Source organism: Methylorubrum sp. POS3 (genome assembly GCF_043352485.1).
Taxonomy (GTDB): domain Bacteria; phylum Pseudomonadota; class Alphaproteobacteria; order Rhizobiales; family Beijerinckiaceae; genus Methylobacterium; species Methylobacterium suomiense.
Genome location: NZ_JAPRBT010000001.1, coordinates 4,895,435 through 4,951,784, shown reverse-complemented (window position 1 = coordinate 4,951,784; position 56,350 = coordinate 4,895,435). Strand labels below are relative to the sequence as shown.

The window sequence follows — 56,350 nt, the reverse complement described above, 5'->3', positions numbered from 1 at the left end:
TCGAAGCCGAGGCGGCGGAACACTCGCGCCCGGCTGAAGAAATCCCGATGGAAGGGGTGGACGAAGATCGTGGCGAAGCCGGCGGCGCGGGCGATCCGGGCCAGGCTCGTCGGCTCGTCGCCGCCGCGGGCGAGGTAGGGATCGTAGCGGCCGAAGCCGAGACTGTCCGGGTCGCGCCCCGTGAGTACCGCGTGCTCGGTCCGCATGGTGTAGGCGCCGTGGGCCGGCACCGCGAGCTGTCCGTACTGCGCCGCCTCCGTGCGAATGCGGTTCATGAGGGGAAGGGCCGCACCGCCGAGACGCACGGGGTCGAGGAAGGATTCGAGCTGGACGACCACCAGAAGCTCGGTCTCCGTGTCGCCGGGGGCGAGGACGGGAACGGCCGGAGGCGGTTCGGTGGCCTCGTCGGCCCGGCGCAGGGCGTAGCCCATCATCGTGGCGACGACACCGTAGCGTGCCACGTCCGCCATCAGGTCGGGGCGCGGAAACAGGGGGCGCAGGAGAGCGCGCCCGAGCGGCGTCCGGAACGCCGCCACCACGGCCAGGAGCCCCATGGGCAGGGCCGCCACCGCCGCGAGGGCGAGAGCCCCATCCGGCAGGATGGTCGGTTCGAGGGCATACCACGCCGCGATGACACCGAGCCCCAGGAGCAGGGGCACGGCCATGCGGGGATCGGTGGGGGAGCGCGTATAGTAAAGCTCGGGATGACGCGGCACCTGCGCCAACAGGGCGAGATCGCTGAAAACCGGCGGCTCACCGATCACCCGCCGCTTGAGCCGGTCCACGCCCGCCAGAATCGCGACGGTCAGAAGGCAGGAGGCGGCAGCGAGCCAGGGCCGCCACGAGAACTGGAACCAGAACACCGTCAGAAGGGCGTAGCCGAGACCGCGCAGGATGAGATCGCCGGGCCGTAGGCTCGGGCGACGCGCGCCGAACACGGCCTCCACGGTGAAGGAGGTGGCGATCGCGATGGCAAGCGGCACCAGCAGGGAGGCGAGACCCATCGCGTCAGCGCCCCGGCCCGACGCCGCGGCGGGCTCGCAGGCGGCGCAGGATCGGGTTGAGCAGGGCGTAGCGGGCCCGCATCACGGCATGGGGCAGGGCCTTGAGCGCGAGCGCCGTCGCGGGAGCCTGGGCACGAGCCTCGCTCAGACGGTCGAGCAGCTGCTCCGGCGTGCACGGCTTCATCGCCACCGGATCGAGGTAGAGAGGATAGAGGATGAGCGCCCCGGCCACCAATTCATCGAGGTCGAGTGTTCGGCCGCGATCCGCCCCCGGTGCGAGGTCTGCGGTCAGACCCCAGCCGGCATAGAACGGACGTCCATGCGTCGCCACGGTGAGGCCCCGGATCAGTGCCTCGAAGCCGGCCAGCGACGTCATGGTCTCGACATGGTGGACCCGGTCGAGGAGGTCGACGATCGACAGGCCGGTGACGACACGGTCGGCCAGCGTGCGCGTCTCGATTTCGGGGATCGCGCCCGGCCGGAAGCCCGCCTCGACATCGGGATGCGGCTTGTAGACCAGGAAGGCATCCGGGTTGCGGGCGCGGGCGACCTTGAGGAGCGCGAGGTTGCCACGCACCTCCGGCGAGCCGGTCAGCACCGAGGCATCGTCCTCGACCTGACCCGGCACCAGAACGATGCGCCGCCCCTCGGGAAAGCCGTCAGGGGCGGCAAGCCCGACATTGTACTTGCTCAAGCGCCGCGCCACGATCGCCGCGCGAAGCCTCGCCGCCCGTTCGACGAGGTCCGGCGCGAACACCGTCTGCTTGAGAAGATGCGCCAACCGGCTCTCGACCCGCGGATCGTAATAGATGCCGCGATCATCCACGACGATGGATGCGCCGGGTTTGAGGCTCGCCCCGAGGCCGACGGAGCGGAGGAAGCCGTCCTCGACGCGGGCAAAGGGCAGCCCGGCCTCGGCGCAGAGCTGCGGCAGGGTCTCCGGACAGCGCGTCGCCCAGGCCCAGACCGCGCCATCGTGGCGGCGGGCGAGGGCCACGGCCTCCTCCGCCCGCATGCTGTGCAGGGGCGGCCCGCCAGGGCCTGCCGCGAAGCAGTCGAGGGCCTCCCGCTTCCAGCCCGAGACGCCGACGAGAACGACTCGGCGACCGTTTCCGCGAAAGCGCTCGCGCAGCCACGCAACGCGCTCGACCGCTTCGAGGAGGGGGATCGGCCGACGGGTCCACGGATCGAAGGCATGCACGCCGGGGCCGAAGCGAAGGGCGAGCGATCCGGCGGTATCCGCCGGGACCGGACCCGAAGCGGGATCGGTGCACAGGGTCGGGTAACCGCACAGATGCGCTTCGCAGGCGGCGGCCGTCGACGCGACGTGGATCCGTGCGGCGAGCGGAAACAGCGTGAATGGATCGACGGGGTCGGCGAGCACCGTGAGGCGCGGATCCTCGGGCAGACCGGCGGGGGCACACCCCTCAGGACCGGCGGCGAGGAAGCGCTCGTCGGGGAACGCCTTCAGCAACCGCCCGACGAAGGTCGCCGCGCGGCGGGACGCGGCAAGATCGGGGTCGATCAACGCGAGGGATCGCGGAACGCCGTCTCCAAACAATCCGGCCGCCGCACCGGGCGGAAAGCGATTGAAGCCGCTCAGGCCCGCGCCACGAAGGGCATTCGCGAGATCCGGCGAGGGTGGACTCCCCCCGAGCGGGCGGCCCCCAAAGCTCAGGCGCAGGCTCGCGAAGCCGGCGGCGGGGGAATCGTAGGGGCTGAGCAAGGGGCCCGGTGCAACGCGCAGAAGAGCGGTCCGGCGCGCGGAGGGGAAGGCTGTGCCAGGCGTCCAGAAAGCCGGGGCGCCGAGCCGGTCGAGGCGCAGCGCTAGACCCGTGCAGGCTTCGATCTCGGCGCCGAGGCGACGCAGCGGCCGGCCGAACGGCAGGAAGGAGCGGGGCAGGGCGGAAGCCCCGCGCGGCTCAGGATGGAGCGCATCGGCCATGGCGGGCTCGCCATAGCCCATGGGGTGCTCCGGCGCGAGGACCGATCGGAATTACGGGGATTGCGGGGATGCTCCTCGAATCGGACATAAGCGAGCCGCATTCGGGCGGGAGAGAGAAATGGTTCCGGCCGCGGATGTGGCGGGCCGGCAACGGAGACCGTGAATTGTGTCTGGGTCCCGGCGCCGCGGTTGCGGGCAGCCGAGACGACATGCGACGCGTCTGGTTTCAGACGCCGTCACCCCGCTGCCCCCCGCGATCAGGGACCCCGCGCCTCGGAATGACGCAGCCTCGCGCAGACGCTTCGGGCAGCCATGCTGCCACGTTCCTGTTCCTGCAGGGAATTGCGTCTCCGTTCTTCTCCGAGCTCGGTCGGGCCCTGCGCCAGCGCGGATACAATGTCCGCCGGATCAACTTCTCCGCCGGCGACTGGCTGTTCTGGCGTTTGCCGGCCGACCATTACCGCGGCAGTCGCGACGGCTGGGACGCTCACATCGAGACCTATATTCGCGAGCACGGCGTCACCGACATCGTGCTGTTCGGCGATTGCCGGCCCTATCATCAGGCGGCCATCCTCGTGGCCAAACCGATGGGCGTGCGCATCCATGTGTTCGAGGAGGGCTATATCCGTCCCTACTGGATCACCTGTGAGCAGGGTGGGGTGAACGGCAATTCCCCGATGCCCAAGACGGCCGAGGAGATCCGGGCCATCGCGCGCCGGCTGCCGCAGGCCGGGCGCGCGATGCCCCTGACCGGCGACATGGCCCGCCGCAGCCTCTGGGATATCGGCTTCAACATCGCCAATATCGGCTTTCCGTATCTCTATCCGGGCTTCCGCAGCCACCGGCCGAACCATATCGCCGCGGAATATGGCGGCTGGATCAAGAAGTTCGTCCGCCGCCAGCGCACCCGCCGCGAGGCGGCGCGCATCGGCGAGTCCTACGAGGCCATCAACGCCGACTATTTCCTCCTGCCGCTGCAACTCGACAGCGACTACCAGATCCGGGTCCATTCGCCGTTTCTCGGCGTCGAGGGCTTCATGGACCGGGTGATCGCTTCCTTCGCCCGACATTCGAGCGCGCCGACGCGCCTGCTGGTGAAGCTGCATCCGCTCGACAGCGGAATCATGAATTGGCGCAAGCGGGCCCGCCAATCCGCCAAGCGTCACGGCTGCAACGACCGCCTGGACTTCATCGACGGCGGCGACCTGCCCAAGCTCATCGACGGCAGCCGCGGCGTCGTGCTGGTGAATTCGACGGTCGGCATGCTGGCGCTGGAGCGTGGCCGCCCGACCCTGGCTTTCGGGCAGGCGGTCTACAACATGCCGGGCCTGACGCACCAAGGCGACATCGACACCTTCTGGGGAGACCCGAAGGCGCCCGACCGGGAGCTGATGGAGGATTTCCGTCGGGTCGTCATGCATCGAACCCAGATCAATGGCGGCTACTTCTCGCCCTCCGCCATTGAACGGGCCGTCGCCGGAGCGGTGCCGCGGCTCGAAGCGACCTTGCCGTCCGCATCGCTCGCCTACGCCCGCGACCGACGGGAGGGTTCCGACGAGGCAGGGCGGTTGTCGCCGGCCTACTGATCGCGAGCCCGGCGGGGTTTACAAGCGGGAACCGCCGCCTCATCCCCTCCCCATGCCCGTCATCCTCATCACCGGAGCCTCCAGCGGCATCGGCGCCGCCCTGGCGCGCTGTTACGCGCAGCGCCCCGAAACTCGCTTGATCCTGACCGGTCGCGATGGCGCACGCCTCGACGCGGTAGCCGCTGCGTGTCGGGGCTTTGGCGCGGACGTGCGCACCGGCCTTTTCGATGTGCGGGAGCGGGAGACGGTCGGCGCATGGCTGCGGGCGCTCGATGCCGAGAGCCCGCTCGACCTCGTGATCGTCAATGCGGCGGTCAATGGCGGCCATCCCTCCGGCGATCTCGAATCCGAGGAAACGGCGTTCGAGACCGCCGACATCAACTATGCCGGTGCCCTCAACATCATGCTCCCGAGCGTCACGGCGATGGCGCGTCGCGGACGCGGGCAGATCGCTCTGGTCTCCTCGCTCGCGGCCTACGCGCCGCTGCCGGACGCGCCGGCCTATAGTGGGGCGAAGGCCGCGCTCCTCGCGCATGGTCTGGCGCTGCGAGCCAAGCTCAGGCCGCTCGGCGTCTCGGTCAGCGTCGTGACGCCGGGCTATGTGAAGACGCCGATGGGCGGCGTGATCAAGGGGTGGCGCCCCCTGGAAATGAGCGCCGACGAGGCCGCCCGGCGCATCCTGCGGGGGCTGGAGCGCGACCGCGACGTGATCGCCTTTCCCTGGCCGCTGGCGGCGCTCGCCCGCGGGGCGCTGCTGGTGCCCGAACGCGTGCGCAGCCTCGGCCTGCACGGCCTGCGCTTCCGCAACCGGCCGCGACGCTGATGGGGCTGCCGCGGCTCGCCGTCTTCGCGCTGGAAGCGCTGCCGAACGCGCAGGCGCTCCGCCGCTTCGTGGCCGACTACGCCAACCACATTGCCTTCGTCGGTCTTTCACACGCCGAGCGGCCTTCGGCCGGCGGCCTCGTCGCGCAGGTGCGGCGTCATCTGGCCCGCTCGGGGCCGCGCGTCCTGCCCTATCTCGCGGTCAATTTCGGCCTACCGGACCTCGTCAACGGCGCGGCGAGCAGGCTGGCGCGTCACGGTCCCCCGGAAGCGACGCCGCTCGCGCCGCTCTGTCGGCGGCTCGGCATCCCGGTGATGCGGGTCGATGACGTGAACGGACCGGAGATCGCCGCCGCCTTCGCGACGCATGCGCCCGATCTGATCGTCTCGTTCCACTTCGATCAGATCTTCTCACCGGTGACCCTCGGCCGGGCTCCCCTCGGCGGGGTCAACGTTCATCCGAGCCTGCTGCCGCTCCATCGCGGCCCGACCCCGACGCTGCACGCGCTCGCCGACGGGGAGGGGGCTTTCGGCGTCACCGTCCACCGGCTCGCCGCGGAGATCGACGCTGGGACGATCCTGGCGCAGGAGGCGGTGACCCTGCCGCCCGGAACCAGTGCCACCCGTGCCGCGCGATGGCTGCACGAGCGCGGGCGCCCTTTGCTCGAAGGCGTCCTCGCCGACATTGCCGTGCGGGGCGCCGTACCGGAGGGCCGGCGCGTGCCGGTCCTGCCCTATCGCGGCTTTCCCGACCGGCAGCAGCTCGCCCGGATGCATCGGGCGGGCCTTCGCCTCGTCGATGGCGGCGACTGGCGGGATGCGTTCCGCCTCGCCAGCCCCTCAGGCGCGTAGGGCGCCGTCGAGATCGTCGATCAGGTCCTGCGGGTCCTCGATGCCGACCGACAGGCGCACCACCTCGGGGCCGGCACCGGCGGCGGTCTTCTGCGCGTCGGTCAGCTGGCGGTGGGTGGTCGAAGCCGGGTGGATCACCAATGAGCGCGTGTCGCCGATATTGGCCAGATGGCTGAAGAGCTGCAAATTCGAGACGAGCTTCACCCCCGCCTCGTAGCCGCCCTTCAGGCCGAAGGTGAACACCGCACCCGCGCCCTTCGGCGTGTAGCGCTGGGCCAGCGCATGATACTTGTCGGTCGGCAGGCCCGGATAGCTCACCCACTCGACCTGATCGTGGCCAGCGAGGAAGGTCGCGACCTTGAGCGCGTTGTCCGAGTGGCGCTGCATGCGCAGCGGCAGCGTCTCGATGCCGTTGAGGATCAGGAAGGCATTGAAGGGCGACAGCGCCGGCCCGAGGTCGCGCAGCGAGAGCACCCGCACCGCGATGGCGAAGCCGAAATTGCCGAAGGTCTCGGCGAGGACCATGCCGGCATATTCGGGACGGGGCTGCGAGAGCATCGGGTAGCGCTCGTCACCCTGCCACTGGAACGTGCCGCCGTCGACGATGAGGCCACCGATGGAATTGCCGTGGCCGCCGAGGAACTTGGTGGCCGAGTGGACCACGATGTCGGCGCCGTGCTCGAACGGCCTGATCAGGTACGGGCTCGCCATCGTGTTGTCGACGATGAGCGGGATGTTGTGGCGCTTGGCGATGACGCTCAGCGCCGCGATGTCGGTGATGACGCCGCCCGGATTGGCGATGCTCTCACAGAAGATCGCCTTGGTGCGCGGCGTGATGGCCCGCTCGAACGAGTCCGGATCGTCGGTGTCGGCCCAGACGACCTGCCAGCCGAAGTTCTTGTAGGAATGATTGAATTGGTTGATCGAGCCGCCATAGAGCTTGTTGGCCGCCACGAACTCGTCACCGGGCTGCATGAGGGCGTGCAGCGTCAGGAACTCCGCCGCATGGCCTGACGCGACGGCGACGGCCGCCGTGCCGCCTTCGAGCGCCGCGATGCGCTCCTCCAGCACCGCGTTGGTCGGGTTGGTGATGCGTGTATAGATGTTGCCGAAGGCTTGCAGCCCGAACAGCGAGGCGGCGTGATCGACGTCGTCGAACACGAAGCTCGTGGTCTGGTAGATCGGCGTCGCCCGCGCGCCCGTTGCCGGGTCGGGGGTCGCGCCCGCGTGGATCGCGAGGGTGTTGAACCCGGGCTGGCGGTCGGTCATCGCGGAAACTCCTCTGCGAGGCGTCGTTTACGCCCCCGGTCTCCGGCGGTGCAAGAGGTGGTCAGGGCGCACCCGAGCGGGGGTGAGGCGAGTGACGATCATGGGGGATCGTTGCCGCACCGCACCGCACGATAAGCTCTGCAGTCTGGACACGTTCGCATCTGACGTGTCAGAGAGCCCAACGAAACAAAGACGGCAATCCGGTGACGGCGGGTCGCATTGATTGCCGCCCTGCGATGGTGTCTGCCATTGCATCAGGTTCAAATTTGAAAGCCTCCAGGATCGTGCGCGGGGACCTGCCCCGCAGCCCGGCATGAGAGGCTTCGGCGCGGCGACTGACGGGAGAGTTGCACCTTGGCGGACACGACAGCCACGCTCGCAACCGCGGGGACCGAGGGCACCAAGCGCGATTTCCTGTTTCTCGCGACCGGAGCAGGATTGGCCGTCGGAGCCGGCGCCGTGGCATGGCCCTTCGTCGCTTCCATGGCCCCCGACGCCGCGACCGTCGCGGCCGGCGCCCCGCTCGAAGTCGATCTCAGCCCGATCCAAGATGGGCAGATCGTCAACGTCTTCTGGCGCGGAAAGCTGATCTTCGTGCGCAAGCTCACGGAGAAGGAGATCACGGACATGAAGGCCGTGCCGCTCTCCCAGATGATCGACCCGGCGCCCTTTGCCGATCGGGTCAAGACCGGCCACGACCAATGGCTCGTCACCTACGGCAATTGCACCCATCTCGGCTGCGTGCCGATCGGCCATTCAGGCAATTTCGAGGGCTGGGCCTGCCCTTGCCACGGTTCGCAGTTCGACGCTGTCGGACGTGTTCGCCGCGGGCCCGCACCGACCAACCTGCCGCTGCCTCCTTACACCTTTGCGAGCGACACCAAGCTCACGATCGGTGAAGAGGGCGGCAAGGCGGCCGCGTGAGAAACAGGACACGAGAAGCCGGAGCGGGCACCCGATGAGCAGCGCACACGCGACTTCGACCTACGTCCCGAAGAGCCACATCGCGAAGTGGTTCGAGTCTCGCCTGCCGCTCGTCGGCCTGGTGCACTCGTCCTTCGTGGCCTTTCCGGTTCCGCGGAACCTCAACTACTTCTACACCTTCGGCGCGATCCTGATCGCGTTCCTCGGCATTCAGATCATCACCGGCGTCTGGCTGGCGATGCATTACGATCCGAGCGCCGCCAACGCGTTCGAGAGCGTCGAGCATATCATGCGCGACGTGAATTACGGCTGGTTGCTGCGCTACGCGCACGCCAACGGCGCGTCGATGTTCTTCGTGGCGGTCTACGTCCACATCTTCCGCAACCTCTATTACGGGTCGTACAAGGCTCCGCGTGAGGTGCTCTACCTGCTCGGCGTCATCATCTACCTGCTGATGATGGCCACCGCGTTCCTCGGCTACACCCTGCCGTGGGGCCAGATGAGCTTCTGGGGCGCCACCGTCATCACCAACATCCTGGCGGCGATCCCGGTCGTCGGCGACACCATCCAGAGCCTGCTCTGGGGCGGCTATTCGGTCGGCAATCCGACGGTCAACCGCTTCTTCTCGCTGCACTTCCTGCTGCCGTGGATGATCGCCGGCGTCGTGGTGCTCCACGTTTGGGCGCTGCACGTCACAGGTCAGAACAACCCGGCTGGCATCCCAATCAAGTCGAGCAAGGACGCGGTGCCTTTCACCCCCTACGCGACCATCAAGGACGTGTTCGCCGTGGTGGTGTTCATGATCCTGTTCGCGTGGTTCATCTTCTATCAGCCAAACTATCTCGGTCACGCCGACAACTACGTCCCGGCCAACCCGTCGGTGACGCCCGCGCACATCGTGCCGGAATGGTACTTCCTGCCGTTCTACGCGATCCTGCGTGCCGTGCCCGATAAGCTCGGCGGCGTGGTGCTGATGTTCGGCGCGGTGCTGATCCTGGCCTTCGCGCCCTGGCTCGACACCTCGCGGGTCCGTTCCTGCAACTACCGGCCGGTCTACCGGATCTTCTTCTGGGTGTTCACCGCCAACGCCATCATCCTCGGCTGGCTCGGCGCCAAGCCTCCAGAAGGTGGCTACGTGATCGCCTCGCAGATCTGCACCGCCTACTACTTCGCCCACTTCCTGATCGTGATGCCGCTGGTCGGCCTGTTCGAGACGCCGGACCGCCTTCCGGGTTCGATCCTCGAGACCGTGACCGGTCCGGGCAAGCAGCTGAGCGGATCGGGCATGCCCGCGGGCGCGGCGGCCGAACCGGCCAAGCGCGCTTAAGCGGATCGAGGAGACACGGTATGCGCATCGCCCTCCTCGCCGCCGCGGGCCTTCTCGCGGCGGCCCTCGGCTCCACCTCTCTTCGGGCCGAGGACGGCCACGCCCCGAACCCGCCCCGCGAGAAGTGGAGCTTCGCCGGCATGTTCGGCCGGTTCGATCAGGCGCAGCTCCAGCGCGGCTTCCAGGTCTACAAGGAAGTCTGCGCGAATTGCCACTCGATGCGCCTCGTCGCCTTCCGCAATCTCGCGGAAGCGGGTGGCCCCGGATTCTCCGCGGCTCAGGTCAAGGCGTTGGCCGAAACCTACAGCGTCAAGGAACTGGACGATTCGGGCAGCGAGAAGGAGCGTCCGGCCCGCCCGGCCGATCGCTTCCCGCCGCCCTTCCCGAACGACAAGGCCGCCGCCGCGGCCAATGGCGGCAAGGCGCCGCCGGACTTCTCGGTGCTCGCCAAGGCGCGCACCTATGAGCGCGGCTTCCCGTGGTTCGTCTTCGACGCGCTGCCCTTCACCGGCTACTCGGAACAGGGCGTGGACTACATCCACGCGCTGCTGACCGGCTACGAGGACGCGCCGAAGGGCTTCGAGATGCCCGGCAGCGGCTACTACAACAAGTATTATCCCGGCCACGTCATCGCGATGCCGAACCCCCTGAGCGAGGGGCAGATCACCTATCCGAAGAACGACAAGGGCGAGCCCGTCGTGCCGGAGACGGTGGAGCAGTACTCGCACGATGTGGCGGCATTCATGGCCTGGGCGGCGGAGCCGCACATGATGGCCCGCAAGGCCCTCGGATTGCGGGTCATCCTGTTCCTGATCGTGTTGGCCGGTCTGCTCTACTATGTGAAGAAGCAGATCTGGAAGAAGGTCGGCGGCGAGGTCCACGGACTGCAGCCGGAACTGCACAAGACCTACTGACGGGCTTCGGCCCCGTCTTCCGGAACCTCTCGAACGGGCCCCTCGCGGGCCCGTTTGCTTGAGGGGAATGGGGTGGCTATGAAAGCCACGTGAGAGATCAGCCCCGCGCCGATGCGTTCGTCGCCGACCCGACGTTTCTCAAGGTGCCGGCCGATCGATAGACCCGTCAATGACGGCAAGGGGCCTCATGGCCCTGCCATGGGTAACGAGGCGGTCTTCTCGGCGCCGAACAGGCGTCACGAGGCGACGATCTCCCGGGCGGACCGTGCGCAGAACGCGGGCGCCCGATGGCGCGGAGACCGCGCAAAGACCATCACAGCACAAGGGATAAGAACCGCATGACGGCAGCGATACTCGGCGTAATCGGCGGCTCGGGCGTCTACGATCTCCCCGGTCTGGAGGACGTCCGCGAGGAGACCATCACCTCGCCCTGGGGCGAACCGTCCGACGCGCTGCGCATCGGCCGCATTGGCGAGACCACGGTGGTGTTTCTGCCCCGGCACGGCCGTGGGCACCGCCTCTCGCCCTCCGGGATCAACTATCGGGCCAATATCGACGTCCTGAAACGCGCGGGCGTGACCGATATCATCTCGCTCTCTGCCTGTGGCTCGTTCCGCAACGAGTTGCATCCCGGCCTGTTCGTGTTGGTCGATCAGTTCGTGGATCGGACGGTGGCGCGCGAGACGTCCTTCTTCGGCAACGGATGCGTCGCGCACGTGCCGTTCGCCCATCCGGTCGGTCCGCTGCTCCAGAAGCGCATCGCCGCAGCCGCCGAGGCCGAAGGCATCACCGTCCACAAGGGCGGCACCTATGTCTGCATGGAGGGACCGCAATTCTCGAGTCTCGCCGAATCGAAGTCGTACAAGGCTGCCAATTACGACGTGATCGGCATGACCAATCTGCCCGAGGCCAAGCTCGCCCGCGAGGCGGAGATCACCTACGCGACCATCGCCATGGTGACCGATTACGATTGCTGGCATCCCAATCACGACAGCGTCGATGTGGCCTCGGTGGTCGCGGTGGCCCGTGCCAATGCGGCCCGCGCTGCGCAACTTGTGGCCCGCGTCGCCCTCGACTTCCCGGCCGAGCGCGAGGAATGCCCGGCGGGCTCGCACCGGGCGCTGGACGGCGCCATCATGACGGCACCGTCCCATCGCGACCCGGCGCTCGTCGCCAAGCTCGACGCCGTGGCTGGCCGCGTACTCGGCATGTGATTTCGTGACTCATGGGGCGGGGTTGTGCTGATCCAGCGTCTTCCCCGCGCCCATGCTCGGCCCTGTGACGTGCCAGGCACGGCAAAAGGCCAAGTTTCGTGACATCGCGCGCCGTTCGATCCGACAAGCCTGTGGAGGATTTCGGGGAAATTCGACCAAATGGCTCAGCTTGCCCGCAAATCGCCCGGACTTGCCCTGGGGATGCCACAACCTCGGCCGTGTTTGTGCCACATCCCGAGGCGTAACTGTTGCTCACACGCCGCTGACGGCACCGACGACAGGATGGGTGACGATACAGATGCAGGGCCGCACGATCGGATCGCCGCGCACCACCCGTGACGCTCGCAAGCCCGGGCGCCGCACCGCTTCCTCCGACGTCATCAGCGTCGCCGCCCGCCCGGGCCGCGACCATGGCAGCCGCCCCGCGCTCCTGCGCTCCGTTCTCACCATGACGCTGGTGGCCGGCGGATTGAGCGCCATTCTGCTCAATGCCGGCACCGATCTCGGACGGGCCGAGGCCTCCACCAAGGCGGCCGAACTGACGATGCCCAAGCCGCGGGTCCACTTGGTCTCGGTCGAGGCGCCGGTTCCGTCGGTGGTGGCAGCCTCCGCCAGCTTCCGCGCGGTCGATGGCCTCGATACCGATCTGACCGCCGGCACCGTCGACCGTGTCTCCTACGACTTCCTGCTGTCGCAGACCTCCACGGGCGACCCGAACGACATCCTCGAATTCGGGCCGATGAAGATCCGCCGTCACATCGTCCAGACGATCGTCAAGGCGGCCCAGGCGGTCGAGACCGATCCGGTCCTGCTGATGGCGGTGGCCGACAAGGAATCCAGCTTCATCACCGCCGTACAGGCCAAGACCTCTTCGGCCACTGGTCTGTATCAGTTCATCGAGCGCACCTGGCTCGGCGTGATCCGCGATTTCGGCTCGAAATACGGCCACGCTCAGGACGCCGCCCTGGTGGTCTCCGATGCCAACGACCGGCCGATGATCGTCGATCCGTCCGAGCGGGCCCGTATCCTCGACATGCGCCGCGACCCCTATCTCTCCGCCCTGATGGCGGGCGAGATGCTCAAGCGCGATGCCGCCCGCATCTCGCTCAAGATCGGCCGGGAATTGTCCCTCGGCGAAGTCTACCTCGCGCACTTCCTCGGGCCGGACGATGCCGAGAACTTCCTTTCGCAGGTCGTCGACAAGCCGACCTCGGCGGCGGCGGCCCTGCTGCCCGGCCCCGCTCGGGCCAACCGCTCGATCTTCTTCGCCGGCACCACTGGACGGGGCCGCCATCGCAAGCCCGCGAGCCTCTCGGTCGCGCAGGTTCATCAGAAGTTCGAGGCGATGATGAGCGCCCGCGGCGACCGCTACCGCGACGTGCGCAGCGTGGCCGGTCTCCTTCTCACCGCCGACGCCGAGACGGTGCAGTAAGGCACCGATCCGCCCCGCGGCCGCCGGCCGCGCGGTCTCCAAATTTCATCCCTGGACGCAACTCACCGGCCCCCGCCCGCTTTGATGTGGTGTGCGGTCGATAGTGGCCGCCCCCTGGAAGAGGAGGGTTTTCGGCCTTGAAGGGTCCGTTTCGAGATCGGCCGTACGAGGGGCGGGGAGACGATCCGCTCCTGCCGGGCATGAAACTCGACCAGATCGGGCAGGCCCTGGCTTCGTGCTACGACAACCTCGTGGCGGAGGGGTTGCCCGACCATCTCGCCGCCCTGGTGCGCCGGGTGGACCGAGCCGAGCGCGCGGCCCATGCCAAGGATCGTACGCCGTCGAGCCGCGTCGCCCTCGTCGTCGAGGATGAGCAGGAAACCCGTGACCTCGCCGAGAGCGTGCTTGAGGAGACGGATCTGCGCGTCGTCGGTTGCGACAATGCCGAGAAGGCGCTGAGCTATCTACAAGACCATGGCGGCGACGTGGCCCTGGTCTTCGCCGACATTCGGCTGGCCGGTGCCATGGATGGCATGCAACTCGCTCGAGCCATAGCGACCCTCTGGCCCTGCACACGCCTCGTCGTCACCTCCGGCGTCGATCTCGATCCGGGGGACGATCTGCCGGAGGGCGCCGTCTTCATCCCCAAGCCGTGGCGCGCCTTCGACGTCCTGAAGGAAGCCGATCGGGCGACCCGCGACCCGACGCCGCCGGTCTCCTGACACCCTCGGGTCGCCCGTCGGGCGCGCCTCTTGCAAATCTCCCTTCGGTTGCAATTCCGACCCGGCCGGGTCGGTTGGCGAAAGGTGGGTCGAGCTTATGAGAATTCGGACAGGCTTCGACATTGCCTTCGAGTCGTCACAGCCGACGCCGATGATTCTGATGCTCAATCTGCACCCATCCCGGGTGGCGGATCTGATCACGCCCGAGACCGTGACCTTCGATCCGCCGGTCCCGGTAAACCGCTACAGCGACGGTTTCGGCAATCTCTGCACCCGCATCCTCGCCCCGGTCGGGCATCTCGCGATCGCCGCGGACTTCATCGTCGGCGATTCGGGTCTACCCGATCCGGTCGTCCCCTCTGCTCCCCAGGCCGCTGTGCAGGATCTGCCCGACGATGTCCTCGTCTTCCTCATGGGCAGCCGCTACTGCGACACCGACCGGCTCTCGGCCGTCGCCTGGGAGCTGTTCGGCCAGACGCCCCTGGGCTGGCCGCGCGTGCAGGCGATCGTCGACTACGTTCACCAGCGAATTCGATTCAACTACATGAGAGCCGACGCCACCCGTACGGCCCATGACGGATATACGCAGCAAGTCGGCGTCTGCCGCGACTTTGCCCATCTGGCCATCACGCTCTGCCGGTGCATGAACATTCCGGCCCGCTACTGCACCGGCTATCTCGGCGATATCGGCGTTCCGGCCGTGCCCGATCCGATGGATTTCTCCGCGTGGTTCGAGGCCTATCTCGACGGCCGCTGGTACACTTTCGACGCGCGCCACAACAAACCGCGCATCGGCCGTATCGTCATGGCGCGGGGGCGCGACGCCACCGATTGCGCGCTGACCACGAATTTCGGATTTCAGCAACTCGTGCATTTCGCCGTTCACACCGACGAAGTCACCTGAGACTGGATCCTCAGTGCCGGTCACGCTTCCTGTGCACCGGCACACGGTCAACCTGTGCAAAATCTGCGAATGACGTGGAACCAGAAAACCACAGTCACGCTTTAAATGGCAAAGGTTACTGCACAGGTAGGCCCCTCGATGAACACCTTGGCATCTGTTGTCGCCGGCGCCGTCGGCATGTGTGTTCTTGCCGTCGGCTCGGCTCACGCCGCGCCTTACGACCCCTTCAGTTCAGAGTACGCGGATTTGGATACCGAGCAGTCGTCCCAGAGCGGCTGGCCGGTCTATGATCCGTATGGCAGCCAGCGCGGCTCGTCCGCCCAGGGAAGCTACGGATACGGTTCTGCCGGCGCCCAGGCCCAGGTCGAGCGCATTCCGCGCGAGGTCGTGGGGTATAACGGCCGCTACGCTCCGGGCACCATCGTGGTCTCGACCGCCGAGCGGCGTCTCTATCTCGTCCTCGGCAATGGCCAAGCCCTGCGCTACGGCGTCGGAGTCGGCCGCCCGGGCTTCACCTGGAGCGGTGTGAACAAGATCACGGCCAAGCGCGAATGGCCGAGCTGGACCCCGCCCGCCGCGATGATCGCCCGTCGCCCCGATCTGCCGCGTTACATGGCCGGCGGTGTGGAGAACCCGCTCGGGGCCCGCGCGATGTATATCGGCAGCTCCGAGTATCGTATCCACGGTTCCAACGAACCGGACACGATCGGGCAGGCGGTTTCGTCGGGCTGCATCCGCATGACCAACGAGGATGTGACGGATCTGTATTCTCGTGTGAAGGTCGGCGCGACGGTCATCGTCAACTGATCGTCCCATCTCCTGAAACGATCTTGGTGAGCCGCGCCGGAGACAAGTTCCGGCGCGGCTTTTTCTTTCAGGGCGATACGCGGCCGACCGCGGTCTGCGGACCGTTGAGGAAGGAAATCGGCATGTCGCAGAAGCAGCGCGCGCCGAGCGGACGCGGGCCCGGGAGCGGGCAGGAATAGGGTTGCGTGCCGCTGATGCCGTTCTGCACCGCGTCGCAATTCAGGCCCATCGGCCGGGGCGGGGGGCGACCGTAATCGGGCTCCCGATAGATCCTGCGCGGCGGCGGACGGTCGTAGCCGTCATCGTAATACTGGGCATGGGCGGGGGCGAGGCTGCCGGCCGCGAAAAGGGCCAGGGCGGCGAGGCCGAGGCGACGGACGGGACGCATGGGATAGACACTCCGGATTGGGCGCTTCGCGGCTTCCAGCCGATGGCGCGTCGATGAGGTCTAGGACCCTGGCGTCCCCGGGCGGCGAAAAAGCGGCATCCTGCTCGCCCAAACGAAACGGCCCGCGCCGGGGGCGCGGGCCGTCGATGGAGTCGAGACGAGGCCCCGACGGTATCACTGATGGTTGTTGGCGGCCTTCTGAGCGTCGTTCGCGTTCTCGCGGGCGGTCTCGACGCCCTGCTCGTAGGCGGAGCGCGCCTCGTTGGCACCCTGCTGCATCGCGCTCTTGGCGTTCTCGGCGCTCTGCTGGAAGGCGCTCTGAGCGAGGCCACCGAACTCCTTGGCCTGGGCCTGGATCGCGGCGAATTGCGAGCGAACGTACTCGGCCTGATGCTGCATCGCCTCCTGCACGTCGCGCGAGCGCACGAGCTTCTGCGCCAGGTCGAAGGCGGCGTTCACGTTCTGCTCGGCGAATTCGAAGCCGCGGGTCGACAGGTTGGACGCGTTGGTCCGGGCGAGATCGGTCGAGCCCTGCACGGTGTCGGCGGTGCGGCGCGCGGCGCCAATGAACGAATCGAACGCCTTGCGAGCCTGCTCGACGCTCTTCTCGGCGAAGTCGCGCATCTCGGTCGGGACTTCGTAATTCGGGGTATTGGCCACGTTTCGTCTCCTCTATCGATTCGTTGCATTCGCGCGTTGTGCACTGCACAATAGCGCGTAGGTGGCACTTTTGCCAGCCCCGCGCTGCGCATTAGGGTTACCAGTTGATAAACGTGTGTCGGTAGGCTCCGGTGTCTATGTCCGGGACGTATTAAGTTGCAGAAGCGGCCGGGAGGACCCAGTGGGGTGCGTCTCGCGGACGGCTCTCGCTGCGCCGCCGGGCCTGAAACGCGATGTCCGAATGGTTCGGGCGTCTTGAAGTGAGGCACTCTTGACCAGGGTTCGGATGTCGGACCGCGCCGTTCAGGGACCCGTCTCGGACAGTGAAGCGACCGTCCGCCGCGCGATCGAGCGCTGGCGGAGCGATGTCATGACGGCACATCTCACGCGAGAGGGTGCCGCCTTCCTCGTGTTCGACCAGCGCGCCGAACGCCTTCTGCACGCGGCCGGGTCGGCTGCGGCCTACGGCGCGGGCATCGCGGCGATGGACGGCGTCGTGATGCCTGCCCTGCGTCTGGCCGATCAGGTTCAGCGGGCGGGTTCCCTCGGACCGCGCCCGCGCATGGTGCGCCTGCGCCTCGATCCCCGCGGCGTCGCCCCACCGGTCGTCGTCCTGCTGGCCCGCGCCATGCTCGACGAGGCGCGCGAAGCTCTCTTGCTTTCTCCCCTCGGAGCCTTGCCGGTTCTGCGGCCGGCGGAGGCGCCTTCGGATCCGCATGGGCCGATTCCGTCCGATCTCGGATCCGAGGCATCGCCCGTCGCCGACGAGGCCGTGGGACGCCATGAGGACGCGGCTCCTAAGGAGGCGGCCCATGAGGCAGCCGCAGATCCGGGTCTGACGCCGATTGGGAAGGTCGCCGAGGATGAGGCAGCGTCCCGGCCTTCTTCCTCGCCGTCGGCCATCTCCGAGCCGCCGATCCGCTTCGTCTGGCGCAGCGACGGGGATGGGGTGCTGACTCATGTATCGAGCACCCATCCTGATCTTGCCGCGGTGATCACCGGTCGTGCCTGGTCCGATCTCGCGGCGGACGGAATTGTCGAAGGCGCAGGTCTTGAGCCGCTGCTCCAACCGATTCAGCGCACGTTCCGAAGTCTGCCGCTCGTGGTGCGGGGACGCGCCTACGAACACGAGATCGAGATTTCCGGCGCCCCGATGGGTCGTCCGGGGCGCGAGGAAGCGGGTCTCGGTGGCTTCGCGTTGCTGCGTGGCCGTCATCCGCGACCCGAGGACGTGAGTGGGCCGCCGGACCTCGATCTGACCCGTGCGCCGCCGGAGGCGACCTCTCTCTCGGTCAACGAGCATGCGGCCTTCCGCGAGGTCGCTCGTCTGCTGGGCCTCCGCTTCGCCCCGGACGAAACGACCGATCTGGGCGAGGTGTCGGACACCGAGCGGGTGGACGGTGTGTCCGGCGGTTCGGTCACGCCGTTTCCGACACCGCCGGCGCGCGCTGCCGAAGCGGAGGCTCGTGCCCGCGCCGCGATGGCCGAACTCCTCGAGCAACTGCCCGCCGGGGTACTGATCTATCGTGACGATGCCGTCCTGTTCGCGAGCCGCGCCTTCCTCGCGCTGACCGGCTACGCTGACCTTGCAGCCCTGCGAGAGGCTGGCCTGCGCCACCTGTTCTGTGGACTGCCACCGGAGGAGCGGGGCGGCGCCTCGGGTTCGCCCATCCCCTTCGCGCGGGGCGATGGCGGTACTGCCGCTTTGACGGTGGATCACGCGCGGCTCGACTGGGATGGGGCGCCAGCCGCGGTTTGCCTCGCACGCGCTATCGAGACCGAGAGGGCCGCCCCTCCGATCCCGCCGAACGATGCGCGGCTGCGGGCCGAGAAGGTCTTGGACAGCCTCGAGGAGGGCGTCGTCACCCTCGACGCGGAGGGGCGCGTGGTCGGGCTCAATCCGAGCGCGGCCGAACTGATTCATGCCCATCCGAAGGAGGTCGTCGGCGGGCGCTTCTCCGATCTGTTCGCCCCGGAGAGCCTGCCGGCGCTGGAAGCCGCCGTCACCGACTCGCGCCGTTCCGGCGCCAGCGAGCTTCGCGGCGTGACCGTGCGCTCGGGCGCAGCGGCCTTGCGGCTGCGCATCGCCCGGTTGTTCGGCGAGGACGCGCCCGGCTACTGCGCTTCCCTGAGGGAGATCCGCGACGAGGAGGTCGTGACCGCAGCGCAGCCCGCCCTGCCTCCCGCCGCGGTGCTTCCGGTCGCGTCGGAGCGCGAGGGTGCGGCGGATGCCTGGAAAGCCCGGGCGCTGGCCAGGGTCGGACGCGAGATACGGCCGTCACTCACCGCGATCCTTTCCCTGACGGACATGATGCTGTCGGACCGGTTCGACCGGGCCGATGGCGAGCGTCTGGAGGCGTATCTGCGCGAGGTGCGCCAATCCGGCGGCCGCATCGCTGCCATCCTGGACGATCTGCGAGACTTGGCGGCCCTCCAGGCCGGGCTCCATTTGAGCTTCACGCGGATCGGTCTCAACGACCTCGTTTCCGGCTGCATCGGCGCCATGCAGGCTCAGGCCGCCCGCGACCGGATCGTTGTGCGCACCAGCCTTGGCCCGGACCTGCCGCCCCTCCTCGCCGACGAGCGCTCCATCCGTCAGGCCGCCCTATCCGTGATCGGCAATGCCATCCGGGTCTCGGAGGCGGGCGGCCAGGTCATCGTCTCGACGACCCTGGCAGATCCCGGCGAGATCGCCCTGCGGGTCCGCGATACCGGCCCCGGAATGTCCCCGGCGGCGCTCAACGGTGCCCTCGAACCCTTCCGCGAAGGGGGCGATCCGGTTCCGGAGGCCGAAGGCGGAGGTTTCGGCCTGACGCTCACCAAGGCGCTTGTCGAGGCCAATCGTGGCCGGTTCCGCATCGGCAGCCGCAAGGACGAAGGCACCCTCGTGGAGATGATTTTCCCGGCCGCCTGACCCTTGCCCGTCGGTACGGACTACTCCGTTGAGAGCAATCGGCATTCGCGCCGAACCTGCCCTGAGCAAGGTTCGCCCACGCTATTAAGTCGTCCATAAGAAAATTTTGGACAACTTGATTGCACAAAATCCCCGAACTCGACTTTTTGGCGCTTGCCGGCCCTCTTCACATGCGATTAAGAGTTTCTTGGAAGCCCCGGCTGCGTGCACCGGCACGATACGATCGGGCACCGTTCAGGGAAGAAACGACATGAGCGAGAAGGTCATCGACGTTCAGGATGCTTGGCGCGAGCGGGCACTGATCGACGACGCCAAGTACAAGGATATGTACACCGCGTCCGTCTCCGATCCCGATGCGTTCTGGGCCGAACACGGCAAGCGCATTGATTGGTCGACGCCCTTCACCAAGGTCAAGAATACCAGCTTCGCTCCGGGTAATATCTCGATCAAGTGGTTCGAGGACGGTAAGACCAACGTCGCCCTGAACTGTATCGATCGGCACCTCGAGACCCGCGGTGATCAGACCGCGATCATCTGGGAAGGCGACGACCCGAACGAGTCCAAGCACATCACCTATCGGCAGCTTCACGCGGAAGTGTGCCGGATGGCCAACGTCCTGCGCAATCGCGGCGTCGGCAAGGGTGACCGCGTCACGCTGTATCTTCCGATGATCCCCGAGGCCGCCTACGCGATGCTGGCCTGCGCCCGTCTCGGCGCCATCCACGCCATCGTTTTTGGCGGCTTCTCGCCGGACTCGTTGGCGAGCCGCATCAATGGCTGCGGCTCGAAGGTCGTCATCACGGCGGATGAGGGTCTGCGCGGCGGTCGCAAGGTGCCGCTCAAGGCCAATGTCGACGAGGCGATCAAGCGGGTCGAGAAGGACCTGGTCGAACACGTCATCGTCGTGCAGCGCACCGGTGGCAACGTCGCCATGGAGCCCGGCCGCGACGTCTACTACCACGAGGCGGCCGAGCAGGTGACGAACGATTGCCCGGCCGAGGCGGTCGATGCCGAGCACCCGCTCTTCATCCTCTACACGTCAGGCTCGACCGGCCAGCCGAAGGGCGTGGTGCACACCACCGGCGGCTATCTCGTCTACGCTTCGATGACCCACCAATACGTGTTCGATTATCACGATGGTGACGTCTACTGGTGCACGGCGGATGTCGGCTGGGTCACGGGCCACAGCTACATCGTCTACGGTCCCCTCGCGAACGGCGCGACCACGCTGATGTTCGAGGGCATCCCGACCTATCCGTCGAACTCCCGCTTCTGGGAGGTGGTCGACAAGCACAACGTCAATATCTTCTACACGGCGCCGACAGCGATCCGCTCGCTGATGGGTGGTGGCGAAGGCCCGGTGAAGAAGACCTCGCGCAAGTCCCTGCGCGTGCTGGGTTCGGTCGGCGAGCCGATCAATCCGGAAGCTTGGGAATGGTACTACAACGTGGTCGGCGAGCAGCGCTGCTCCATCGTCGATACCTGGTGGCAGACCGAGACCGGCGGCATCCTGATCACCCCGCTGCCCGGTGCCACCAAGCTCAAGCCCGGCTCGGCGACCCGTCCATTCTTCGGCGTGCAGCCGGTCATGGTCGACGCCGAGGGCAAGGAGCTTGAGGGCAAGTGCGAGGGCAACCTCTGCATCAAGGATTCCTGGCCCGGCCAGATGCGCACCGTTTACGGTGACCACGAGCGCTTTGAGCAGACCTACTTCTCGACCTACAAGAACCTCTACTTCACCGGCGATGGCGCGCGCCGCGACGACGACGGCTATTACTGGATCACCGGCCGTGTCGACGACGTCATCAACGTGTCCGGCCACCGCATGGGCACGGCCGAGGTCGAATCCTCGCTGGTCGCTCATCCGAAGGTGTCGGAGGCCGCCGTCGTGGGCTACCCGCACAACGTCAAGGGTCAGGGCATCTACGCCTACGTCACCCTCAACGAGGGCCTGGAGGGCGACGACACCCTTCGCAAGGAACTCGTGACCTGGGTGCGCAAGGATATCGGCCCGATCGCCTCGCCGGATCTGATCCAGTTCGCACCGGGCCTGCCCAAGACCCGCTCGGGCAAGATCATGCGCCGCATCCTGCGCAAGATCGCCGAGGACGATTTCGGCTCGCTCGGCGATACCTCGACCCTCGCCGAGCCGGCGGTTGTCGACGACCTGATCGAGAACCGTCAGAACCGCGCCAAGGCCTGAGGCGGGATCCCGGACGAGGCACCTGAGACAAACGTCCTCCTCCCCCTCTCCGGGGAGGAGTTTGAGGTGGGGAGGCAGTGCGACGCCACGCTGCCGAACCCGACCCTTCCGCCCTTCCGAGGAAGGGAACGCGGCGCCGCGCCGCCACTTTCAACCGAAACCATAAAAGCAACCAACCGCCGGCCCGCGCGACGGGGCGGAAACGGATGGGAGGAGATTCCATGAGCGTTGTTCACACGGCAGGTCCGCCCGCGACCTCCGATGCCCGCACCTTGCACGGTGCCGGCGCCCTCGACATGCCCGAGCCCGATCACCGGCTCGACCGGGTGTCGCAGCATCCGATCTTCCAGACGCTGGTCCAGGAACGCAACCGCTACGCCTGGGTGCTGACCGGCCTGATGCTGTTCGTCTATTTCGGCTTCATCGGTCTGATCGCCTTCGACAAGGCTCTGCTCGCCACCAAGGTCGGCGGCACCGCCTCGCTCGGCTTCTACATGGGCATGTTCGTGATCGTCTTCGCGTTCATCCTCACCGGCATCTACGTCGCCCGCGCCAACACCCGTTTCGACCGGCTCTCGGCCGACCTCGCCCGGAGCCTCGCGAAATGATCCGTCTTCTCTCCCTCCTCGCCGCCGGCCTCGCGCTCGGCGCGGCTCCGGCGCTCGCCGCCGGGCCGGATCTGGGCCAGGTCCAGCAATCGGCCACGAACTGGCCGGCCATCGGCATGTTCCTGTTCTTCGTGCTGTTCACGCTCGGCATCACCTATCGAGCCGCGAAGGGCTCGAAATCGGCGGCCGATTTCTATGCCGCGGGCGGCGGCATCTCGGCGGGCACGAATTCTCTGGCGATCGCCGGCGACTACATGTCCGCGGCGTCCTTCCTCGGAATTTCCGGCCTCGTCTACACCTCGGGCTTCGACGGGCTGATCTACTCGACCGGCTTCCTCGTCGGCTGGCCGATCGTGCTGTTCCTCATCGCCGAGCGCCTGCGCAATCTCGGCAAGTTCACCTTCGCGGACGTGGCGAGCTTCCGCCTCGACCAGACCTCGATCCGCATCATCTCGGCGACCGGCACGCTCGTCGTCGTGGCCTTCTACCTGATCGCTCAGATGGTCGGCGCGGGTAAGCTGATCCAGCTCCTGTTCGGTCTGCCCTACCTCTACGCGGTGGTGCTCGTCGGCGCGCTGATGATCATCTACGTTGCCTTCGGTGGCATGAAGGCGACGACCTGGGTGCAGGTCATCAAGGCCTGCCTGCTCCTCGGAGGGGCGACCTTCATGGCCGGCGCCGTGCTCTATCGGTACGGCTTCAGCCCGGAGAAGCTGTTCGCCACGGCGGTGCAGACGCATCCCAAGGGCGATTCCATCATGGCGCCCGGCGGCCTCGTGACGAATCCGATCGACTCGATCTCCCTCGGCGTCGGCCTGATGTTCGGCACCGCCGGCCTACCGCACATCCTGATGCGCTTCTTCACGGTCTCTGACGCTCAGGCCGCCCGCAAGTCGGTGTTCTATGCCACCGGCCTCATCGGCTACTTCTACATCCTCACCTTCATCATCGGCTTCGGCGGCATCGCCCTGCTGATGTCGGATCCGAGCTACTTTAAGCTCGGTGCCGACGGCACGACCTACGACAAGATCAAGGACATGATCGGCGGCACCAACATGGTCGCGGTCAATCTCGCCAATGCCATCGGCGGTCCATACTTCCTCGGCTTCATCTCGGCGGTGGCCTTCGCGACCATCCTCGCGGTGGTGGCGGGCCTGACGCTGGCCGGCGCCTCGGCGATCAGCCACGATCTCTACGCTCAGGTCTTCGCCCGTGGGCGGACGACGGAGAAGGCCGAGGTGAATCTGTCGAAGGCCTCCGCCGTCGGCATCGGTATCGTCGCGATCGTCCTCGGCTACATCTTCGAGAATCAGAACGTCGCCTTCATGGTCGGCCTCGCCTTCTCCGTGGCGGCGAGCTGCAACTTCCCGGTTCTCGCCATGTCGATCCTGTGGCGCGGCACGACGACCTGGGGGGCGCTGATCGGCGGTCTCGTCGGGCTCGTGGCGGCGGTGACCATGGTCGTGCTGTCCGACGCCGTCTGGGTGAAGACCTTCGGTCATCCGGTGGCGCTCTTCCCCTACGCCAATCCGGCCCTGTTCTCGATGCCGCTCGCCTTCGTGACGATCTGGGTGGTTTCGACGATCGACCGGACCCGCCGCGGCAACCGCGAGCGCGCCGCCTTCGACGCCCAGTACGTGCGCTCGGAGACCGGCATCGGCGCCGCGGAAGCGCACGCGCACTGATTGGCGCGCAGGGATCGAACCGAAGAAGGGCCCCGCCTAGCGGCGGGGCCCTTCTTCGTTTGACTGAGGTTCCAGGGGGCCAAGATTTCTTTTGGGCGGGTCACCTGAGGGCACACAGCACATTCGGTGAGTCGTCGTCGCGCGTTCCCAGGAAAGGATCATCTCCTCGGAAGCCCGGATACTCCCTTCGAACGGGCGCTCTCCGCATCGGACTGAAAACGGATCATGGGTCGTCAAAGAACCGGGGCACTAGTGCCGGAAGTGGCGCACCCCGGTGAACACCATCGCGAGACCCGCCTCGTCGGCGGCCCGGATGACGTCCTCGTCGCGCATCGAGCCGCCCGGCTGGATGACCGCCGTGGCACCGGCCTCCGCCGCGGCGAGCAGGCCGTCAGGGAAGGGGAAGAAGGCGTCGGAGGCGACCGCCGAGCCCTTGGCGAGGCTCTCGGCCAAGCCGAGACTTTTGGCGGCTTCGGCCGCCTTGCGGGCGGCGGTGATCGAGGAATCGACCCGGGACATCTGACCGGCGCCGATGCCGACCGTTGCACCGTTCTTCGCGTAGACGATGGCGTTCGACTTGACGTGTTTGGCCACGCGATAGGCGAAGATCATGTCGGCGCGTTCGGCCTCGCTCGGCTGGCGGCGGGTCACGACCTTCAGGGCCATGTCGTCGACGACCGACGCGTCGCGTCCCTGGACGAGGAATCCGCCCGCCACCGTGCGGACGGTCTCGCCGGCCGCACGCGGATCGGGCAGGCCGTCGGCCAGCAGCAGCCGCAGGTTCTTCTTGGCGCCGATGATGGCCTTCGCCTCGTCCGTCGCGTCGGGGGCGATGATGACCTCGGTGAAGATCTCCACGATCCTGCGCGCGGCCTCGGCATCGAGGGGGCGGTTCAGGGCGACGATGCCGCCGAAGGCTGACGTCGGATCGCAGGCCAGCGCCCGCTCGTAGGCCGTGAGGAGATCGGCACCCTCCGCCACGCCGCAGGGATTGGCGTGCTTGATGATCGCCACCGCCGCCGTACGCGCCGGGTCGAACTCGGCGACGCATTCATAGGCCGCGTCGGTATCGTTGAGGTTGTTGTAGGACAGTTCCTTGCCCTGGACTTGGCGCGCGGTGGCGATGCCGGGGCGCAGCGTGCCGGGCAGGCGGTAGAAGGCCGCCGCTTGGTGCGGATTCTCGCCGTAGCGCAGGCTCTGGCCGAGACGACCGCCCAGGGCGCGAAAGGCGGGGGCCTCCTGGGTCGGCACTTCTCCGGCGAGCCAATTGGCGATGGCGGCGTCGTAGGACGCCGTGCGGGAGAAGGCCTTCTGCGCTAAGCGGCGACGGGTTGCGGCGCTGATGCCGCCTTCGCCCGCCCGCAACTCGTCGAGCAGGGCGGAGTAATCGGCCACGTCGACCACCACCGCCACGTCGGCGTGGTTCTTGGCCGCCGCGCGGATCATCGCCGGCCCGCCGACATCGATGTTCTCGACGCAGTCGTCGTAGGCCCGCCCCGCTTTCAGGGTCTCCTCGAACGGGTAGAGATTGACCACGAGCAGGTCGATGGCGCCGATGCCGTGAGCGGCGAGCGCTGCCTGATGCTCGGGATTGTCGCGGACGGCGAGCAGACCGCCATGGACCGCCGGATGCAGGGTCTTCACCCGCCCGTCCATCATCTCGGGGAAGCGCGTCAGCTCGGCGACCTCGGTCACGGTGAGCCCGGCCTCGGACAGCGTCCGGTGGGTGCCGCCCGTCGAGACCAGCTCGACCCCGAGGCCGGCGAGGGCGGTCGCGAATTCGACGAGACCCGTCTTGTCCGAAACGGAGAGGAGGGCGCGGGTCACCCGGATGTGGTCGCGCGGCATCGTGGTCGCCTGTGTCGCAGAGGAAATTTTTCGCGCGGTAGCACGATGTGGGCGGGGCGGCCAGTTGCGCTGCGGCAAGTGCCAACGGGTCCACACCGGTTTGGCCCGAGTTGCCGAGCGTCTCAGAGACGCCCGATCCGCCAGCGCACCCGTGCCTCATCCGTCACCGTCAGGTGGAGCACGATTTGCGCCGTCCGTCGGGCGCCGACCACGCCCGCGAAGTAGACGCTCTCCTCGATCACGAGGTCCGCCCCCTCGGCCGTGAAGAGCCAGGTCTCCCCGGTCGGCAGGGTCAGCGTAATTCCACCCTCCTCTTCCGCGCGGGCATCGACGGCCGAATGCAGGTGGAACCGCACCGCCACGGCACGGGGCCGTCCGCCGTGGCGGCCTTCCCGGAGGAAGGCATCCTCCCCGTCGAGACAGTCCGGATCGGACGCGAGGCGCCAGCGCCGCTCATGGATCACGCCGAAATCGGTGAAATAGCCGTCATGGCGGGCCGCGAGCACCGAGGCCCCCGGCTCGGTCCGCCGCTCGACCGTTACGGGGCCTGGCCCGCCCAACACCACCGGTCCGCGCCGGGCGAGCAGCCAAGCGGTGGCCAAGCGTCCCCCGAAGGGGCCCGACGTCTCACCGAGGAAGCGGCAGGACGAAGCATCGGCCACCGTCGCGGTCGAATGGGCGGCGGTGCTGCGGGCCATGCGGCGCAGTTCGGCCCCGCTCGCCGGCATGCCGCAATTGACGACGATGCGCTGCGCACCGCTCGACAATTCGAAGGAAAGACATCCCGCACAGGCATTGCGTGACTGCGACAGGGGCGGCGGCGCACCGACATCGCAGACGACCACGATGCGGCCCGTCTCCAGCCGGGCGTAGCCCGAATGCGGCCCGTGCATCAGGGGCTCGGTGCCGGCCCCGTCATAGACGAGAAGCGTGGCGAGATGGTCCGCGGCGGTCACGCCCATCCCGTTGAAATGGCTCAGAGAGGCGTCGCCGTGGCGCAGCAGGCGCAGGGCGGGCAGCATCCGGTCGACGGCGCGCAGCAGCGCCTCCGGAGGATCGACGCTGCGGCTGAGGAAGCTCTGGCGCAGGGGAAGCAGGTCGAGGAGCAGCTCCATGGCGAAGCGCGGATCACGGGAGCGATGGCCGCCATCGGGCAGGATCTGCCGGTCGAGCTCGCGCACGAGGATCCGCGTGGCCCGGCGCAGGATCGCCTCGATTCCCTCGCAGCAGAGTCCCGCATAGGTCAGCGCCACCGCCGCCAGCAGCCGAGATTGCGGCGGAGCCGAGCGACGCAGCGAGATCTCCAGATCCCGCGCGCCGCGCCCGACAGTCTTGAGGAAGGCTTGGTAGAAGGCGTGATCGGCCCCCTCCAGCACGAGGGGGGATTGGCACAGGAAGGAGATCAGCCGTCGCGCGGCCACCGGCACCGGACTGGCGCGGGCGGCATCGCCCCGGCCGCTCATGAAATCCGAGACGAAGGCCCGGGCATTGGCGCGGGCGAGCGCGGTGTCGGCGGCGCGCAGGTGGCGCAGCCAGCCGAAGCCGTAGAGCGCGTCCGCCCATTCGGGGGAGGGAGGATCGTAGTCGAAGGGCGAGCGCCCGCTCACCACCAAGGATCGGCCGGCGAAGACGAACAAGCCCGCATAGATGTCGTCCGCTAGCGAGGCGTCGCTCGTGCGCAGATCGTGAGGGGCGATGACGAGACCGGTCACTCGGGCGCGCGGGAGGATCTCCGGCCGCGCGGTGAGGCGCCCGAACCGGTTTCGGGTGGCGCGCCGGATTTCCTGCCCGACCAAGCGATAGAGCTGCAAGCGATGGGGCCGTCTGGCCAAGCCGTCCCCTCCCGACCGCTGTCGCGGGCTGCCGATCCCTATGCGCGGCGCGCGGCCGAGCTTAGGGCGACCCTCTTAACCGGTCGTTAAGCCTGTGTCGCGCCGCTGTGAGGGCGCTCGCTTTTCCGCTTGTTGGTAACCACGACCGCAGCGACCGAGAGCGAGACGAGGCTCGTTTCCGTCCCGCGCGGCGCATCTTCGATGCAGCGGAGGCTCAGCGCGTCGGCCCCGTCTCGACCGGGCGCTGCTGGTCCGAGCCCCATTCCGACCACGAGCCGTCATAGAGGGCGCGGGGCGGTCGACCCAAGGTCTCGAGGGCGAGCGAGACGATCGCGGCGGTCACGCCCGAGCCGCAGGTTGTGATGACCGGCCGGTCGAGATCGACGCCCGCCTCGGCCATGGCGGCGCGCAGGGACGTCTCGTCCCGGAGCCGGCCGTTGGCCTGCAGGGCTGCGTAGTGGAGGTTCTTCGCACCCGGCATATGACCGGGGCGGACGCCGGGGCGGGGCTCGGCCTCCTCACCGCGGAAGCGGGGACCGGAGCGGGCATCGACGAGTTGCGCGCCCCCATCCGCCAGCGCCCGGGCCACGTCGTCCGCATCGGCGACGGCGCTCCCGTCCAACCGGGCGGTGAAATGGCGCCGATCGCGCGGGCGACCTTCCCCCTCTTCCGTCGGGTATCCCGCCGCCAGCCAAGCGGGCAAACCGCCTTCGAGGAGCACCACGTCGCGCATGCCGTAGGTGCGCAGCATCCATCGGACCCGCGGCGCCGAGAACAGGCCCATGCCGTCATAGACGACGACCTGGGCTCCGTCGCCGACGCCGAGCGCCCGCATTTTCGACGCGAAGACTTCGGGCCGCGCCAGCATATGGGGCAGGGGGGATTCGGTATCGCTCATCGCATCGAGATCGAAGCGGATCGCGCCGGGGATATGGGCTGCGCGGTATTCCGCCTCGGCGTCACGGCCCTGGGCCGGCAGATACCAAGAGGCGTCGAGCACCACGATATCGGGCGCGCTGAGGTGCTGGTAAAGCCAGTCCGGCGTGACGAAGGGCGATGTCGCCATGATGTCCTCGCTTGCGCACGAGCCCGCGGATATGCCTCACCCGCTCCGTCATCGCCTGGGGATGCGGCGGCGTTGCGGGCGCTTTAAGAGGCACGCGACATCACCACATCCGGCATCGGCGCGCATTCGGCAAGGCCGGCATGAGGTTTCCCGCCGCGTCACGGCGCCCGTTCGGGCGTTTCCCGCGGCCCCGTCATTCCGAGGATCGAAGTTCGCGTGCGAGAGACCTACCACATCGAGGTGCTCGGCCCCGAGGAAGACGGGGCGCCGGGCGGCGTCCAGCAGCGGATGACGGTGCGAACCGACACGCCGGACGGCGCGGCCGAGCGCGCCCGCCGCCTCTTCGCGCGGGCGCGGGTGCCGCAGCGCTCGGGCCCGGCGGCGGAGGCGGTGCGGGTCCTCGACGGCGCGGGTACGGAAGTCTTCCGCATGAGCCGTTACGACGAGGGCTAGCCTCCGCCCGCATTGACTTCGCACCCGCAGCATCGCATATCGCGTCTGCAGCGTCAGCGGCTCCGAGCCGCTTGAGGGGGCTGCGTGACGGTTCGCGCCGCTTGAAGGTGCGCCCCGGCCCCTCTCTTCAACGTGCATGCACCCCGGATCGCCCCATCACGCGGGCAATCCCTCGCACCATCGGACCCGATACCTCGTCCGCGCGCATCGCCGGGTTGCGGGTTCCGCTGCATTGAGAAGTACCGACTTGACCCAATTCACTGATTTCGGCCTCGCCCAGCCCGTTCTTCGGGCTCTCGCGGAGGCCGGCTACACGGCGCCGACGCCGATCCAGGCACAGGCCATCCCGCCGGCCATGGAAGGCCGCGACCTGTGCGGCATCGCCCAGACCGGCACCGGCAAGACCGCGGCCTTCGCGCTGCCGATCCTGCATCGCCTCTCGCTCTCGACCCGGCGGGCCCCGCGGCGCGGCTGCCGCGTGCTCGTGCTCTCGCCGACCCGTGAGCTCGCCAGCCAGATCGCCGAGTCGTTCTCGGATTACGGCCGGCATCTGCCCTACACCAACACCGTCGTGTTCGGCGGCGTGAATATCGGCCGCCAGGAGCGGGCGGTGGCGCCGGGCGTCGACATCCTCGTCGCGACGCCGGGCCGGCTGATCGACCTTGTCGACCGCCGAGCGCTGACGCTGGAGGGCGTCGAGATCCTCGTCCTCGACGAGGCGGACCAGATGCTCGATCTCGGCTTCATCCATGCGCTGAAGCGCATCGTGAAGATGCTGCCGCGGGAGCGTCAGAGCCTGTTCTTCTCGGCCACCATGCCGAAGAACATCGCCGGACTCGCCGATCAGTACCTGTCGAGCCCGGTGCAGGTCGCCGTCACGCCGGTCGCGACGACGGCCGAGCGCGTCGAGCAGCAGGTCATCTTCTGTCACACCGGCGCCAAGCAGGCGCTGCTGGGCCACATCCTGCGCGATCCCAAGATCGAGCGCGTGCTGGTCTTCACCCGTACCAAGCACGGCGCCGACCGTGTCGTGCGCGGCCTCGACAAGGTCGGGATCGCGGGCGCGGCGATCCACGGCAACAAGAGTCAGCCCCAGCGCGAGCGGGCGCTCGCCGCCTTCCGTGACGGCTCATGCCGGGTGCTGGTGGCGACCGACATCGCCGCCCGCGGCATCGACGTCGAGGGCGTGACGCATGTGGTGAACTACGATCTGCCGAACGTGCCGGAATCCTACGTCCATCGCATCGGCCGCACCGCGCGCGCCGGGGCGGAAGGTCTCGCCATCTCGTTCTGCAACGACGAGGAGCGCGCCTATCTGCGCGATATCGAGCGGATCACCCGTCAGAAGGTGCCGGTCGTCGGCTTCCCCGAGGGGTTCGTTCCGCCGTCCCGTCAGGAGGCCGCCGAGACCGCTGCGGCGGAGGAGCGGCGTCCGCCGCGTCAGCCCCAGGGCCGTCCCGGCCAGCGTCAGGGCCACGGTCGCCCCGGCGGCGGTCGCGGCCAGGAGGCCCGTGGCGGTGGCCGTCCCGGCGGTCAGCCCGGTCGCGACCAGCGGGCCGAGCCGCGCCAGGACGGACGCGGCGGCCAGCCTCACCGCGGCAACCAGCCCCGCCCCGAGCGGATCGCGGAAGGCGGCCAGCGGCGGCCCGACGGGCGTCCCGGCAACCGCCAGGGTCAGCAGCGTCCGGCCCGTCCGGGCGGCGGCGAGGGTGGACGGTCCATCGGTTGGCTCGACCGCTCGCCGCGCTCGTAACCTTCCCGTGATCTTGCCCTAGATCTCACCGGGCCGGGGCATCGCTCCGGCCCGACGTTTTTGGAGGTCTCGATGCGGTTCGAACTCTACCGGGATGCCGCCGGCGAGTGGCGCTGGCGCCTGCGGGTGCAGAATGGCAACGTCATCGCCGATTCCGGCGAAGGGTATGTGCGCCGCGAAGATTGCGAGCACGCGATCGCGCTGGTGAAACGTAGCGGTGAGGCCTCCACCGTCGATATGACGACGAAGATCGCCTGAACGAATCGGTGGAAAAGTCCCGGCGAGACGAAACCGTCCGGCTTCCTGTGACGTTCCAGCCCGCGCGGGTGACGCAGAGAGATGCGCCCACTCGCGCCTGTCGCAGAGGGAACGTCGACTTGATCAGGACATTGTTGCTCGCCGCGCTGATGGCGCTCGGCCTCGCTGTCGCCGCCCCGCAGGGCGCATCCGCCGCACCGGTCGGCCCCTCGGCCGCCCTGCTCGCCGAAACCGCGCCGGCCACGGTCGAGAAGGCGCAGTACTACTACCGCCGTCGCGGTTGGGGTCCGCGCCCCTATTACGGCCGCCGCTTCTACGGACCGCGCCCGTTCTACCGCCGTCCTTACTACGGCCGCCGCTTCTATGGCCCGCGCCGTTTCTACGGCCCGCGCCGGTTCTACTACTAAGATCTGACAGCCCCGTGCCGTCGAGAACCCGGAGCCGTGCGGCTCCGGGTTTTTTCGTGACACGTGCTCTGCATCATGATGCCGTTTCAACTGGTCTCCCTATAGTTCCGAGCCGTTTCGCGGTAGGATCCTGCCGATGTGAGACGGGCCGCGTCAGTCGGGCCGCTCCGGAGGAAGCCCGATGAACGATCTCGTGGCGCGTCTGCGGCGCGCCGAGGCGCAGCCTCGCGCGTGGTCCTGGCAAGACATTCCCCTCGAAGTGCTGATGTGCGCCGCTGCGATCTTCCTGGCGGCCGGTCTGAGGCTTGCGGGGCTCACTCCGTGACGTCCCGGCGCTGGACGACCCCTAGTGCGACCGCGAAGGGCGTGCTTGGCTTACGTTTGAGCGACGGCAGCGGTGAGCGGACTGGCGCGGGGGAGGGGAGCGATGACGCAAGCGAGCGAGGCGACCGAGGAGCAGCCCACAGGTGATCTGACGGTGCGCACCATCGCGATGCCCGCCGACACCAACGCCAACGGCGATATTTTCGGCGGATGGGTGCTGTCGCAGATGGATCAGGCGGGCGGGATCGCCGGCGTCGAGCGGGCCCAGGGTCGGGTCGTCACCGTCGCCGTCGAGGCTATGACGTTCATCCGACCGGTTCGCGTGGGCGACGTGCTCTGCGTCTACACGCGGGTCGACAAGGTCGGACGCACCTCGATGAAGATCCATCTCGAAGCCTGGGCGCGTCGGTTCCGGACGCAGCTGCGCGAGAAGGTCACCGAGGCGACCTTCACTTTCGTGGCGATCGACGATGAGGGCCGCCCGCGACCGATCCCCTTGGAGGGCTAGGCTGCGTTTGGCGCCGGGCCTTCGAGCGGGCTAGAACAGGCATCCGTTTCGAGACACATCCGAAGAGCCCGCATGTCCGCCACGCCCCGCGCCGCGATCATTCCGGTGACGCCGTTCCAGCAGAACTGCACCCTGATCTGGGACGACGCGACCAAGGTCGGCGCCGTCGTCGATCCCGGCGGCGATCTCGACCGGATCGAAGCCGCGATCCGCGGACAAGGTGTGACGGTCGAGAAGATCCTGCTGACCCACGGCCATATCGACCATGCCGGAGGCGCCGCGGAGCTGAAGGAGCGTCTTGGCGTGCCGGTCGAGGGGCCGCACGAGGCCGACCGCTTCCTGCTCGATTCATTGCCCGACACCGGGGCGAATTACGGGATCGACGGCGCCCGCGCCATCACGCCCGACCGCTGGCTGAACGAGGGCGACAGCGTGACCGTCGGCGGCCTGACCTTCGACATTCTGCATGCCCCCGGCCACTCGCCCGGCAGCGTCGTATTCGTCAGCCGCGATGCGCGCTTCGCCCTGGTGGGCGACGTTGTGTTCCAGGGTTCCGTTGGGCGCACCGATCTGCCTGGTGGTAATCACGAGCAACTGATTAAAGCGATCAAGGACAAAATCCTCCCGCTCGGCGACGACGTCGCTTTCATTCCGGGACACGGGCCGACCGGTACGCTCGGCCAGGAGCGTCTGACGAACCCGTTCCTGCAGGGTTGAGGGAGGATGTTGGCCCGCTCGCCCTTCCGGCGACGGGCCTCTGCGATCCTAACTGACGCTTAACGGAAAAGGGGCAGAAAAGTCGGGTGCAACGCCACCAATGCGGCGCAAAAAACGATGCAAAATCAGGGGGGAACGCCTATATGAATCCGGCACGGACATAGCAGGCACGCCCGGCCCGGCCGGGTTTGAAAATAGGCTCACGAGCCGCCTGCCCGAGGAATTTGATGGCTGACTCCCCGAATACCGATCACGCCGACAGCTACGGCGCGGAATCGATCCGCGTGCTCAAGGGCCTGGACGCCGTCCGCAAGCGGCCCGGCATGTATATCGGCGATACCGACGACGGCTCCGGCCTTCACCACATGATCTACGAGGTGGTGGACAACGCCATCGACGAGGCGCTCGCGGGCCACGCGGACCTCGTGACCGTCACGCTCAATGCCGACGGCTCCGTGACCGTTTCGGATAACGGGCGCGGCATCCCCACCGACATCCACAAGGAAGAGGGGGTCTCGGCGGCCGAGGTCATCATGACCCAGCTGCATGCGGGCGGTAAGTTCGACCAGAATTCCTACAAGGTCTCGGGCGGCCTGCACGGCGTCGGCGTTTCCGTCGTCAACGCGCTCTCGGTCAGCCTCAAGCTTCGGATCTGGCGATCCGGCAAGGAGCACCGCATGGAGTTCCGCCACGGCGACGCGGTGGCGCCGTTGGAGGTGGTGGGCCCGGCGGGTGATCGGCGCGGCACCGAGGTGACGTTCACGCCCTCGCCCGAAACCTTCACCATGGTCGAGTTCGACTATCCGACCCTCGAGAAGCGGCTTCGGGAACTCGCCTTTCTGAATTCCGGCGTCCGCATCGTCCTCACCGACGCGCGCCACGCCGAGCACAAGCGCGAGGAGCTCTGCTACGAGGGCGGCGTCGAGGCGTTCGTGCGCTATCTCGACCGCTCCCGCAAATCCGTCGAGGGCATGGCCAAACCCGTCACCGTGCTCGGCGAGCGCGACGGCATCCGCGTCGAGGTGGCGTTCTGGTGGAACGACTCGTTCAACGAGACGGTGCTGCCCTTCACCAACAACATCCCGCAGCGCGACGGCGGCACCCACATGGCGGGGTTCCGTGCGGCGCTCACGCGCCAGATTACCGGTTACGCCGAATCGTCGGGCATCGCCAAGAAGGAGAAGGTCTCGCTCACCGGCGACGATTGCCGCGAGGGCCTGACCGCGGTCATCTCCGTGCAAGTGCCGGATCCGAAATTCTCGTCGCAGACCAAGGACAAGCTCGTCTCCTCCGAGGTGCGTCCGGCGGTCGAGAACATCCTGAATGAGGGCCTCTCGACTTGGCTTGAGGAGAACCCGTCCCAAGCCCGCTCGGTGATGGCCAAGGTGGTGCTGGCGGCCGCGGCCCGCGAGGCTGCCCGTAAGGCGCGCGAGACCATCACCCGTAAGGGCGCGCTCGACATCGCCTCGCTGCCGGGCAAGCTGGCGGATTGTCAGGAGCGCGATCCGACCAAGTGCGAATTGCTTCTGGTGGAGGGCGATTCCGCCGGCGGCTCGGCCAAGCAGGGGCGCGATCGGACCTTCCAGGCAGTCCTCCCGCTGCGCGGCAAGATCCTGAACGTCGAGCGTGTGCGCGCCGACCGGATGCTGTCCTCGGCCGAGATCGGCACGCTGATCACTGCGCTGGGCGCCGGCATCGGCCGCTCATCGACCGACCGTGAAGGCTTCAACCCAGACAAGCTGCGCTATCATCGCATCATCATCATGACCGATGCGGACGTGGACGGTTCGCACATCCGGACGCTGCTGCTGACGTTCTTCTTCCGCCAGATGCCGGAACTGATCGAGCGCGGCCACCTCTACATCGCCCAACCGCCGCTCTACAAAGCCGAGCGCAGCCGCAAGGTTCTCTACCTCAAGGACGAGCGGGCGCTCGAAGATTACCTGATGGATCAGGGCGTCGAAGGCGCCGTGCTGCGGCTCGCCTCCGGCACCGAGTTCGGCGGGGCGCAGCTCAAGACCCTGGTCGAGGAGGCCCGCTCCTTCCGCGGAATCCTGCACGGGCTCCACACCCGCTACGATCGTGCCGTGGTGGAGCAGGCGGTCCTGGCCGGCGCCTTCGATCGTGAGGCGGCGGAGAATCCCGGCGAAGCGGAGGTCCTGGCCGACCGCACCGTGAAGCGCCTCGACGCCATCGCCGACGAGATCGAGAAGGGTTGGACCGGGGAGGCATCGGAGGGGGGCTACGTCTTCAGCCGGACTTTGCGCAGCGTCAAACAGGTCGCCGCTCTCGATGCCTCACTCATCGCGTCCCAGGAGGCGCGCCGTTTCGCCGAGCGGGCCGAGGCGCTTCGGGAGATCTACGCCGAGCCGGTGACGCTCGCCCGCAAGGGTGACGAGACGGTGCTGCACGGTCCCGTCGGCCTGTTCGAGGCCGTGATGGCCTTCGGCCGCAAGGGCCTTCAACTCCAGCGCTACAAGGGCCTCGGCGAGATGACGGCCCAGCAGCTCTGGGAAACGACGCTCGACCGCGACGTGCGCTCGCTTCTGCAGGTGAAGGTCAAGGACACGACCGACGCCGACGATCTGTTCGTGAAGCTGATGGGCGACGTGGTCGAGCCGCGGCGCGAGTTCATCCAGGAGAACGCCCTGAGCGTCGCCAATCTCGACGTCTGATCGAGGATGCGGCGGCGCGCGACAGCCGCGCCGTCATCGCGAGGCGGAGCCGACGCCATCAAGGGCTCCGCAGCTTACGGTGAAGTCAGGACCGTTCTTGGGGCGAGCCGCCCTTGTCGGCCGAGTTCCGCTCGGATTCGTTTTGGCTCTGCCTCGCTTGGACGGCCTTGGGTAGAGGCCGAGGCCGTCCGCTCCTTCAGGCTCGCGCCGATGCCAATCCGTTCGGGAGACCTTCGAAGGATTCCGTCAGGAAGGCACGAGCCCGGCTGACCCGGCTCTTGACCGTGCCGACTTGGCAGCCGAGACGCTCGGCCGCTTCCTCGTAGGTGAAGCCTTCGGCTCCGACGAGCAGCAAGGCCTGACGCTGCGGAAGGGGCAGGGTTCCGATCAGATTCATCACCATCCGCAGGCCGGCGGCATGTTCCTGATCGGCCTGTGTGGTCAGCGTACCGGCATGGGTGCCGTCGGCGTCCTCGACCTCACGGCGGCCCTTGCGAACCTCCGTGTAGAACTGGTTGCGCAGGATCGTGAACAGCCACGCGGTGAAGTTGGTGCCCGGCGTGAATCGCTCCCGGTTGGCCCAGGCCTTGACCATCGTCTCCTGAACGAGATCGTCGGCGCGGCTCGGATTGGCCGTCAGCGAGATCGCGAAGGTACGCAGCATCGGCAGGGCCTTCACGAGATCGTCGCGGAAGACCGTCTCCATCCGCCCGCCATGGGCGGCCAGGGCGATCTCGACGCGAGCCATCAGCTCACCGAGTCGACCGGGGAGGGGGGCCTGCGCGGCGACGGCGAAGTAGTCGCGCAGCGCCATTGCCAGATGGCCGGGTACGGCCTTCGTGGCATCCTGTCGATCTGCCGCGAGCAGATCTTCGCCCTCGGCGTGCGTCGGTCGGTCAGTCATCCTGGCTTTGGCCTCGACTACGGCTTAGCTTGCTAGAAGAATTCCAAGTTCGATACCAATCAAAAAATGAACTGATGCTAAACGAAGCCGTAACGGTACAGATACTTATCCCTCCTGCTCGTCGCCGGCACCTGCGCAGCTTCGCGGTATATCGGGCAAATTCGCGGCCGAGCTTACTGTTGACGCTCCAAGCGGAGCGGTAATCCCTGCTGTCCGAGGAGGGTCGATGTCAGCCAGCGCTCCCAAGGCGGGCGGAGCCCGCCGTCGATCGGCATGTCCGCGAATGCGGTTGGGCGTTCGATGAATCGGATTGGGCTCTCCGCCTGACAACGCAACGGCTCTGCACCGGACACCGATCATTCGCGATGGATCATCTGCCGGGTAAGCCGTCGAGCAAAGCGAGCCGCCCGTGTCAGGCGGTCCGCTGAGCGATCAGAAAGAGCCGGGGGAAGGCGAGGAGGACGCGTCCGTCGTTCCGCGTCGGATAGGCCTCACCCAGGGCCTGCTCATAGCTGGTGAGGAAGCCGGCGCGATGCTCGGCCGAGAGCGGCGTCAGGAACGGGCGGAGGCCGGTTCCCTGGAGCCAAGCGACGATGGCGCCCGCACCGGCGAGGGGATGGAAATAGGTCGTGCGCCAGAGATCGACGGTGCTGCACCCGGCCCCGCGCAGCAGGTCGTCATAGGCGTCGACCGCGAGGATCGGGGTGCGCGCGGCTGCCGGATCGCCGATCGATGCGGCCCATGGACCGTTCGCGGCGACCTCCCGCATCAGCCGATGCGAAGGCTCGTCGAGATTGTCCGGCATCTGCAGGGCCAAGTAGCCGCCGGGGCGCAGCTGCCGGACCAGACGCGGCAGCAGCGTCGCGTGATCCGGTAGCCATTGCAGGACGGCGTTGGCAAAGATCAGATCGGGCGGAGCCTCGGCGTGAAAATCCCGGATGTCCGCCGCGACGAAGCGCAATCCGGGAAGGTCGCGGCGCGCCTGTGCCAGCATATCGGGCGCGCTGTCGACGCCAACGATATCGGCTTTGGGAAAGCGCTGCGCCAGGAGCGCCGTACTGTTCCCCGGCCCACAACCGAGATCGATCACCCGCTCCGCCGTACCGAGGGGCACGTGAGCGAGGAGATCCGCCGCGGGTCGGGTGCGTTCCTGGGCGAAGCGAAGATACTGGGCCGCGTTCCAGTCCGACATGCTCGCCTCCGAAGCAGGCGCGGTGTGTCGTGACAGATTACACGGTGGACGGGCGAACGCAGCCACTTGGCGGAGCGGCACGGTCTTGTCAGCCTCCAACGCGATTGCAGCCGGATACGACCGGGAGAGAGAACATGCTTGAGGAATTCAAGAAATTCGCCTTGCGCGGCAACGTGGTCGATCTCGCCGTCGGCGTCATCATCGGCGCAGCCTTCGGCGCCATCGTGAATTCGTTGGTGCAGGACGTGATCATGCCGATCATCGGCGCGGTGACGGGCGGCCTCGATTTCTCGAACTACTACATCCCGCTCTCGTCGAAGGTGCAATCGGGAATGGCCTATGCCGACGCCAAGAAAGTCGGCGCGGTGATTGGCTACGGACAGTTCCTCACACTCGCCGTCAACTTCACGATCGTGGCCTTCGTGCTGTTCATGGTGATTCGCGCGATGAACGCGCTGAAGTCACGGGAAGAGGCGAAGCCCGAACCGGTCGCGGAGCTGCCCGCGGACGTGAAGCTCTTGGGAGAAATTCGCGATCTCCTGGCCGAGCGCCGGTCGACCCCCTGAGGGGCGGAGAACAGAGGCTATTCCGGCCGGCGTGGCTTGTCTTCGGGAAGGGCCACGCCGAACGCATCGAGGATGCGCTCAAGAGCCTGCTCGACGGCTTCGGTGCCTTCCTCGTGAGTCTTGAGACGCGTCTCAAGGCGCTTGATCTGCGGTTCGAACTTCACCGGCACTTCGGGTTCGTCGCCGAGGAAGCGCGGGCCAGGCGTTTCGACCGTATAGACGGTGCGCAATTCATGTCCGAGATGATCGCGAACGGATTCCGGTAGCGGGGCCGCATCGGATCTCTCGTCGGGGGCGCTCATCGTCTGTCCTGCTAGGGTTTGGCCGACCTTGCACCTGTCAACGGACGAAAACGGATAAGCGTTGCGTGCTCATGGGACCGAGCTTCGTCTGAAGATCGGCTTCGATGATGGGACGAAGAAGCCGATTATCTCGGCGCAAAAGAAAACGGCCCCGGCGCAGGAGCGCCGGGGCCGGTCAGCGGCGCTGCCTCTCGGCAGCGCGCTTGAGACGTCTTACTCGATGACTTCGATGATGCGGTGACGGCCGTCGACCAGCACCGGACGGTCGTTGACGACGGTGTAGCGGGTGCCGCGGGCCACGCTGTACTCGCCGGGGACGTCGTAATAGGTCACGCCCGAGTTCGGCAGCACGGTGCCAACAGCGACGCGGCCATCGTAATCGTAGGAGCGGACGTTGCGCTCACGAACGTAGGAGCGGAAGCGCGGACGATCCTCGACACCGAGAATGCCGCCGATCGTGCCAGTGGCCGCGCCGACCGCGCCGCCGACGATCGCGCCGACCGGGCCGGCCGCATCCGCACCGTCCTGCGCACCGCGCTCGGCGCCGCGCAGCGTGCCCTGGGCCTGAGCAGCCATCGGCAGCGCGAGAGCAAAAGCCGAAACGGCCAGAAGGGTCTTGATCTTCATTCCTGCATCTCCGTCCTAGTGACGTCCGCCGCCTGTCGTCTGCAGCGAAGCATGGCCGGACAACGCCGCACCCGGCGATTGGGATGCATGAAAAATCGAGAAAGACTGAGATTATCCCCTGCTGCGCGATTTCGGGGCAGTTCTTTCAAGGACTCTCGGCGGCAGAACGAAAACTGTTTGTATCACGCCGACGATGGTCGCGAGCCTCATAGGCTGGTCGAGGATTCATGGCCGTTCGTCCGTGCCAGGAACGTCTTCATCCGCTCCAAAGCCCGTGTGATATTCTCGGGCGAGTTGGCGTAGGACAGGCGGAGATAACCCTCTCCGTACACGCCGAAATCGGGTCCACCGATCACCGCGACCCCCGCCTCCTCCAGAAGGGCCGTGGCCAGCGTCTTGGCTCGCCAACCGGTCTCAGTGATGTTCGGGAAGGCGTAGAATGCGCCCTTCGGCGTGATGCATGAAACGTTCGGCAGCGCGTTCAACCCCTCGACCACGAGGCTGCGACGCCGGTTGAATTCGGCGACCATCGCGGCGACGCAGTCCTGCGGTCCGTCCAGCGCCGCGATCCCGGCCCATTGCGTGGCAGCGTTCACGCAGGAATGCGAATTGACCGCGAGCTTGCGCGCCGCATCGTAGAAGGGCTTGGGCCAAACCGACCAGCCGAGCCGCCAGCCGGTCATCGCATAGGTCTTCGAGGCGCCGTCGAGATAGATCAGCCGATCGCGGATTCCTTCGTAGGCCAGCAGCGAATGATGGGCCTGCCCGTCATAGGTCATGGTGCCGTAGATCTCGTCGGACAGAACGGCGATGTCCGGATAAGCGGCCAGTCCCTCGACCAGGGCGTCGATCTCGGCTTTCGGCGTGACGCCGCCGGTCGGATTGGCCGGTGAATTCACGATGAGAAGACGCGTGCGCTCCGTGACGAGCGAGAGGGTTTCCTCGGCGGAGAACGCGAATCCGTTCTCTTCCCGGATCGGCACGGGCACCGGAGTCGCCCCCGTGAACGCGATCATGGATCGGTAGATCGGGAATCCGGGATCGGGATAGAGGATCTCAACGCCGGGCGCGCCGAACATCAGGATCGCCATGAACATGGTGACCTTGCCGCCCGGTACGATCATCACCGAATCCGGTGAGACCTCGACGCGGTGGCGGCGCTGGATGTCGCGCGCGACTGCCTCGCGCAGGGGCGTGATGCCGATGGCCGGCGTGTAGCCGTGATGCCCGTCGCGCAGCGCCTTGATGCCCGCCTCGACGATATGGGGCGGTGTCGGCATATCCGGCTGGCCAATGCCGAGATTGACGATGTCATGGCCCTGCTCGGCCAGTGCGCTGGCGCGAGCCAGAACGGCGAAGGCGTTCTCCTCGCCGATCCGTTCGAAGGAGGGAACGACCTGCGGCATGGCCTCTCTCCTTCACCCATTGACCCGCGCAGCGCCTCATCCGGAGCGGCGCGGAGACGATGCTCAGGCGTTCGAGCGATCGGCCAGCTTGCTCGCGGCGAAGGACATCGCGCCACCGACCACGAACAGGATCGCGAAGGTCTTCACCGCGTCCTTGAACAGCAGGGGCTCGATGCCGGTATCCGTGAACAGCACGGCGAGCACCGCGCCGATCGGCAGGAGCAGGAGAGCCGAGAGCGGCACCAGCGGGTTCATTCCACAACACTCACGTTGGCGGGCCGCGCAGCGACCCGGATCGAAACAGATTGCGTGATGGTCTTTAGCACCCCCTCTCCGGCCAAGGAAACTCCCGCCAAGCCGGATTTCGTCGACGAGCGGAAAGGCCGCGCCGGAACGAGGCTGCGGCGGACCCACGACGACGCCGTCAGGCCGGAATGCGCACCTGCGCCCGGAGGCCTCCGAGCGGACCGTCATGCAGCGTGACCTCGCCGCCATGGGCCCGCGCGATATCGCGGGCGATGGCGAGGCCGAGCCCCGATCCGCCCGCATCCTGACGCGCATCGTCGAGGCGCACGAACGGCTTGAACACCTCCTCGCGGCTCTCCACCGGGATGCCCGGGCCGTCATCGTCGATGCAGACGAGGAACGAACGGTGCTCGCGCTTGCCCGAGATCGCCACCGCCTCGCCGTAGCGCGCGGCGTTGGCCGCGAGGTTGAACAGGCAGCGTCGCATGGCGTCCGGCCGGACGGTGACGAGGGGGCTGCCCTCCAGTTCGACGGCGTCGACATGGGCGCCGAGGCGCTCCACATCGCTGCGCAGATCCTCCAGCATCACCCGCATGTCGGTGACGCCCGCTGTCTCCGCGAGATCGCCCCGGGCGAAGGCGAGGTAGCCTTCGAGCATGCGGCTCATCTCGTCCACGTCCCGGCGCAGATCCTCGACCTCCGGGGTCTGCTCCACCAGTTCGAGCGAGAGCTTGAAGCGGGTGATGATCGTGCGCAGGTCGTGGGACACGCCGTTGAGCATCGTCGTGCGCTGCTCCATCGCCCGCTCGATGCGCCGCTTCATCTCGATGAAGGCATGACCGGCCTGGCGCACCTCGCGTGCGCCTCGGGGCTTGAATTCGATCTCACGGCCCTTGCCGAAGCCCTCGGCCACCGCGGAGAGCCGGAGAATCGGCTTGATCTGGTTGCGCAGAAACAGGATCGCGACGCCGAGCAGCACCAGCGACGAGCCGATCATCCACAGCAGGAAGATGTGCGAGTTCGACGCGTAGGCCTGGCTACGCCGGGCGACGATCCGCATCACCCCGTCGGGGATCGCGACCCGGATCTCGATCAGATTCGAGCGCCCGACCGTATCGATCCAGTAAGGCCGCTTGATCTGGCGCTTGATCTCGTCCGAGAGGGCCTCGTCGAGAATGGAGAAGAACGGCCGCGGGCCGGGCGTCGGAAGCTTGGCGTCTTTCAAGATATCGAGGTCGAGGTTCAGCCGCTCACCCGCGATGCGGGTGATGGTCTCGGCGTTCCGATCCTGGGGATAAGTCTCGTAGATGTCGATGAGGGCGGCGATGTCGGCGGTGACCGAGGCTGAGAGACGGCGCGTCACGAGCTGCCAATGCCGCTCCATGAAGGTGTAGGCGATCACCGACTGGAGCAGGACGACGGGGGCGATGATGATGATGAGCGAGCGGGCGTAGAGACCTTTGGGCAGGACGTCCCCGATCCGCCGCCCGAGGCGACGCCACGCCCGGTAGACCGGGCCCCAGGCACCGCCGAGCGCGCCCGGCCGGTGGGCTGGGGCCGGAAGAGGATCGACGGGCCCCGCCACGGGCGGCTTCAATCGACGACGAGGCGGTAGCCGACGCCGCGCACCGTTTGGAGGAAGCTTGGATTGGCCGGGTCCGGCTCGATCTTGCGGCGCAGCCGGTTGATCTGAACGTCGAGGGTGCGCTCGGCGGCAAAGCCGCCATTGCCCGCGAGCGTCTCGCGATCGACGTTGCCGCCGCGGGCCTGGGACAGGATCGTCAGGATCTCGCGCTCGCGCTCGGCGATCCGCACGGTCTCGGAATCGCGCTTCAGCTCGCCGCGGTCGGGGCGGAAGGTGAAGGGGCCGAAGCTCACCGCACCCTCGCCCTCCGGGCGCGGCTCGGGCGCCGCGGCATGGCGGCGGATGATGTTGTTGAGCCGCAGGATCAGTTCGCGCGGCTCGAACGGCTTGGGCAGATAATCGTCGGCGCCGATCTCCAGGCCGGTCACCCGGTCATTGGGATTGGAACGCGCCGTCAGCATCAGGATCGGCACCCGCGAGGTCTCGCGGACGGAGCGCGCATAGTCGAAGCCGCTCTCGCCGGGCATCATCACGTCGAGGACGAGGGCGTCGAATACGAAGCATTGCGCCCGCGTCCGCGCCTCCGCCGCGCTCGCGGCAGCTGTGACGCGAAATCCCTGCTCGGACAGGAAGCGAGCGAGCAATTCGCGCAGGCGCCGGTCGTCATCGACGATCAGGATATGGGGGGCGTGATCGGGAAGCTCCGCCCGGGCTTTCGCAGCCGTCCCCTCGACGGGTGCGACCGACATCAGGCCCGCATCCCGGCGCGGCGCGCCATGAGGCGACGCACGGCGGGGCGGTCGCCCGGCTCGATCATCGCGAGCAGGAAGCCCTGGGCGGAGGCGATCCGGGCCTCCCGGCCGTTCCTACCTTCGGCCTCCGCCGGCTCCTCGATGGCGCGGGCGACGCGGCGCACCTGGACCCGGGTCAGATCGGCGGTGAGGCTGCGCCCCGTCGGCGTGCAGAACAACAGGCGCTGGCGCCGGTCGCTGGTGCCGGTGCGCTGCTCGACATAGCCTTGATCGATCAGGTCCTTGAGCACGCGGTTCAGGCTCTGCTTGGTGATCCGCAGGATGTCGAGCAGTTCGGCGATGGTGAGGCCCGGATAGCGATCGACGAAATGAAGTACCCGGTGATGGGCCCGCCCGAAACCGTATTCGGCCAGTATCCGATCGGGATCACCGACGAAATCGCGATAGGCGAAGAACAGGAGCTCGATCAAATCATCGCTGTCGCGGGCAGGTGCTGCCTCAATACGCATCTCCGCCTCGCGTACGGTTTCTGTGCCTCTCGTCATCACGCGGGTCACGTCGTCGAAGCCTTCCGTCGGAGCGCGGGGCGGACGGCCCGGGCCAGATAAGTCAGTGTTGTTGACATATCTCAGCCTCGTTGCTACCCGTCAACCCGCCCGGCACCCGTCACCCCCGCCGTATTCCTGCGGTCGTGCGCCGGTCCCAGCCTTGAATCATGCGACCTCGCGGCCCGCGCGCGGCCGCGCAGAGGAATGTTTCAGCGATGTCCGTCATCCCGTTCGACGAGCGCGAGGGCACGATCTGGTTCGATGGCGCCATGGTGCCGTGGCGCGAGGCGAAGATCCATGTGCTGAGTCACGGCCTTCATTACGGATCGGCGGTGTTCGAGGGCGAACGGGCCTATGGCGGGCGTATCTTCAAGAGCCGCGAGCATTCCGAGCGCCTGCGCCGCTCGGCTCAGCTTCTCGATTTCGAGATTCCCTACTCGGTCGATCAGATCGAGGCGGCCAAGGCCCAAGTGCTCGCCACGTCCGGCCTGCAGGACGCCTATCTTCGCCCCGTGGCATGGCGCGGCTCCGAAATGATGGGTGTGGCCGCGCAGAAGAACACGATCCATCTCGCCATCGCGGCCTGGGAATGGCCGAGCTATTTCGATCCGGCGACCAAGATGAAGGGCATTCGCCTCGATCTCGCCGATTACCGGCGGCCCGATCCCCGCACCGCGCCCTCGACCTCGAAGGCGGCGGGTCTCTACATGATCTGCACGATCTCGAAGCATCGGGCCGAGAACAAGGGCTATGCCGACGCGCTGATGCTCGACTGGGAGGACAACGTCGCCGAATGCACCGGCGCCAACGTGTTCTTCGTTCAGGACGGCGCGATCCACACGCCCCAGGCCGATCGCTTCCTGAATGGCATCACCCGCCAGACCGTGATCGAACTCGCCAAGCGCCGCGGCATCCGCGTGATCGAGCGCCGCATCCGGCCCGATGAGATGACCGGCTTCACCGAGTGCTTCATCACCGGCTCGGCGGCGGAGGTGACTCCCGTTTCCGAGATCGGCCCTTACCGCTTCACGCCGGCCGAGCTGACCAAGACGCTGATGGACGATTACAGCGCCGAGGTGCAGCCCCGCGCAGCGGCCGCCTGATGATCCTGTGGAGGGCGCACGATGCTGCGCCCTCCCGCCGGAACCCTGCTCGAAGCCCTGCGTTTCCCCGACAGTCCCATGGAACATTCCATGAACAAGAAGGGTGTCGCATGACGCGCAAGACCGAAGAGACTCAGGCCGAGAATCCGAAGGTCGATCCGACCGACGAGTCCAACCGGATCAAGGATCCGGACGAGTGGACCACCGGCGGCGAGCCGATGACGGGGGCTCAGGCGTCCTACCTCAAGACGCTGTCCGAGCAGGCCAAATCCCCGGAGGCGTTCGAGCCCGATCTCGGTAAGGCCGAAGCCTCGAAGCGTATTGACGCGCTGAGGCAGGAGACGGGAAAGGCGTGACCACCGCCTCCGTTTTGAGCGCCCGGTTCCTCTGACGCGCATCTAAGCATGGCGCTGTCATGACTTGGCAGAGTGCTGGATCGATCCTCGCGATGGCAGATACGAAACGTATCATGCCATTGCCAAGCCAGCGGTGAGGTTGCCGGAGGCTGTCCGGATCGTATGATTTGAATCGTTGCACCGAACCATTTTCAGAAGCGCCGCCGTAAGTTCAGCGGTCATCTTAAGTTCGTCGCAACGTTGACCCGATAGGCTGCCAAAACTGTCACGCCTTCGGACCGATTCGCCGTGCGTCTGATCTCGACCGAGCGCGCTGCTCTCCTTGCCGTCCGGCTGCGTGCCGGTGTCGCCCGGCTCGCGCGGGAGACCGATGGCGCGACGATGATCGAGTATTCCCTGCTCACCGCCGTCATGGCCGCCAGCGTGGTCACCTGCATGACCCTCTTCGGCAAGGCGATGGGCGACATGTTCGACTCGATCGTGAAATACTACACGCTTGCCCAGTAGCGACCTGTGGGCTCAGTTGCGCGTCCCTGGCTTGCGCCGGCCGGACGAGTTGGTGGGCGCGTTCGGTTTGGGCGCTACCTCCGAGACCGGTTTCGGCTGTGCGTCGCCCGGGGCGGCGGAGCCCTCTTTCGGACTCCAGAAGGCGTCGAAGACATCGCGCATGGCCTTGACGTTCTGCTCCTGGACCTCCGCACCGGTCTGCAACATCTGCGAAATCACCTCCATCGACGCTTTGGTGGCGTCCGTCTGCGAATTCGCACTCTGTTTCGGCTCCTGGCGCAGCTGCGGGCGGGCTGGCGCTGGCCGGGGCGCCGGAGGCGTGGGTGCAGCTTGAGCCGAGGCTGCCGCGGTCAGCCCGTTCAGCCAATCGGCCCAGAGATTGCCGAAGTTCGGCGGGGTCTGCGCCGGCTCCGCCGCCGGGCTGGCGGGCGGGTTGAGAACGAGGTGGACGATCCCCGCCACGATCATCCCGGCCATCATCGGCAACATCTGACGCAAGGCCTGTGCGCCGACGCCGCTCGCGGTCGCGGCCTGTTGGATCACCGCTTGCGCCAGCATCGGTGAACCGAACATCCCCGACATCAGGTCCGGAGGTGTGGAGGGTCGGGATGCGGCGCCCGGCATACCGAGGCCGAACAGGCGACCGAACCCCATCGGATCCGCTCCCGCCTGGCTCTGGAGGCCGAGGGTCAGGGCGGGCATCAAGGCCTCCATGGCGCGCCGGGTCTGGTCCGGTGACAGCCCGAATTGCTGGCCGAACGCGCGCACGTTCGCATCGCTCTGGCCCTGGAGGATATCGAACATCGTGTACATGGTCGGGACGCCTCACGCCGCCTCGCGAAGAGGCCCGACGGGCCGCATTCGCAGGGAAGTGTGTCGCATCGGATCGACCCTGACCAGCCGCCGACCGTTTTCCGTGTCGATTTCGGCTGGGAAAGCCCCTCTCGTGTGACCAAATCGGCCCGTTAGATCGGCATTCCGCTCGAGGGCGCGGGAGAAGAGCCTGCCGTATCGGGTGTCGATGCCTCTCTCGGTTTCGGCTCTCGTGCGGGCCTTTCACCGCGCTCCAGCCTTCGAACGGTCCGGAAGGCGAGGGCGAGGCCGGCGAGTCCGAAGGCGATGGAGCCGAGCCCGGTCCCGGCGATCACCCCTTTCGGCCCGTAATACGCGGCGCCCACGAGGGCGGGCGGCATCGTGCCGAGTGTCGCCCGACCCCAATTCAGCAGGGTCGAGACGAAGGGCGAGCCGAGATTGTTGAAGGACGCATTCGCGAGGAACAGGAGCCCGTTGAAGAACCAGACCGGCCCGGCCACCAGGCAGAAGAAGCCGAACAGATCGGCGGCGATCCCGGTCAATTCGAAGGCGCGGGCCAGGGGCGCCCGGGCGAGCGCCAAGAGCAGCCAGACGAGAACGATGTAGAGGGCCGTCACCAGAGCGCCCTGCAGAAGCACGCCGCGCATCCGGTCGAATCGGCCGGCACCCCAATTCTGGCCGAGGATCGGGCCGATCGAGCCCGACATGGCGAACAATCCGCAGAACGCGACCGGGGCCAAGCGGTCGATCACCACATTGCCGGCGATCGCCTCCGGGCCGAACCCGGACAGGGCATGGGCCACGAAGGCGCTCGCGACCGAGGGGGCGAGGTTGGTCAGCACGGCCGGCAGCGCGATGCGCACCACCTCCGGCAGGTCACCGAGGATCCCCGACAGGCGCGGCCGCTCCAGCAGGCGGTGGCGCCGCAAGGCGTTTGCGCCGATCGCCACGAAGGTGAGCCGCGCCACGCAGACGGCGATGGCCGCTCCGTCGACCCCGAGACCAAGACCGAAGATCAGGGCCGGATCGAGGAAGACGGTGACGATGGCCCCACCGAGCGTGACCGACATCGCGTCCCGCGCCGCGCCGACGGCTCGCAGGAGGCCTGTCGCCAGCATGCCGGGACCGAGCAGCAGGTTCGACGGCAAACTGATCCAGAGATAGCGCTTGGCCACGTCCAGCGTGTGCCCCTCCGCTCCGATCGCCCGCAGCAGCGGATCGAGCACCGCGAGGAGACCCAGGACGAGGAGACCCGAGACGATCAGGACATGAACGTTGACCGAGGTCGCGATCCGCCGCGCGCCGGCCGGATCGCCCCGACCGATCGCCCGCGAGACCAGGGCGCCTGCCGCGATCATCAGGCCGATATTGATCGCGATGGCGAAGAACTGGACGATCGAGGCGAAGCCGACGGCGGCAGTGAGTGACGGATCCCCGAGCTTCGACACGTAGAACAGCGAGAGGAGGTCGACGGCGAAGATCGCCATCAGGCCGACCGAGCCGGTGCCGCTCATCACGACGACGTGGCGCAGGATCGAGCCCGTGACGAAGCGCGCCGGGCTCCCGCTCCCGGCCGTCGTCGCCCCGGATGTCGCCTCAGGCATCCCGTTCGGAATCCTCGGGCTCCAGCACGCGGGTGGCCGCCTCGTGGCGCTTCGTCTCGATCAAGCCGCGGGTTTCGGCGGAAAGGGCCCGCGAGGGCCGCGTCGGGGCGGTGAGCGGCTCGGGCCGCACCTCGGGGGCGCCCCGCATCCAGCCGCTGCCGTCCGGCATGGCCCCGGCCTGCTGCAGCACGAGGCGCGCGACGTCGCGCTTACGCACATCCTCGACCCGGCGCGCGGCGGCCTCCGCCGAGAGGCCGAGGCCTTCCAGCGTCGCACGGCCGAAGCCGAGGGCGGATTCGACGGTCTCGCGGAGTTGGAAATCGACGTCGCGGTTCATCAGCTCGATGGCGTGGGTGCGGTCGTAGGCGCGCACATAGGTGCGGACGTCGGCGAATTCCTCGTGGACGATGTCGACGATCTTGAGTGCGGCCTCCGCGTCGTCGATGCAGATGCAGATCAGGTCCGCCTTGGCGAGGCCGGAGGCCCGCAACACGTCCAGTCGGGTGCCGTCGCCGTAATAGATGCGGAACCCGAAACTCGTCGCCGCCCGGATCTGCCCGACATCCTTGTCGATGACCGTGATGCTGATGCCCTCCGCCAGCAGGACCTGCGCGAGGATCTGGCCGAAGCGGCCGAAACCGACGACGAGGACCCGGGTCTCTCCCGATTCCGCGACATCGCCGACATCCGTCGGCGGCACGGCCTCGCCTGAGCGGCGCGCGAAGGCCGCGTCGAGCCCTTTGGCGATGATCGGCCCGACCAGCATCGTCAGCGCCGCCAGCGCCACGCAGAAGCGGGGGACGTCGCCTTCGAGGATGCGCAGATCCGCGGCCGCCGGAAGGATCACGAAGGCGAACTCGCCCGCCGGGGCCAGAACGGCGGCCCCGCGCACGGCGTCGAGCCAGGGCGAGCCGAACAGCCGGAACAGGCCCGCCACCAGCACGACCTTGACCGCGATGGCGGCCAGGGTCGCCGCGATCAGCGCCACCCAATGGTTGGCCAGCAGCCCGCCATCGATCGACATGCCGACGCTCATGAAGAACAGGCCGAGCAGCATGCCGCGGAACGGCTCGATATCGGCCTCGAGTTGATGGCGGAAATTCGATTCGGCGAGCATCACGCCGGCCAGGAACGCCCCCATCGCCATGGAGAGGCCGGCCTTCTCCATCACCATGGCGGTGCCGAGCACGACGAGGAGGGCCGCCGCCGTCATCACCTCGCGACCACCGGCGGCGGCCAGAAGCCGGAAGAACGGGTTGAGGCCGTAGCGGCCGACGACCACCACGCCCGCGACCGCGGCGGCGGCCCGCGCCGTCGAGCGCAGGCCCTCGTCGAGCCACCCGTCCTTCGGCGTCGCGCCGGCCGAGGCGAGAAGCGGCAGCAGGGCGAGGATCGCCACCACCGAGATGTCCTGCAGCAGCAGCACCGCGAAGGATCGGCCGCCATAGGCGCTGCCGAGATCGCCCCGCTCCTCGAGGAGCTGCAGCGCCACCGCCGTCGCCGAGAGCGCCAGCGCGATGCCCACCACGGTCGCCGCGGCGGGCGTCAGGCCGAAGGCGAGTCCGGCGCCCGCCAGCGCCAGAGAACACAGAGCGAGCTGCGCGGTGCCGAGGCCGAAGATATCGCGGCGCATCGAGACGAGGCGGGAGATTTCCAGCTCCAACCCGACGATGAACAGCAGCAGCACGACGCCGATCTCGGCGACGCTCGCCGCGGTCTCCGGCTCGGCAATCAGCGAGAGTCCGGCCGGGCCGATCACGACTCCGGCGACGAGGTAGCCCAGCACCGCGCTCTGGCCGAGCAGACGCACGATCGGCACGCCGATCACCGCCGCCGACAGGAAGGTCAGGACCGGCGGCAGGAAGCTGGCATGGGTCGCGGCACTCGCCATGGACGCCTGGGATCAAATCCTTGGATCGAAGCCTTGGATCGCTTCGCGGGGACCGGGAAGATCCTTCCCCTTATCTTGCGAGGACCATTGTCGCGAGGCCGATTCGCGTGTCGTTCGTCACACGCCGCCTCATACCGGGCCCGCCCGAGGACTTTTCCGGCCCGAGACGCATCCCGAGGGCGATCAGGTGTTTTCCGGGTGGGGCTCACGCCGGGAGCCGGATGTGTTATGGGGTTTGCAACGGACAGGCCTTCTCATCCTGTCGCGGCTTTCGGGCTGGCCGCTGTTGACAGACCCTGCCACCCCTCTCCACATCCGCGAGATCATGAGCGCCGATACCATCAACCTCACCGCCGACCCCAACCGGGTCCCGCATCCGGCCGTGACGGGGGAGAAGCCACCCCTGGAGATCCTGCTCTGCGCACCGCGCGGCTTCTGCGCCGGCGTGGTACGGGCCATCGACGTGGTGGAGCGGGCGCTCGCGCTCTATGGGGCGCCGGTCTATGTCCGGCACGAGATCGTCCACAACAAATACGTGGTCGAGACGCTGAAGCGGAAGGGCGCTGTGTTCGTCCGCGAATTGGACGAGGTGCCCGATAGCGGCGCACCGGTCATCTTCTCGGCCCACGGCGTCGCCAAGACGGTGCCGCAGAACGCCGTCTCGCGCGGTCTCACCACCATCGACGCGACCTGCCCGCTGGTCACCAAGGTCCACCGCGAGGCCGAGATCCATCACAAGCGTGGGCGCCACGTGTTGCTGGTCGGCCATTCGGGTCATCCGGAAGTGGTGGGCACCATGGGCCAGCTGCCGAAGGGCTCGATCACCCTGGTCGAGGACATCGAGCAGATCGACGCCCTGAACCCCCCGTCCGAGCAGGCCCTCGCCTGGGTGACGCAGACGACCCTGTCGATCGACGACACCAAGCACATCGTCGAGGCGCTCAAGGCCAAGTTCCCGGGCATCCACGGCCCCCACAAGGACGACATCTGCTACGCCACCACCAACCGCCAGGAAGCGGTGAAGGAGGTCGCGCCGCGGGTCGATGCCCTGATCGTGGTCGGCTCGTCCAATTCCTCGAACTCGCAGCGTCTCCGCGAAGTCGCCGAGCGCGCCGGATGCCCGATCACCCGTCTCGTCCTGCGGGCCGAGGAAATCGATTGGGATGCCTTCAAGGATGTGCGCCGCCTCGGCCTCACCGCGGGCGCCTCGGCCCCCGAGGTGCTGGTGGAAGAGATCATCGACGCCTTTGCCGCCCGCTTCGACGTGACGGTCGATCAGGTCTCGGTGACGATCGAGGACATGTCGTTCCCGCTGCCGCGCGAGCTGCGCAGCGAGGCGGCCTAGCCGTCCTCTCGCTGTCTGCCGGGGCATCCGGCGACGACCCAGGGGCGCCCACGGCGCCCCTTTCCTTTGTGTGAACGGGCAAGCGATCCGTGGCGGTCTACACCGACGTTTCCGACGAGGCGCTGCGCGCCTTCCTCGCCGATTACGAGATCGGCGACCTGCTCGCGTGCAAGGGCATCGCGGAGGGCGTCGAGAACTCGAACTTCTTTCTCCACACGGAGGCCGGCAACTTCATCCTGACCCTCTACGAGAAGCGGGTGCGGGAAGAGGATCTTCCGTTCTTCATCAACCTGATGGGGCATCTTGCCCGGGCCGGGCTCGCCTGCCCGCAGCCGGTGCGCAACCGGTCGGGGACGGCGTTGGGGCGCCTCTGCGGCCGACCCGCCGCCATCGTGACCTTCCTCGACGGCGTCTCGCTCAGTCGCCCGAACGCGGAGCATTGCCGCGCCCTCGGCGCCGCCCTCGCCGGGCTCCACCAAGCCGGCCGCGACTTCTCCAGGCGTCGTGAGAACAACCTCTCGGTCGGGGCATGGCGTCCGCTGTTCCTGCAGGCGGAGGGCCAGGCCGATACGGTGGCGCCCGGCCTCGCCGCACGGACGCGGGCCGATCTCGACGTGCTCGAAGCCTCCTGGCCGGAGGGGCTTCCGTCCGGCGTGATCCACGCCGACCTGTTCACCGACAACGTGTTCTTCATCGGCGACGACGTGTCGGGACTCATCGACTTCTATTTCGCCTGCACCGACGCCTTCGCTTACGATCTCGCCATCAGCCTCAACGCATGGTGCTTCGACGCGGACGGCACCTTCCACCGCGACAAGGCGGGGGCCATGATCGCCGGCTACGATGCCGTGCGGAGGCTGGAACCGGCCGAGGTCGCGGCGCTTCCGATGCTGGCGCGGGGCGCGGCGATGCGCTTCATGCTGACCCGGCTGGTCGATTGGCTCAACGTACCGCCGGGCGCCCTGGTGCAGCCGAAGGATCCGCTCGAGTACGACCGGCGGCTGGCGTTCCATCGCCGCGCGAGCGATGCGCGGGATTACGGGTGGGTGGGATAGCGCACGCGCTCTTCCCCTCTCCCGTGGGGGAGAGGGGCCGCGATCGGCTCGCTCAGATGACCTTGAGCAGCGCTTCCGCGCCGGAAATCTCCGCCTTCGACGGCGTATCCTCGACGTTCAGCACCCGCACGACGCCGTCATCCACCAGCATGGCGTAGCGCTGCGAGCGCGTACCAAGGCCGAAGCCCGTGCCGTCCATCTCGAGGCCGGTCGCCTTGGCGAACTCGGCATTGCCGTCGGCCAAGAACTCGATACCCTCGGCGCCGCTCTGCTGCTGCCACGCGTTCAGCACGAACACATCGTTGACCGAGGTGACCGCGATGGCGTCGATGCCGCGCGACAGGATCGCGTCGCGGTTGGCGACGTAGCCCGGCAGGTGATTGCGATGGCAGGCGGGGGTGAAGGCGCCAGGGACGCCGATCAGGACGACGCGGCGGCCCTTGAACAGGTCGTCGGTGGTCTTGGCTTGCGGGCCGTCGGGGCCGTTCACCCGGAAGGTGACCTGGGGCAGGTGATCGCCGACCTGAATCGTCATCCGTGCTCTCCTCGCATCCTGTCGGGCAGGATTTCCACTTGTGCCCAGCCAGCGTTAGACGGGGGCCGGGTCCCTGTCGAGGCGCCGGGGCGGATCACGATCAAGAGCCTGTTTGCCTTATGGATCAACGGCCGCGAGCGGATTAGCATGGGGCCATGCAGAGCCCCGCATCCTCCCTCAAAGATCCGGCTTATCTCGACGGCCAGTTCCTGGTCGCCATGCCCGGCATTGGCGACGAGCGCTTCGCACGCTCGGTGATCTATCTCTGTGCCCACTCGGCGGACGGGGCGATGGGCATCATCGTCAACAAGCCGGTGGCCGATCTCAGCATGCCGGATCTGCTGATCCAGCTCGACATCGCCAGCGAGTCCGACGCGATCCGCCTGCGCGAGCGGGTCGGGCATATGCCGGTTCTGATGGGCGGGCCGGTCGATGCCAAGCGGGGCTTTGTCCTGCACACCGCCGACTTCCACATCGACCAGTCGACCCTCCAGATCGACGAGGGGGTGTGCCTGACCGCGACGGTGGAGATCCTCCGCGCCATCGCCGACGGGCGCGGCCCCTCCAACGCCGTCCTGGCGCTCGGCTATGCCGGCTGGCAGGCGGGCCAGCTCGAGAACGAGATCCTGGCGAATGGCTGGCTCAATTGCCCGGCCGACCCGGACCTGATCTTCGGAGCCGGCCTCGGCACCAAATACGATCAGGCCCTGCGCGGCATCGGGATCGATCCGCTGATGCTGTCGGCGGATGCCGGGCGGGCGTAAGACCGGCCTCTCCCTACCCACACCCTCATCCTGACGTGCGGAGCGAAGCCTCGAAGGAGGGCTCCGGGGATCGCGCGGCTGGCTGGAGCCCTCCTTCGAGGCTGCTCCGCAGCACCTCAGAATGAGGGGATAGGGGGGCGGGTGCGGCCGGCTACGGGAACACCCAACCTCCGACGATCCGCAGCCCGACCTCGCGGCCCTGAGCGAGCCGGGCGGTGTCGGAGGCTTCGACCACGACGGTCTTGGCGCCCTCCCGGTCGACTTCGATGCGTTGCCGACCCTGCGTCCGGTAGGAGGAACGCACGGTGCCGTGAAGATGGGCCGTATCGGCCTCCGCGAACTGGAGCTGCCAGGGCCGGGCATAGAGCTTGACCGGACCGGACAGGCCCTGCGGGGCCGTGAGCGGTGTCGGGCGACCCTGAACCAGCACCTGCCCGTTCTGCGCGATCGCCTCGACCTCGATCGTGTCGCCGAGGAACTTCAGCACCGTCGGGGAGACCGGGCGCTCCTGCACCTCGTCGGGGGTGCCGACCTGCTCCAATCGGCCACGATCGAGCACCGCCACGCGGTCGGATAGCTCCAGTGCCTCATCCTGATCGTGCGTGACGAAGATCGTGGTCTGGCCGGTCCGGTCGTGGATCTCCCGCAGCCAGCGGCGCAGGTCCTTGCGCACCTGGGCGTCGAGGGCGCCGAACGGCTCGTCGAGGAGCAACACCCGCGGCTCGACGGCGAGCGCGCGGGCCAGGGCGATGCGCTGACGCTGGCCGCCGGAGAGCTGCGACGGATAGCGGTCGGCAAAGCCCGACAGCTTGATCAGGTCGAGGAGATTGCCGACCCGGCGCTTGATCTCGGCCTTCTCGGGACGCTCGGAGCGGCGCCGGGCATTGAGGCCGTAGGCGATGTTCTGCGCCACCGTCATGTGCTTGAACAGGGCGTAGTGCTGGAACACGAAGCCGACCGCGCGCTGCTGCACCGGCACGCGCGTGGCGTCGTCGCCGCCGAAGATGATCCGGCCGCGATCGGGGAAGTCGAGCCCGGCGATGATGCGCAGGAGCGTCGTCTTGCCGGAGCCCGAGGGGCCCAGCAGCGCCAGCAATTCGCCCGCCCGGACGTCCAGGTTGAAATCGTGCAGGACCGCGGCCGTCTCGAAGGTCTTCGACAGATCCTCGATGCGGATCGCGGTGGCCTGGCCGATCCGATCAGTGACGCCGTGTGCCCGCCGCGATGTCGTCGGCGTAGCGCCACTCGAGGAGGGATTTGATGACGAGGGTGACAAGAGCGAGGCCGGCAAGGAGGGAGGCGACGGCGAAAGAGGCAACGAAGTTGTACTCATTGTAGAGGATCTCCACGTGCAGCGGCAGCGTGTTGGTGAGGCCCCGAATGTGGCCGGACACCACCGAGACCGCGCCGAACTCGCCCATCGCCCGGGCATTGCAGAGCAGGACCGCGTAGAGCAGGCCCCAACGGATATTGGGCAGCGTCACCGTCCGGAAGGCGTGCCAGCCGGAGGCGCCGAGCGTCAGCGCGGCTTCCTCCTCGGTGGTTCCCTGTTCCTGCATCAGCGGGATCAACTGACGCGCGACGAAGGGGAAAGTGACGAAGACGGTCGCCAGCACGATGCCCGGCACCGCGAAGATGATCTGGATGTCGTGTTCGAGCAGCACCGGCCCGAACAGCCCGCGCGAGCCGAATACCAGCACGTAGATCAGGCCCGACACGACGGGCGAGACCGAGAACGGCAGGTCGATCAGGGTGACGAGCAGGTTCTTGCCGCGGAACTCGAACTTGGCGATGGCCCAGGCCGCGGCCACGCCGAAGACGAGGTTGAACGGCACCGCGATGGCCGCCACCGTCAGCGTCAGGCGGATCGCCGATTGCGCGTCCGGCTCCGTGAAGGCGGCGAGATACGCGCTCCAGCCCTTCGCCAGCGCCTGCGCGAACACCGTGATCAGCGGCAGAACGAGGAACAGCGCGAGGAAGGTCAGGGCAACCGCGATCAGCAGCCAGCGGATCCAGGGACGCTCGGTCACCACGCTCTGGGCCGGACGGATGGTGCCGTCCCGTGAATCGGGGAGGGAGGCGACGGCGTCAGACATAGCCGAACCTCCGCCGGCTCCAGGCCTGGATCAGGTTGATGGCGAGCAGGGTCACGAAGGAGATCGCCAGCATGATCACCGCGATGGCGCTGGCCCCCTCGTAGTCGAACTCGGAGAGTTTGATGACGATCA

Annotated in this window: 54 protein-coding genes (2 of these 54 cut by a window edge); 30 read left to right on the top strand and 24 right to left on the bottom strand. The window is 67.6% G+C overall.

Annotated features, from left to right (window positions below; translation table 11 throughout):
• A protein-coding gene (locus tag OWC43_RS23070) for an LTA synthase family protein (protein ID WP_393958455.1) crosses the window boundary here: on the bottom strand, positions 1-1,004 show its 5' portion. The gene continues 460 nt to the left of window position 1, outside the view; the window shows 1,004 of its 1,464 coding nt (coding positions 1-1,004); its start codon is at positions 1,002-1,004; its stop codon lies off the left edge, out of view.
• Between the two features lie 4 nt (positions 1,005-1,008).
• Positions 1,009-2,949 (bottom strand): capsular biosynthesis protein, encoded by a 1,941-nt coding sequence (locus OWC43_RS23065; RefSeq protein ID WP_393958626.1) that lies wholly within the window; start codon positions 2,947-2,949, stop codon positions 1,009-1,011.
• Positions 2,950-3,227: 278 nt separating this feature from the next.
• On the opposite strand from OWC43_RS23065, the gene OWC43_RS23060 reads away from it, so the two are divergent.
• From OWC43_RS23060 to OWC43_RS23050, 3 genes are read left to right on the top strand one after another with little or no spacing between them, the layout of a single operon-like run.
• Positions 3,228-4,535, top strand: a complete 1,308-nt coding sequence (locus OWC43_RS23060) for a capsule biosynthesis protein (RefSeq protein ID WP_137828521.1) — start codon at positions 3,228-3,230, stop codon at positions 4,533-4,535.
• 52 nt (positions 4,536-4,587) lie between these two features.
• The gene (locus OWC43_RS23055) at positions 4,588-5,358 is read left to right on the top strand and encodes an SDR family NAD(P)-dependent oxidoreductase (RefSeq protein WP_137828522.1); all 771 of its coding nucleotides are present in this window, start codon (positions 4,588-4,590) and stop codon (positions 5,356-5,358) included.
• Entirely contained in the window at positions 5,358-6,209 is an 852-nt protein-coding gene (locus OWC43_RS23050; protein ID WP_393958454.1) for a formyltransferase family protein, read from the top strand. The genes OWC43_RS23055 and OWC43_RS23050 overlap by 1 nt, the downstream gene beginning before the upstream one ends.
• Here OWC43_RS23050 and OWC43_RS23045 read toward each other — a convergent pair.
• Entirely contained in the window at positions 6,198-7,478 is a 1,281-nt protein-coding gene (locus tag OWC43_RS23045; protein ID WP_137828524.1) for an O-acetylhomoserine aminocarboxypropyltransferase, read from the bottom strand. The two genes, OWC43_RS23050 and OWC43_RS23045, sit on opposite strands and share 12 nt — an antisense overlap.
• Before the next feature lie 354 nt (positions 7,479-7,832).
• On the opposite strand from OWC43_RS23045, the gene petA reads away from it, so the two are divergent.
• The 8 genes from petA to OWC43_RS23005 all read left to right on the top strand — a co-directional run bounded on the left by petA (position 7,833) and on the right by OWC43_RS23005 (position 15,722).
• Complete coding sequence (gene petA, locus OWC43_RS23040; protein ID WP_137828525.1) at positions 7,833-8,402, top strand: ubiquinol-cytochrome c reductase iron-sulfur subunit; 570 nt, start codon at positions 7,833-7,835, stop codon at positions 8,400-8,402.
• Between the two features lie 34 nt (positions 8,403-8,436).
• Positions 8,437-9,729, top strand: coding sequence for a cytochrome b N-terminal domain-containing protein (locus tag OWC43_RS23035; protein WP_137828526.1), 1,293 nt, complete (start codon positions 8,437-8,439; stop codon positions 9,727-9,729).
• A gap of 20 nt (positions 9,730-9,749) precedes the next feature.
• Positions 9,750-10,643 (top strand): cytochrome c1, encoded by an 894-nt coding sequence (locus OWC43_RS23030; protein WP_393958453.1) that lies wholly within the window; start codon positions 9,750-9,752, stop codon positions 10,641-10,643.
• Between the two features lie 338 nt (positions 10,644-10,981).
• A complete protein-coding gene (locus OWC43_RS23025) occupies positions 10,982-11,857 on the top strand; it encodes an S-methyl-5'-thioadenosine phosphorylase (protein WP_137828528.1) in 876 nt (291 codons plus the stop codon).
• Between the two features lie 298 nt (positions 11,858-12,155).
• The gene (locus tag OWC43_RS23020; RefSeq protein ID WP_393958452.1) at positions 12,156-13,289 is read left to right on the top strand and encodes a transglycosylase SLT domain-containing protein; all 1,134 of its coding nucleotides are present in this window, start codon (positions 12,156-12,158) and stop codon (positions 13,287-13,289) included.
• Positions 13,290-13,489: 200 nt separating this feature from the next.
• Positions 13,490-14,011 (top strand): response regulator, encoded by a 522-nt coding sequence (locus OWC43_RS23015; protein WP_393958451.1) that lies wholly within the window; start codon positions 13,490-13,492, stop codon positions 14,009-14,011.
• Between the two features lie 97 nt (positions 14,012-14,108).
• On the top strand, positions 14,109-14,915 hold the full coding sequence (locus tag OWC43_RS23010; protein ID WP_393958450.1) for a transglutaminase family protein: 807 nt from the start codon (positions 14,109-14,111) through the stop codon (positions 14,913-14,915).
• Positions 14,916-15,053: 138 nt separating this feature from the next.
• Entirely contained in the window at positions 15,054-15,722 is a 669-nt protein-coding gene (locus OWC43_RS23005; RefSeq protein ID WP_393958449.1) for a L,D-transpeptidase, read from the top strand.
• Between the two features lie 67 nt (positions 15,723-15,789).
• Here OWC43_RS23005 and OWC43_RS23000 read toward each other — a convergent pair whose 3' ends face one another.
• Together OWC43_RS23000 and OWC43_RS22995 are read right to left on the bottom strand one after the other, a co-directional pair.
• On the bottom strand, positions 15,790-16,110 hold the full coding sequence (locus OWC43_RS23000; protein WP_137828531.1) for a hypothetical protein: 321 nt from the start codon (positions 16,108-16,110) through the stop codon (positions 15,790-15,792).
• 174 nt (positions 16,111-16,284) lie between these two features.
• Positions 16,285-16,770, bottom strand: coding sequence for a phasin (locus OWC43_RS22995; RefSeq protein WP_238307463.1), 486 nt, complete (start codon positions 16,768-16,770; stop codon positions 16,285-16,287).
• Positions 16,771-17,140: 370 nt separating this feature from the next.
• Between OWC43_RS22995 and OWC43_RS22990 the strand changes: the two genes are divergently transcribed.
• The 4 genes from OWC43_RS22990 (at position 17,141) to OWC43_RS22975 (ending at position 24,180) form a co-directional block, all read left to right on the top strand.
• The gene (locus tag OWC43_RS22990; RefSeq protein ID WP_393958448.1) at positions 17,141-19,684 is read left to right on the top strand and encodes a sensor histidine kinase; all 2,544 of its coding nucleotides are present in this window, start codon (positions 17,141-17,143) and stop codon (positions 19,682-19,684) included.
• 250 nt (positions 19,685-19,934) lie between these two features.
• Positions 19,935-21,887 (top strand): acetate--CoA ligase, encoded by a 1,953-nt coding sequence (acs, locus tag OWC43_RS22985; RefSeq protein WP_393958447.1) that lies wholly within the window; start codon positions 19,935-19,937, stop codon positions 21,885-21,887.
• A gap of 221 nt (positions 21,888-22,108) precedes the next feature.
• Positions 22,109-22,495, top strand: coding sequence for a DUF485 domain-containing protein (locus OWC43_RS22980; RefSeq protein WP_137828535.1), 387 nt, complete (start codon positions 22,109-22,111; stop codon positions 22,493-22,495).
• Positions 22,492-24,180: a cation acetate symporter gene (locus OWC43_RS22975; RefSeq protein WP_137828536.1), complete on the top strand. Its 1,689-nt coding sequence runs from the start codon at positions 22,492-22,494 to the stop codon at positions 24,178-24,180. Before OWC43_RS22980 ends, OWC43_RS22975 begins: the two co-directional genes overlap by 4 nt.
• A gap of 249 nt (positions 24,181-24,429) precedes the next feature.
• On the opposite strand, the gene purH is transcribed toward OWC43_RS22975, so the two are convergent.
• The 3 genes from purH to sseA all read right to left on the bottom strand — a co-directional run bounded on the left by purH (position 24,430) and on the right by sseA (position 28,926).
• Complete coding sequence (purH, locus tag OWC43_RS22970) at positions 24,430-26,028, bottom strand: bifunctional phosphoribosylaminoimidazolecarboxamide formyltransferase/IMP cyclohydrolase (protein ID WP_393958446.1); 1,599 nt, start codon at positions 26,026-26,028, stop codon at positions 24,430-24,432.
• 122 nt (positions 26,029-26,150) lie between these two features.
• Positions 26,151-27,860, bottom strand: a complete 1,710-nt coding sequence (locus OWC43_RS22965; RefSeq protein ID WP_393958445.1) for a heparinase II/III family protein — start codon at positions 27,858-27,860, stop codon at positions 26,151-26,153.
• A gap of 214 nt (positions 27,861-28,074) precedes the next feature.
• Complete coding sequence (gene sseA / locus OWC43_RS22960; protein ID WP_393958444.1) at positions 28,075-28,926, bottom strand: 3-mercaptopyruvate sulfurtransferase; 852 nt, start codon at positions 28,924-28,926, stop codon at positions 28,075-28,077.
• Between the two features lie 216 nt (positions 28,927-29,142).
• On the opposite strand from sseA, the gene OWC43_RS22955 reads away from it, so the two are divergent.
• From OWC43_RS22955 to gyrB, 8 genes are all read left to right on the top strand, one after another.
• Positions 29,143-29,379 carry a hypothetical protein gene (locus tag OWC43_RS22955; protein WP_137828540.1) on the top strand — a complete coding sequence of 79 codons (237 nt, stop codon included), beginning with the start codon at positions 29,143-29,145 and terminating at the stop codon, positions 29,377-29,379.
• Positions 29,380-29,626: 247 nt separating this feature from the next.
• A complete protein-coding gene (locus tag OWC43_RS22950; RefSeq protein ID WP_137828541.1) occupies positions 29,627-31,132 on the top strand; it encodes a DEAD/DEAH box helicase in 1,506 nt (501 codons plus the stop codon).
• A 72-nt stretch (positions 31,133-31,204) separates the two neighbouring features.
• Positions 31,205-31,390 carry a DUF1508 domain-containing protein gene (locus OWC43_RS22945; RefSeq protein ID WP_137828542.1) on the top strand — a complete coding sequence of 62 codons (186 nt, stop codon included), beginning with the start codon at positions 31,205-31,207 and terminating at the stop codon, positions 31,388-31,390.
• Positions 31,391-31,509: 119 nt separating this feature from the next.
• Positions 31,510-31,797: a hypothetical protein gene (locus tag OWC43_RS22940; RefSeq protein ID WP_137828543.1), complete on the top strand. Its 288-nt coding sequence runs from the start codon at positions 31,510-31,512 to the stop codon at positions 31,795-31,797.
• Between the two features lie 181 nt (positions 31,798-31,978).
• Positions 31,979-32,122, top strand: a complete 144-nt coding sequence (locus OWC43_RS22935) for a hypothetical protein (RefSeq protein WP_393958443.1) — start codon at positions 31,979-31,981, stop codon at positions 32,120-32,122.
• A 102-nt stretch (positions 32,123-32,224) separates the two neighbouring features.
• Entirely contained in the window at positions 32,225-32,629 is a 405-nt protein-coding gene (locus tag OWC43_RS22930) for an acyl-CoA thioesterase (protein ID WP_137828544.1), read from the top strand.
• Positions 32,630-32,701: 72 nt separating this feature from the next.
• Entirely contained in the window at positions 32,702-33,346 is a 645-nt protein-coding gene (locus OWC43_RS22925; protein ID WP_393958442.1) for an MBL fold metallo-hydrolase, read from the top strand.
• A 227-nt stretch (positions 33,347-33,573) separates the two neighbouring features.
• Entirely contained in the window at positions 33,574-36,021 is a 2,448-nt protein-coding gene (gene gyrB / locus OWC43_RS22920; protein WP_393958441.1) for a DNA topoisomerase (ATP-hydrolyzing) subunit B, read from the top strand.
• A gap of 196 nt (positions 36,022-36,217) precedes the next feature.
• Here the strand turns inward: gyrB and OWC43_RS22915 are convergent, their stop codons facing one another.
• Together OWC43_RS22915 and tam are read right to left on the bottom strand one after the other, a co-directional pair.
• Positions 36,218-36,925 (bottom strand): sigma-70 family RNA polymerase sigma factor, encoded by a 708-nt coding sequence (locus OWC43_RS22915; protein ID WP_137828547.1) that lies wholly within the window; start codon positions 36,923-36,925, stop codon positions 36,218-36,220.
• A gap of 412 nt (positions 36,926-37,337) precedes the next feature.
• Entirely contained in the window at positions 37,338-38,117 is a 780-nt protein-coding gene (tam, locus tag OWC43_RS22910) for a trans-aconitate 2-methyltransferase (RefSeq protein WP_393958440.1), read from the bottom strand.
• Positions 38,118-38,251: 134 nt separating this feature from the next.
• Here tam and mscL point away from each other — a divergent pair, with 134 nt between their 5' ends.
• Positions 38,252-38,683 (top strand): large conductance mechanosensitive channel protein MscL, encoded by a 432-nt coding sequence (gene mscL / locus OWC43_RS22905; RefSeq protein ID WP_393958439.1) that lies wholly within the window; start codon positions 38,252-38,254, stop codon positions 38,681-38,683.
• Between the two features lie 17 nt (positions 38,684-38,700).
• Here mscL and OWC43_RS22900 read toward each other — a convergent pair whose 3' ends face one another.
• From OWC43_RS22900 to OWC43_RS22870, 7 genes are all read right to left on the bottom strand, one after another.
• Positions 38,701-38,985 carry a hypothetical protein gene (locus OWC43_RS22900; protein ID WP_137828550.1) on the bottom strand — a complete coding sequence of 95 codons (285 nt, stop codon included), beginning with the start codon at positions 38,983-38,985 and terminating at the stop codon, positions 38,701-38,703.
• 213 nt (positions 38,986-39,198) lie between these two features.
• Positions 39,199-39,612 (bottom strand): DUF1236 domain-containing protein, encoded by a 414-nt coding sequence (locus OWC43_RS22895; protein WP_137828551.1) that lies wholly within the window; start codon positions 39,610-39,612, stop codon positions 39,199-39,201.
• A gap of 206 nt (positions 39,613-39,818) precedes the next feature.
• Entirely contained in the window at positions 39,819-41,018 is a 1,200-nt protein-coding gene (locus OWC43_RS22890) for a pyridoxal phosphate-dependent aminotransferase (protein ID WP_393958438.1), read from the bottom strand.
• 63 nt (positions 41,019-41,081) lie between these two features.
• Positions 41,082-41,273: a hypothetical protein gene (locus OWC43_RS22885; RefSeq protein ID WP_137828553.1), complete on the bottom strand. Its 192-nt coding sequence runs from the start codon at positions 41,271-41,273 to the stop codon at positions 41,082-41,084.
• 169 nt (positions 41,274-41,442) lie between these two features.
• A complete protein-coding gene (locus OWC43_RS22880) occupies positions 41,443-42,849 on the bottom strand; it encodes an ATP-binding protein (protein WP_393958437.1) in 1,407 nt (468 codons plus the stop codon).
• Positions 42,850-42,857: 8 nt separating this feature from the next.
• The gene (locus OWC43_RS22875) at positions 42,858-43,598 is read right to left on the bottom strand and encodes a response regulator (RefSeq protein WP_393958436.1); all 741 of its coding nucleotides are present in this window, start codon (positions 43,596-43,598) and stop codon (positions 42,858-42,860) included.
• Positions 43,598-44,110 (bottom strand): MarR family winged helix-turn-helix transcriptional regulator, encoded by a 513-nt coding sequence (locus OWC43_RS22870; protein WP_238307465.1) that lies wholly within the window; start codon positions 44,108-44,110, stop codon positions 43,598-43,600. The genes OWC43_RS22875 and OWC43_RS22870 overlap by 1 nt, the downstream gene beginning before the upstream one ends.
• A 254-nt stretch (positions 44,111-44,364) precedes the next feature.
• Between OWC43_RS22870 and OWC43_RS22865 the strand changes: the two genes are divergently transcribed.
• The 3 genes from OWC43_RS22865 to OWC43_RS22855 all read left to right on the top strand — a co-directional run bounded on the left by OWC43_RS22865 (position 44,365) and on the right by OWC43_RS22855 (position 46,115).
• Positions 44,365-45,252, top strand: a complete 888-nt coding sequence (locus OWC43_RS22865; RefSeq protein WP_393958435.1) for a branched-chain amino acid aminotransferase — start codon at positions 44,365-44,367, stop codon at positions 45,250-45,252.
• 110 nt (positions 45,253-45,362) lie between these two features.
• The gene (locus OWC43_RS22860) at positions 45,363-45,608 is read left to right on the top strand and encodes a DUF3072 domain-containing protein (protein ID WP_137828558.1); all 246 of its coding nucleotides are present in this window, start codon (positions 45,363-45,365) and stop codon (positions 45,606-45,608) included.
• A gap of 288 nt (positions 45,609-45,896) precedes the next feature.
• Complete coding sequence (locus tag OWC43_RS22855; protein WP_137828559.1) at positions 45,897-46,115, top strand: Flp family type IVb pilin; 219 nt, start codon at positions 45,897-45,899, stop codon at positions 46,113-46,115.
• Positions 46,116-46,127: 12 nt separating this feature from the next.
• Here the strand turns inward: OWC43_RS22855 and OWC43_RS22850 are convergent, their stop codons facing one another.
• The 3 genes from OWC43_RS22850 to OWC43_RS22840 all read right to left on the bottom strand — a co-directional run bounded on the left by OWC43_RS22850 (position 46,128) and on the right by OWC43_RS22840 (position 50,423).
• Positions 46,128-46,919 (bottom strand): DUF937 domain-containing protein, encoded by a 792-nt coding sequence (locus tag OWC43_RS22850; RefSeq protein ID WP_393958434.1) that lies wholly within the window; start codon positions 46,917-46,919, stop codon positions 46,128-46,130.
• A 161-nt stretch (positions 46,920-47,080) separates the two neighbouring features.
• Positions 47,081-48,532 carry an MATE family efflux transporter gene (locus OWC43_RS22845; protein ID WP_137828561.1) on the bottom strand — a complete coding sequence of 484 codons (1,452 nt, stop codon included), beginning with the start codon at positions 48,530-48,532 and terminating at the stop codon, positions 47,081-47,083.
• Positions 48,525-50,423: a monovalent cation:proton antiporter-2 (CPA2) family protein gene (locus tag OWC43_RS22840; protein ID WP_137828562.1), complete on the bottom strand. Its 1,899-nt coding sequence runs from the start codon at positions 50,421-50,423 to the stop codon at positions 48,525-48,527. The genes OWC43_RS22845 and OWC43_RS22840 overlap by 8 nt, the downstream gene beginning before the upstream one ends.
• 325 nt (positions 50,424-50,748) lie before the next feature.
• Between OWC43_RS22840 and ispH the strand changes: the two genes are divergently transcribed.
• On the top strand, positions 50,749-51,768 hold the full coding sequence (gene ispH / locus OWC43_RS22835; protein ID WP_393958433.1) for a 4-hydroxy-3-methylbut-2-enyl diphosphate reductase: 1,020 nt from the start codon (positions 50,749-50,751) through the stop codon (positions 51,766-51,768).
• 89 nt (positions 51,769-51,857) lie between these two features.
• Complete coding sequence (gene thrB / locus OWC43_RS22830) at positions 51,858-52,823, top strand: homoserine kinase (RefSeq protein WP_393958432.1); 966 nt, start codon at positions 51,858-51,860, stop codon at positions 52,821-52,823.
• Between the two features lie 52 nt (positions 52,824-52,875).
• Here thrB and OWC43_RS22825 read toward each other — a convergent pair whose 3' ends face one another.
• A complete protein-coding gene (locus OWC43_RS22825; protein WP_137828565.1) occupies positions 52,876-53,358 on the bottom strand; it encodes a peroxiredoxin in 483 nt (160 codons plus the stop codon).
• Between the two features lie 155 nt (positions 53,359-53,513).
• Between OWC43_RS22825 and OWC43_RS22820 the strand changes: the two genes are divergently transcribed.
• Positions 53,514-54,122, top strand: a complete 609-nt coding sequence (locus OWC43_RS22820; RefSeq protein WP_137828566.1) for a YqgE/AlgH family protein — start codon at positions 53,514-53,516, stop codon at positions 54,120-54,122.
• A 151-nt stretch (positions 54,123-54,273) separates the two neighbouring features.
• Here OWC43_RS22820 and OWC43_RS22815 read toward each other — a convergent pair whose 3' ends face one another.
• The 3 genes in view from OWC43_RS22815 to cysT are tightly spaced (at most 4 nt apart) and all read right to left on the bottom strand, a layout consistent with a single transcriptional unit that may run on beyond the window.
• A complete protein-coding gene (locus OWC43_RS22815; protein WP_137828598.1) occupies positions 54,274-55,317 on the bottom strand; it encodes a sulfate/molybdate ABC transporter ATP-binding protein in 1,044 nt (347 codons plus the stop codon).
• 4 nt (positions 55,318-55,321) lie between these two features.
• Positions 55,322-56,218, bottom strand: coding sequence for a sulfate ABC transporter permease subunit CysW (gene cysW, locus OWC43_RS22810; protein WP_393958431.1), 897 nt, complete (start codon positions 56,216-56,218; stop codon positions 55,322-55,324).
• On the bottom strand, positions 56,211-56,350 hold the 3' portion of the coding sequence (cysT, locus tag OWC43_RS22805) for a sulfate ABC transporter permease subunit CysT (RefSeq protein WP_393958430.1). It continues 715 nt past the right edge of the window; the window shows 140 of its 855 coding nt (coding positions 716-855); the start codon falls outside the window, past its right edge — the gene reads right to left on this strand; its stop codon occupies positions 56,211-56,213. Before cysT ends, cysW begins: the two co-directional genes overlap by 8 nt.

Excerpts from the sequence above, each read along its gene's own strand:
- cysW (WP_393958431.1), bottom strand. The coding sequence starts at position 56,218 with ATGTCTGACGCCGTCGCCTCCCTCCCCGATTCACGGGACGGCACCATC.
- acs (WP_393958447.1), top strand. The coding sequence starts at position 19,935 with ATGAGCGAGAAGGTCATCGACGTTCAGGATGCTTGGCGCGAGCGGGCA.
- OWC43_RS22935 (WP_393958443.1), top strand. The coding sequence starts at position 31,979 with ATGAACGATCTCGTGGCGCGTCTGCGGCGCGCCGAGGCGCAGCCTCGC.
- purH (WP_393958446.1), bottom strand. The coding sequence starts at position 26,028 with ATGCCGCGCGACCACATCCGGGTGACCCGCGCCCTCCTCTCCGTTTCG.
- OWC43_RS22915 (WP_137828547.1), bottom strand. The coding sequence starts at position 36,925 with ATGACTGACCGACCGACGCACGCCGAGGGCGAAGATCTGCTCGCGGCA.
- OWC43_RS22895 (WP_137828551.1), bottom strand. The coding sequence starts at position 39,612 with ATGAAGATCAAGACCCTTCTGGCCGTTTCGGCTTTTGCTCTCGCGCTG.
- OWC43_RS23005 (WP_393958449.1), top strand. The coding sequence starts at position 15,054 with ATGAACACCTTGGCATCTGTTGTCGCCGGCGCCGTCGGCATGTGTGTT.
- mscL (WP_393958439.1), top strand. The coding sequence starts at position 38,252 with ATGCTTGAGGAATTCAAGAAATTCGCCTTGCGCGGCAACGTGGTCGAT.
- OWC43_RS22885 (WP_137828553.1), bottom strand. The coding sequence starts at position 41,273 with ATGAACCCGCTGGTGCCGCTCTCGGCTCTCCTGCTCCTGCCGATCGGC.
- OWC43_RS22850 (WP_393958434.1), bottom strand. The coding sequence starts at position 46,919 with ATGTTCGATATCCTCCAGGGCCAGAGCGATGCGAACGTGCGCGCGTTC.
- OWC43_RS23055 (WP_137828522.1), top strand. The coding sequence starts at position 4,588 with ATGCCCGTCATCCTCATCACCGGAGCCTCCAGCGGCATCGGCGCCGCC.
- OWC43_RS23010 (WP_393958450.1), top strand. The coding sequence starts at position 14,109 with ATGAGAATTCGGACAGGCTTCGACATTGCCTTCGAGTCGTCACAGCCG.
- OWC43_RS23045 (WP_137828524.1), bottom strand. The coding sequence starts at position 7,478 with ATGACCGACCGCCAGCCCGGGTTCAACACCCTCGCGATCCACGCGGGC.
- gyrB (WP_393958441.1), top strand. The coding sequence starts at position 33,574 with ATGGCTGACTCCCCGAATACCGATCACGCCGACAGCTACGGCGCGGAA.
- OWC43_RS22925 (WP_393958442.1), top strand. The coding sequence starts at position 32,702 with ATGTCCGCCACGCCCCGCGCCGCGATCATTCCGGTGACGCCGTTCCAG.
- OWC43_RS23060 (WP_137828521.1), top strand. The coding sequence starts at position 3,228 with ATGACGCAGCCTCGCGCAGACGCTTCGGGCAGCCATGCTGCCACGTTC.
- OWC43_RS23050 (WP_393958454.1), top strand. The coding sequence starts at position 5,358 with ATGGGGCTGCCGCGGCTCGCCGTCTTCGCGCTGGAAGCGCTGCCGAAC.
- OWC43_RS22900 (WP_137828550.1), bottom strand. The coding sequence starts at position 38,985 with ATGAGCGCCCCCGACGAGAGATCCGATGCGGCCCCGCTACCGGAATCC.
- sseA (WP_393958444.1), bottom strand. The coding sequence starts at position 28,926 with ATGGCGACATCGCCCTTCGTCACGCCGGACTGGCTTTACCAGCACCTC.
- OWC43_RS22865 (WP_393958435.1), top strand. The coding sequence starts at position 44,365 with ATGTCCGTCATCCCGTTCGACGAGCGCGAGGGCACGATCTGGTTCGAT.
- OWC43_RS22990 (WP_393958448.1), top strand. The coding sequence starts at position 17,141 with ATGACGGCACATCTCACGCGAGAGGGTGCCGCCTTCCTCGTGTTCGAC.
- OWC43_RS22845 (WP_137828561.1), bottom strand. The coding sequence starts at position 48,532 with ATGCCTGAGGCGACATCCGGGGCGACGACGGCCGGGAGCGGGAGCCCG.
- OWC43_RS22945 (WP_137828542.1), top strand. The coding sequence starts at position 31,205 with ATGCGGTTCGAACTCTACCGGGATGCCGCCGGCGAGTGGCGCTGGCGC.
- OWC43_RS22890 (WP_393958438.1), bottom strand. The coding sequence starts at position 41,018 with ATGCCGCAGGTCGTTCCCTCCTTCGAACGGATCGGCGAGGAGAACGCC.
- tam (WP_393958440.1), bottom strand. The coding sequence starts at position 38,117 with ATGTCGGACTGGAACGCGGCCCAGTATCTTCGCTTCGCCCAGGAACGC.
- OWC43_RS22870 (WP_238307465.1), bottom strand. The coding sequence starts at position 44,110 with ATGCGTATTGAGGCAGCACCTGCCCGCGACAGCGATGATTTGATCGAG.
- OWC43_RS22820 (WP_137828566.1), top strand. The coding sequence starts at position 53,514 with ATGCAGAGCCCCGCATCCTCCCTCAAAGATCCGGCTTATCTCGACGGC.
- OWC43_RS23000 (WP_137828531.1), bottom strand. The coding sequence starts at position 16,110 with ATGCGTCCCGTCCGTCGCCTCGGCCTCGCCGCCCTGGCCCTTTTCGCG.
- OWC43_RS22980 (WP_137828535.1), top strand. The coding sequence starts at position 22,109 with ATGAGCGTTGTTCACACGGCAGGTCCGCCCGCGACCTCCGATGCCCGC.
- OWC43_RS22825 (WP_137828565.1), bottom strand. The coding sequence starts at position 53,358 with ATGACGATTCAGGTCGGCGATCACCTGCCCCAGGTCACCTTCCGGGTG.
- OWC43_RS22840 (WP_137828562.1), bottom strand. The coding sequence starts at position 50,423 with ATGGCGAGTGCCGCGACCCATGCCAGCTTCCTGCCGCCGGTCCTGACC.
- OWC43_RS23065 (WP_393958626.1), bottom strand. The coding sequence starts at position 2,949 with ATGGCCGATGCGCTCCATCCTGAGCCGCGCGGGGCTTCCGCCCTGCCC.
- OWC43_RS23015 (WP_393958451.1), top strand. The coding sequence starts at position 13,490 with ATGAAACTCGACCAGATCGGGCAGGCCCTGGCTTCGTGCTACGACAAC.
- OWC43_RS23025 (WP_137828528.1), top strand. The coding sequence starts at position 10,982 with ATGACGGCAGCGATACTCGGCGTAATCGGCGGCTCGGGCGTCTACGAT.
- OWC43_RS22975 (WP_137828536.1), top strand. The coding sequence starts at position 22,492 with ATGATCCGTCTTCTCTCCCTCCTCGCCGCCGGCCTCGCGCTCGGCGCG.
- OWC43_RS23020 (WP_393958452.1), top strand. The coding sequence starts at position 12,156 with ATGCAGGGCCGCACGATCGGATCGCCGCGCACCACCCGTGACGCTCGC.
- ispH (WP_393958433.1), top strand. The coding sequence starts at position 50,749 with ATGAGCGCCGATACCATCAACCTCACCGCCGACCCCAACCGGGTCCCG.
- OWC43_RS22930 (WP_137828544.1), top strand. The coding sequence starts at position 32,225 with ATGACGCAAGCGAGCGAGGCGACCGAGGAGCAGCCCACAGGTGATCTG.
- OWC43_RS23035 (WP_137828526.1), top strand. The coding sequence starts at position 8,437 with ATGAGCAGCGCACACGCGACTTCGACCTACGTCCCGAAGAGCCACATC.
- OWC43_RS23030 (WP_393958453.1), top strand. The coding sequence starts at position 9,750 with ATGCGCATCGCCCTCCTCGCCGCCGCGGGCCTTCTCGCGGCGGCCCTC.
- OWC43_RS22860 (WP_137828558.1), top strand. The coding sequence starts at position 45,363 with ATGACGCGCAAGACCGAAGAGACTCAGGCCGAGAATCCGAAGGTCGAT.
- OWC43_RS22875 (WP_393958436.1), bottom strand. The coding sequence starts at position 43,598 with ATGTCGGTCGCACCCGTCGAGGGGACGGCTGCGAAAGCCCGGGCGGAG.